This is a genomic window from Bradyrhizobium sp. AC87j1 (assembly GCF_002936975.1).
In the GTDB taxonomy this organism is placed as follows: Bacteria; Pseudomonadota; Alphaproteobacteria; order Rhizobiales; family Xanthobacteraceae; genus Bradyrhizobium; species Bradyrhizobium shewense.
Genome location: NZ_PTFE01000058.1, coordinates 1 through 51,369 on the forward strand (window position 1 = coordinate 1; position 51,369 = coordinate 51,369).

General features: G+C 64.1%; 60 protein-coding genes and 1 pseudogene. 33 read left to right on the forward strand and 28 right to left on the reverse strand.

Annotated elements, in window-relative coordinates:
- Positions 1-25: 25 nt before the first annotated feature.
- From CV770_RS25850 to CV770_RS25870, 5 genes and pseudogenes are all read right to left on the reverse strand, one after another.
- Positions 26-427: pseudogene (locus CV770_RS25850) on the reverse strand (dihydrodipicolinate synthase family protein); the annotation flags it as partial.
- 6 nt (positions 428-433) lie between these two features.
- Positions 434-1,255 carry a GNAT family N-acetyltransferase gene (locus CV770_RS25855; protein WP_104464362.1) on the reverse strand — a complete coding sequence of 274 codons (822 nt, stop codon included), beginning with the start codon at positions 1,253-1,255 and terminating at the stop codon, positions 434-436.
- Positions 1,242-2,279, reverse strand: a complete 1,038-nt coding sequence (locus CV770_RS25860) for an NAD-dependent epimerase/dehydratase family protein (protein ID WP_104464363.1) — start codon at positions 2,277-2,279, stop codon at positions 1,242-1,244. Before CV770_RS25860 ends, CV770_RS25855 begins: the two co-directional genes overlap by 14 nt.
- A 26-nt stretch (positions 2,280-2,305) precedes the next feature.
- A complete protein-coding gene (locus CV770_RS25865) occupies positions 2,306-3,076 on the reverse strand; it encodes an ABC transporter permease (protein WP_104464364.1) in 771 nt (256 codons plus the stop codon).
- Positions 3,077-3,159: 83 nt separating this feature from the next.
- Positions 3,160-3,807, reverse strand: coding sequence for a TetR/AcrR family transcriptional regulator (locus tag CV770_RS25870; protein WP_091956928.1), 648 nt, complete (start codon positions 3,805-3,807; stop codon positions 3,160-3,162).
- Positions 3,808-3,907: 100 nt separating this feature from the next.
- Here CV770_RS25870 and CV770_RS25875 point away from each other — a divergent pair, with 100 nt between their 5' ends.
- From CV770_RS25875 to CV770_RS25900, 5 genes are all read left to right on the forward strand, one after another.
- On the forward strand, positions 3,908-4,924 hold the full coding sequence (locus CV770_RS25875; RefSeq protein ID WP_104464365.1) for an ABC transporter substrate-binding protein: 1,017 nt from the start codon (positions 3,908-3,910) through the stop codon (positions 4,922-4,924).
- Between the two features lie 290 nt (positions 4,925-5,214).
- Positions 5,215-5,913 (forward strand): septum site-determining protein MinC, encoded by a 699-nt coding sequence (minC, locus tag CV770_RS25885; protein ID WP_104464366.1) that lies wholly within the window; start codon positions 5,215-5,217, stop codon positions 5,911-5,913.
- A 19-nt stretch (positions 5,914-5,932) separates the two neighbouring features.
- Positions 5,933-6,748 (forward strand): septum site-determining protein MinD, encoded by an 816-nt coding sequence (gene minD / locus CV770_RS25890; protein WP_018322943.1) that lies wholly within the window; start codon positions 5,933-5,935, stop codon positions 6,746-6,748.
- Positions 6,745-7,026, forward strand: a complete 282-nt coding sequence (gene minE / locus CV770_RS25895) for a cell division topological specificity factor MinE (RefSeq protein ID WP_091956925.1) — start codon at positions 6,745-6,747, stop codon at positions 7,024-7,026. The genes minD and minE overlap by 4 nt, the downstream gene beginning before the upstream one ends.
- Before the next feature lie 177 nt (positions 7,027-7,203).
- Entirely contained in the window at positions 7,204-7,389 is a 186-nt protein-coding gene (locus CV770_RS25900) for a hypothetical protein (protein ID WP_091956924.1), read from the forward strand.
- A 19-nt stretch (positions 7,390-7,408) separates the two neighbouring features.
- Here CV770_RS25900 and CV770_RS25905 read toward each other — a convergent pair whose 3' ends face one another.
- A complete protein-coding gene (locus CV770_RS25905) occupies positions 7,409-7,660 on the reverse strand; it encodes a hypothetical protein (protein WP_104464367.1) in 252 nt (83 codons plus the stop codon).
- 109 nt (positions 7,661-7,769) lie between these two features.
- Positions 7,770-8,159, reverse strand: a complete 390-nt coding sequence (locus tag CV770_RS25910; RefSeq protein ID WP_104464368.1) for a hypothetical protein — start codon at positions 8,157-8,159, stop codon at positions 7,770-7,772.
- Between the two features lie 130 nt (positions 8,160-8,289).
- On the opposite strand from CV770_RS25910, the gene CV770_RS25915 reads away from it, so the two are divergent.
- The gene (locus CV770_RS25915) at positions 8,290-9,075 is read left to right on the forward strand and encodes an SDR family NAD(P)-dependent oxidoreductase (protein ID WP_104464396.1); all 786 of its coding nucleotides are present in this window, start codon (positions 8,290-8,292) and stop codon (positions 9,073-9,075) included.
- Here CV770_RS25915 and CV770_RS25920 read toward each other — a convergent pair whose 3' ends face one another.
- Together CV770_RS25920 and CV770_RS25925 are read right to left on the reverse strand one after the other, a co-directional pair.
- A complete protein-coding gene (locus tag CV770_RS25920) occupies positions 9,076-9,306 on the reverse strand; it encodes a DUF6894 family protein (protein WP_018322949.1) in 231 nt (76 codons plus the stop codon). It lies immediately after the preceding gene.
- 377 nt (positions 9,307-9,683) lie between these two features.
- The gene (locus CV770_RS25925; RefSeq protein ID WP_104464369.1) at positions 9,684-10,739 is read right to left on the reverse strand and encodes a hypothetical protein; all 1,056 of its coding nucleotides are present in this window, start codon (positions 10,737-10,739) and stop codon (positions 9,684-9,686) included.
- 370 nt (positions 10,740-11,109) lie between these two features.
- On the opposite strand from CV770_RS25925, the gene CV770_RS25930 reads away from it, so the two are divergent.
- The 3 genes from CV770_RS25930 (at position 11,110) to CV770_RS25940 (ending at position 13,003) form a co-directional block, all read left to right on the forward strand.
- Positions 11,110-11,706, forward strand: coding sequence for a L,D-transpeptidase (locus CV770_RS25930; protein ID WP_201760045.1), 597 nt, complete (start codon positions 11,110-11,112; stop codon positions 11,704-11,706).
- A 110-nt stretch (positions 11,707-11,816) separates the two neighbouring features.
- Positions 11,817-12,803 (forward strand): hypothetical protein, encoded by a 987-nt coding sequence (locus CV770_RS25935; protein WP_104464371.1) that lies wholly within the window; start codon positions 11,817-11,819, stop codon positions 12,801-12,803.
- A 17-nt stretch (positions 12,804-12,820) separates the two neighbouring features.
- On the forward strand, positions 12,821-13,003 hold the full coding sequence (locus CV770_RS25940; RefSeq protein WP_091956918.1) for a hypothetical protein: 183 nt from the start codon (positions 12,821-12,823) through the stop codon (positions 13,001-13,003).
- A 10-nt stretch (positions 13,004-13,013) separates the two neighbouring features.
- On the opposite strand, the gene CV770_RS25945 is transcribed toward CV770_RS25940, so the two are convergent.
- Together CV770_RS25945 and CV770_RS25950 are read right to left on the reverse strand one after the other, a co-directional pair.
- The gene (locus CV770_RS25945) at positions 13,014-13,448 is read right to left on the reverse strand and encodes a COG4315 family predicted lipoprotein (RefSeq protein WP_091956917.1); all 435 of its coding nucleotides are present in this window, start codon (positions 13,446-13,448) and stop codon (positions 13,014-13,016) included.
- 120 nt (positions 13,449-13,568) lie between these two features.
- Entirely contained in the window at positions 13,569-14,033 is a 465-nt protein-coding gene (locus tag CV770_RS25950; RefSeq protein WP_028144898.1) for a MarR family winged helix-turn-helix transcriptional regulator, read from the reverse strand.
- 101 nt (positions 14,034-14,134) lie between these two features.
- On the opposite strand from CV770_RS25950, the gene CV770_RS25955 reads away from it, so the two are divergent.
- The 5 genes from CV770_RS25955 to CV770_RS25975 all read left to right on the forward strand — a co-directional run bounded on the left by CV770_RS25955 (position 14,135) and on the right by CV770_RS25975 (position 18,529).
- On the forward strand, positions 14,135-16,057 hold the full coding sequence (locus CV770_RS25955; protein ID WP_104464372.1) for an FAD-binding monooxygenase: 1,923 nt from the start codon (positions 14,135-14,137) through the stop codon (positions 16,055-16,057).
- 149 nt (positions 16,058-16,206) lie between these two features.
- Complete coding sequence (locus CV770_RS25960) at positions 16,207-17,223, forward strand: SH3 domain-containing protein (protein WP_104464373.1); 1,017 nt, start codon at positions 16,207-16,209, stop codon at positions 17,221-17,223.
- A 161-nt stretch (positions 17,224-17,384) separates the two neighbouring features.
- Positions 17,385-17,663: a hypothetical protein gene (locus CV770_RS25965; RefSeq protein WP_104464374.1), complete on the forward strand. Its 279-nt coding sequence runs from the start codon at positions 17,385-17,387 to the stop codon at positions 17,661-17,663.
- Positions 17,664-17,930: 267 nt separating this feature from the next.
- Positions 17,931-18,137, forward strand: coding sequence for a hypothetical protein (locus tag CV770_RS25970; protein ID WP_201760046.1), 207 nt, complete (start codon positions 17,931-17,933; stop codon positions 18,135-18,137).
- 71 nt (positions 18,138-18,208) lie between these two features.
- Entirely contained in the window at positions 18,209-18,529 is a 321-nt protein-coding gene (locus CV770_RS25975) for a hypothetical protein (RefSeq protein WP_104464398.1), read from the forward strand.
- Between the two features lie 14 nt (positions 18,530-18,543).
- On the opposite strand, the gene CV770_RS25980 is transcribed toward CV770_RS25975, so the two are convergent.
- From CV770_RS25980 to CV770_RS25990, 3 genes are all read right to left on the reverse strand, one after another.
- A complete protein-coding gene (locus CV770_RS25980) occupies positions 18,544-19,113 on the reverse strand; it encodes a TetR/AcrR family transcriptional regulator (RefSeq protein ID WP_091956913.1) in 570 nt (189 codons plus the stop codon).
- Positions 19,113-19,457, reverse strand: coding sequence for a DMT family transporter (locus tag CV770_RS25985; RefSeq protein WP_091956991.1), 345 nt, complete (start codon positions 19,455-19,457; stop codon positions 19,113-19,115). Before CV770_RS25985 ends, CV770_RS25980 begins: the two co-directional genes overlap by 1 nt.
- Positions 19,458-19,647: 190 nt before the next feature.
- Positions 19,648-20,313 (reverse strand): O-methyltransferase, encoded by a 666-nt coding sequence (locus CV770_RS25990; RefSeq protein ID WP_104464375.1) that lies wholly within the window; start codon positions 20,311-20,313, stop codon positions 19,648-19,650.
- A 97-nt stretch (positions 20,314-20,410) separates the two neighbouring features.
- Between CV770_RS25990 and CV770_RS25995 the strand changes: the two genes are divergently transcribed.
- Positions 20,411-21,043, forward strand: a complete 633-nt coding sequence (locus CV770_RS25995) for a TetR/AcrR family transcriptional regulator (RefSeq protein ID WP_104464376.1) — start codon at positions 20,411-20,413, stop codon at positions 21,041-21,043.
- 79 nt (positions 21,044-21,122) lie between these two features.
- Positions 21,123-21,941 carry a pyridoxal kinase gene (pdxY, locus tag CV770_RS26000; protein ID WP_104464377.1) on the forward strand — a complete coding sequence of 273 codons (819 nt, stop codon included), beginning with the start codon at positions 21,123-21,125 and terminating at the stop codon, positions 21,939-21,941.
- A gap of 3 nt (positions 21,942-21,944) precedes the next feature.
- Here pdxY and CV770_RS26005 read toward each other — a convergent pair whose 3' ends face one another.
- Positions 21,945-23,249 carry a M15 family metallopeptidase domain-containing protein gene (locus tag CV770_RS26005; protein WP_104464378.1) on the reverse strand — a complete coding sequence of 435 codons (1,305 nt, stop codon included), beginning with the start codon at positions 23,247-23,249 and terminating at the stop codon, positions 21,945-21,947.
- A 333-nt stretch (positions 23,250-23,582) separates the two neighbouring features.
- On the opposite strand from CV770_RS26005, the gene CV770_RS26010 reads away from it, so the two are divergent.
- From CV770_RS26010 to CV770_RS42755, 4 genes are all read left to right on the forward strand, one after another.
- Positions 23,583-23,747 (forward strand): Flp family type IVb pilin, encoded by a 165-nt coding sequence (locus CV770_RS26010; protein ID WP_028144887.1) that lies wholly within the window; start codon positions 23,583-23,585, stop codon positions 23,745-23,747.
- A gap of 114 nt (positions 23,748-23,861) precedes the next feature.
- Positions 23,862-24,065 (forward strand): hypothetical protein, encoded by a 204-nt coding sequence (locus tag CV770_RS26015; protein WP_091956908.1) that lies wholly within the window; start codon positions 23,862-23,864, stop codon positions 24,063-24,065.
- 172 nt (positions 24,066-24,237) lie between these two features.
- A complete protein-coding gene (locus tag CV770_RS26020; RefSeq protein ID WP_104464379.1) occupies positions 24,238-24,486 on the forward strand; it encodes a hypothetical protein in 249 nt (82 codons plus the stop codon).
- 286 nt (positions 24,487-24,772) lie between these two features.
- The gene (locus CV770_RS42755) at positions 24,773-24,919 is read left to right on the forward strand and encodes a hypothetical protein (protein ID WP_162832230.1); all 147 of its coding nucleotides are present in this window, start codon (positions 24,773-24,775) and stop codon (positions 24,917-24,919) included.
- A gap of 18 nt (positions 24,920-24,937) precedes the next feature.
- Here the strand turns inward: CV770_RS42755 and CV770_RS26025 are convergent, their stop codons facing one another.
- On the reverse strand, positions 24,938-25,498 hold the full coding sequence (locus tag CV770_RS26025; protein WP_104464399.1) for a bifunctional transcriptional activator/DNA repair enzyme AdaA: 561 nt from the start codon (positions 25,496-25,498) through the stop codon (positions 24,938-24,940).
- A 125-nt stretch (positions 25,499-25,623) separates the two neighbouring features.
- Between CV770_RS26025 and CV770_RS26030 the strand changes: the two genes are divergently transcribed.
- Both CV770_RS26030 and CV770_RS26035 read left to right on the forward strand, forming a co-directional pair.
- Positions 25,624-26,040 carry a nuclear transport factor 2 family protein gene (locus CV770_RS26030; protein WP_104464380.1) on the forward strand — a complete coding sequence of 139 codons (417 nt, stop codon included), beginning with the start codon at positions 25,624-25,626 and terminating at the stop codon, positions 26,038-26,040.
- Positions 26,041-26,126: 86 nt separating this feature from the next.
- Positions 26,127-27,047 carry a DMT family transporter gene (locus CV770_RS26035; protein ID WP_091956906.1) on the forward strand — a complete coding sequence of 307 codons (921 nt, stop codon included), beginning with the start codon at positions 26,127-26,129 and terminating at the stop codon, positions 27,045-27,047.
- 6 nt (positions 27,048-27,053) lie between these two features.
- On the opposite strand, the gene CV770_RS26040 is transcribed toward CV770_RS26035, so the two are convergent.
- Both CV770_RS26040 and CV770_RS42760 read right to left on the reverse strand, forming a co-directional pair.
- The gene (locus CV770_RS26040) at positions 27,054-27,404 is read right to left on the reverse strand and encodes a zinc ribbon domain-containing protein YjdM (RefSeq protein ID WP_018322971.1); all 351 of its coding nucleotides are present in this window, start codon (positions 27,402-27,404) and stop codon (positions 27,054-27,056) included.
- Between the two features lie 126 nt (positions 27,405-27,530).
- Entirely contained in the window at positions 27,531-27,704 is a 174-nt protein-coding gene (locus CV770_RS42760; RefSeq protein WP_201760044.1) for a hypothetical protein, read from the reverse strand.
- A 377-nt stretch (positions 27,705-28,081) separates the two neighbouring features.
- Here CV770_RS42760 and CV770_RS26050 point away from each other — a divergent pair, with 377 nt between their 5' ends.
- The 6 genes from CV770_RS26050 to CV770_RS26075 all read left to right on the forward strand — a co-directional run bounded on the left by CV770_RS26050 (position 28,082) and on the right by CV770_RS26075 (position 31,453).
- Positions 28,082-28,729 carry a cell envelope biogenesis protein TolA gene (locus tag CV770_RS26050; protein ID WP_104464382.1) on the forward strand — a complete coding sequence of 216 codons (648 nt, stop codon included), beginning with the start codon at positions 28,082-28,084 and terminating at the stop codon, positions 28,727-28,729.
- Positions 28,730-29,076: 347 nt separating this feature from the next.
- On the forward strand, positions 29,077-29,553 hold the full coding sequence (locus CV770_RS43445) for an HdeA/HdeB family chaperone (RefSeq protein ID WP_245453863.1): 477 nt from the start codon (positions 29,077-29,079) through the stop codon (positions 29,551-29,553).
- A gap of 143 nt (positions 29,554-29,696) precedes the next feature.
- Complete coding sequence (locus CV770_RS26065; protein ID WP_104464383.1) at positions 29,697-30,233, forward strand: helix-turn-helix domain-containing protein; 537 nt, start codon at positions 29,697-29,699, stop codon at positions 30,231-30,233.
- A gap of 105 nt (positions 30,234-30,338) precedes the next feature.
- Positions 30,339-30,620 (forward strand): hypothetical protein, encoded by a 282-nt coding sequence (locus CV770_RS26070; RefSeq protein WP_028144876.1) that lies wholly within the window; start codon positions 30,339-30,341, stop codon positions 30,618-30,620.
- 80 nt (positions 30,621-30,700) lie between these two features.
- Positions 30,701-30,883, forward strand: coding sequence for a hypothetical protein (locus CV770_RS41745; RefSeq protein WP_146101349.1), 183 nt, complete (start codon positions 30,701-30,703; stop codon positions 30,881-30,883).
- Between the two features lie 66 nt (positions 30,884-30,949).
- The gene (locus tag CV770_RS26075) at positions 30,950-31,453 is read left to right on the forward strand and encodes a hypothetical protein (RefSeq protein WP_165637357.1); all 504 of its coding nucleotides are present in this window, start codon (positions 30,950-30,952) and stop codon (positions 31,451-31,453) included.
- Between the two features lie 124 nt (positions 31,454-31,577).
- Here the strand turns inward: CV770_RS26075 and CV770_RS26080 are convergent, their stop codons facing one another.
- Together CV770_RS26080 and CV770_RS26085 are read right to left on the reverse strand one after the other, a co-directional pair.
- Positions 31,578-32,300 carry a hypothetical protein gene (locus tag CV770_RS26080; protein ID WP_245453864.1) on the reverse strand — a complete coding sequence of 241 codons (723 nt, stop codon included), beginning with the start codon at positions 32,298-32,300 and terminating at the stop codon, positions 31,578-31,580.
- Between the two features lie 485 nt (positions 32,301-32,785).
- Positions 32,786-33,580, reverse strand: a complete 795-nt coding sequence (locus CV770_RS26085) for a transglycosylase SLT domain-containing protein (protein ID WP_104464385.1) — start codon at positions 33,578-33,580, stop codon at positions 32,786-32,788.
- Between the two features lie 148 nt (positions 33,581-33,728).
- Here CV770_RS26085 and CV770_RS26090 point away from each other — a divergent pair, with 148 nt between their 5' ends.
- The gene (locus tag CV770_RS26090; RefSeq protein ID WP_104464386.1) at positions 33,729-34,199 is read left to right on the forward strand and encodes an SMI1/KNR4 family protein; all 471 of its coding nucleotides are present in this window, start codon (positions 33,729-33,731) and stop codon (positions 34,197-34,199) included.
- A gap of 171 nt (positions 34,200-34,370) precedes the next feature.
- Here CV770_RS26090 and CV770_RS26095 read toward each other — a convergent pair whose 3' ends face one another.
- The 3 genes from CV770_RS26095 to CV770_RS26105 all read right to left on the reverse strand — a co-directional run bounded on the left by CV770_RS26095 (position 34,371) and on the right by CV770_RS26105 (position 39,656).
- Positions 34,371-34,886, reverse strand: coding sequence for a ParB N-terminal domain-containing protein (locus tag CV770_RS26095; RefSeq protein ID WP_104464387.1), 516 nt, complete (start codon positions 34,884-34,886; stop codon positions 34,371-34,373).
- Between the two features lie 310 nt (positions 34,887-35,196).
- On the reverse strand, positions 35,197-35,766 hold the full coding sequence (locus CV770_RS26100; protein WP_146101350.1) for a hypothetical protein: 570 nt from the start codon (positions 35,764-35,766) through the stop codon (positions 35,197-35,199).
- A 116-nt stretch (positions 35,767-35,882) separates the two neighbouring features.
- On the reverse strand, positions 35,883-39,656 hold the full coding sequence (locus CV770_RS26105; protein WP_104464389.1) for a vitamin B12-dependent ribonucleotide reductase: 3,774 nt from the start codon (positions 39,654-39,656) through the stop codon (positions 35,883-35,885).
- A 764-nt stretch (positions 39,657-40,420) separates the two neighbouring features.
- On the opposite strand from CV770_RS26105, the gene CV770_RS26110 reads away from it, so the two are divergent.
- A complete protein-coding gene (locus tag CV770_RS26110; RefSeq protein ID WP_104464390.1) occupies positions 40,421-41,317 on the forward strand; it encodes a DMT family transporter in 897 nt (298 codons plus the stop codon).
- Positions 41,318-41,336: 19 nt separating this feature from the next.
- On the opposite strand, the gene CV770_RS26115 is transcribed toward CV770_RS26110, so the two are convergent.
- Positions 41,337-43,136, reverse strand: coding sequence for a cache domain-containing protein (locus CV770_RS26115; protein ID WP_104464391.1), 1,800 nt, complete (start codon positions 43,134-43,136; stop codon positions 41,337-41,339).
- An 8-nt stretch (positions 43,137-43,144) separates the two neighbouring features.
- Positions 43,145-44,116: an ABC transporter substrate-binding protein gene (locus tag CV770_RS26120; protein ID WP_104464392.1), complete on the reverse strand. Its 972-nt coding sequence runs from the start codon at positions 44,114-44,116 to the stop codon at positions 43,145-43,147.
- Between the two features lie 585 nt (positions 44,117-44,701).
- Between CV770_RS26120 and CV770_RS26125 the strand changes: the two genes are divergently transcribed.
- The 3 genes from CV770_RS26125 to CV770_RS26135 all read left to right on the forward strand — a co-directional run bounded on the left by CV770_RS26125 (position 44,702) and on the right by CV770_RS26135 (position 47,962).
- Entirely contained in the window at positions 44,702-46,168 is a 1,467-nt protein-coding gene (locus CV770_RS26125; RefSeq protein WP_104464401.1) for an amidase family protein, read from the forward strand.
- Positions 46,169-46,212: 44 nt separating this feature from the next.
- Positions 46,213-46,842: a TetR/AcrR family transcriptional regulator gene (locus CV770_RS26130; protein WP_104464393.1), complete on the forward strand. Its 630-nt coding sequence runs from the start codon at positions 46,213-46,215 to the stop codon at positions 46,840-46,842.
- Positions 46,843-47,623: 781 nt separating this feature from the next.
- Positions 47,624-47,962: a PilZ domain-containing protein gene (locus tag CV770_RS26135; protein ID WP_091956889.1), complete on the forward strand. Its 339-nt coding sequence runs from the start codon at positions 47,624-47,626 to the stop codon at positions 47,960-47,962.
- Between the two features lie 156 nt (positions 47,963-48,118).
- Here CV770_RS26135 and CV770_RS26140 read toward each other — a convergent pair whose 3' ends face one another.
- The 3 genes from CV770_RS26140 to CV770_RS26150 all read right to left on the reverse strand — a co-directional run.
- The gene (locus CV770_RS26140) at positions 48,119-50,377 is read right to left on the reverse strand and encodes a CHASE3 domain-containing protein (protein WP_104464394.1); all 2,259 of its coding nucleotides are present in this window, start codon (positions 50,375-50,377) and stop codon (positions 48,119-48,121) included.
- Positions 50,374-50,796, reverse strand: coding sequence for a response regulator (locus CV770_RS26145; RefSeq protein WP_104464395.1), 423 nt, complete (start codon positions 50,794-50,796; stop codon positions 50,374-50,376). The genes CV770_RS26140 and CV770_RS26145 overlap by 4 nt, the downstream gene beginning before the upstream one ends.
- Before the next feature lie 365 nt (positions 50,797-51,161).
- Positions 51,162-51,369, reverse strand: a 208-nt coding sequence (locus CV770_RS26150; RefSeq protein WP_146101351.1) for a BA14K family protein, incomplete at its 5' end; no start/stop codon positions are given.

Here is a 51,369-nt window from a genome sequence, read left to right on the forward strand (position 1 = left end):
ATCATGCCGGCCTGCTCAGCCTCGCCGCGATGATCTCGTCCTCGGAGGCGCTCTTCATCGCGGCGAGGCTGAGCAGGCCGGCATGATAGCCGATGTCGCGCGCGGTACGGGCTTCGGTGACCGCCTGGTTTGTCGGACCCGCGAGGCCTGCGACCATCGCCAGCGGTCGCTTGGTCCAGTTGGCCGCGGTCTCGGCGGCGAGCTCGAGCACCGGACGGTAGAGACCGACGTCGCGGATCGCGAACTGCGTCGTGTGCACGCCGACCGCAAGGCCGCCTGAGCCGGCGTCGATGTAATAGCGCGTCAGCGCACGCTGATGCGTCTTGTCGAGCTGGCGCGCAGCGGTGAGCGCGAGCGGATGCGCCGGTATCACGGTGCCCTCAGTGATCAGGTTGCGGGTGTCGCTGTTGATCTGGCTGTGATGCATGATGTCCTATCCGAATTCAGGGCCGGCGACGGCGAATGGCATTTCCTCGCCCGTGACGGTGGCGGGGCCGAACCGCATGCGCTGGAACGGACGCTCGATGGTCCAGCTGGAGGCGGTCAAGCCTTCCAGGAACGCGGCTTGCGACGCGACGGCGTCGAGCAGGAGCGGGCTGGTCTCGGAGCGCACGATCGCGTCAACGAGCGCCAGAGCTGCCGCGGCATTGTTGGCCAACAACGGGCCGATATGGCGGGCGGTCCGGCCGTCGCGAACCAGCGCGATGGCGCCGTTGGCGCCGACGATGCGCGAGCCGGAACGCTGTGCGAAGGCGGAGAGGAGGGCGGTCCGGTCGAAACCGGTGGCCCGCAGGTCCCGCGCACGAAGCGCTTCGATGGTCCCGGATGATGATGGCGGCGCTTCGGCTCGCGCAGGCTTCAACAGCTTCAGGCGGCGCAATTGCAGGGTCGGCGTGAACCCCAGCGGTCCGTAGACGGCGGCGCCGTCGGGCGTGGCGTCGAGCCAGCTGGTCAGGCCGTTCTGACGCGCCGTCTCCAGGCAGGCACCGACCAGACGGGTGGCAAGGCCACGGCGGCGATGCGTGCCTGATACCAGTACCATGCTGATCCAGGCGTTGTTGCCGGAATAGGGCAGCAGTGCTGCGGTTGCGACCAGCCGCATGCCGTCGCGAATGCCGAACACGACGCCGTCGCGCAGGAAGATGCGCCAATCCTCGTCGGTCTGGTTCCAGTGCGCTTCTGTCGACAACGCCAGCCCCGCGATCGCGTCGTCGACGCCGAGCTGGACGATGTGCGGGGCGTCAGTAACGGCCATCGCGCACCTCGTATTTGGTGGGCTTGCCGAGGCTCGGCATGGCGCGCGAGACCCAATCGGTGGTCCAGGCGATTAACTGCTCGGTGTCGACGACCGGAAGGCCGAACAGCTCGACCGCCTTCGACGTGTCGGTCAGCCATGCGGTCGGCTCTTCCTTGCCCGTCAGCACCGGCGCGCGGCCGAACCTTGCGCCGAATCTCTGGGCGAGATCGCGCACCGCCAGAATCTCGTGGCCGCTGACATTGATCGGCGAGGTTGGCGCGGTGCAGTTCGCAAGGCAGCGCAGCGCCTGCGCGGAGGCATCGCCCTGCCAGATGAAATTGACATGACCGAGGCTGACGTCGATCGGCGTGCCGCCAAGCACGTTCGTCGCGATGTCGTGCAACACGCCATAGCGCATGTCGATCGCGTAGTTGAGACGGAATAGCCGGCCCGGCGTTGCGAATTTGTGCGAGAAATACTCGAACATGCGCTCGCGGCCGACGCAGGACTGGGCGTATTCGCCGGGCGGGTTCGGCGCCATGTCCTCGGTCGAGCCTTTGCCGTCCACAGCGACGAAGGGATAGATGCAGCCGGTCGAGAACGCCACGATGCGCGACGACGGAAAGGCCTGCGCCACCAGCGCGGGCACGTGCGCGTTCATCGCCCAGGTCAGCGACAGATCGCCCTCGGCGCCGAACTTGCGGCCGGCCATGAAGATGATGTTCGGCGCCTTCGGCAGCGCCGCAATTGCCTTCTCATCCATCAGATCGCAATTGATGGTTTCGACGCCGCGCGCGTGCAGCCAGTCCTTCACGCCGGCGTCGCTGAAGCGGGCCACGCCGATGACGCGGCGGTCGGGTGCAGCGGCCTTGGCGAGCCCGGCCAGCGTCGGGCCCATCTTGCCGCCGACGCCGAGGATCATGATGTCGCCCTCGACCTTGGCAAGGTCGTCGATCAGCGCTTGCGTCGGACGGCAGAGGAGATCGTCGAGGGCGGCGATATCGGGGATGGTCTTTGGCAGCGTCTGGCGGGTAAGCAGCATGGATTTGTCCCTTGGTTCTGCCGGTGTCAGGTTTGTCTTGCGTCGCCGACCACGAACATGCGTTCGAGGACCAGGACGAGGCCGTAGAGACCGACCCCGAGCAGCGTCAGCAGCACGACGGCCATCACCATCGCGGGCGTGTCGAGCGCCGACTGCACCTGGATCATGAGGTAGCCGAGCCCGCGCTCGGAGGCGATGAACTCGCCGACGATGGCGCCGGCGACCGCGAGGATGGCGCCAACCTTCATGCCGGAGAACACGTAAGGCAGCGATCCCGGCAGCTGGATCTTGCGGAACAACGTCCAGCGCGAGCCGCGCAGCGATTTGACGAGATCGAGCAGATCCGGCTCGACCTCGCGCAGGCCTCGCGCGGTGGTGAGCAGGATCGGAAAGAAGCAGATGCTGAAGGCGATCAGGATGTTCGGAATGATGCCGTAGGAGAACCAGACGATGAAGAGCGGGCCGAGCGCGACCTTCGGGATCATGTTCAGCGTCACGAACAGCGGCAGCAGCACGAGGCTCAGCAGCGGCGCCCAGCTGAAGATCACGGCCAGCGCGACGCCGACAAAGGCGCCGAGCGCGAAGCCGCCGAGGATCTCGATCGCCGTCACCAGCGTGTTGGCGCCCCAGGCGTAGCTCGCGGTTCCCAGCGTCTGCACCGTCGCGAGCGGCGAGGGCAGGATGAATTTCGGCACGTGGAAGGCATCGACCGCGACCTGCCAGAGCACGAGCACGGCGAGGTGCACGACCAGGATGATCGCAAAGCTGCGCGAGGCGCGTGCGCTGTCTGCTGCCACCGATTGCTCCCTGTTGGCGCGGCGGCGATGCCGCAGGTCGCAAGCCTAGCCGCCTTCCGGGAAAGTTTCAACCAGTTGGTTGATTAGGGCCGGAGCGACTGCAGCACCAGATCGGCGACATGGCGGCGGCGGGCGCGCCGTGCGGTGCGGCTCGACAGGTCCTTGCCGAAGATCGCCGACAGCGTCGGCGTGTTGGAGAAGAAGAAATAGCTGAGGCCCGCAATGGAGATATAGAGTTGGACGGGGTCGATGCCCTTGCGGAACACGCCCGCGCGGACCCCCTCGTTGAGAATGTGGGAGACGCTCTTCACCAGCGGGGAGTGCATCGCTTCCAGCCGCGTCGAGCCGCGGACGTGGCGGGCGCCGCCGCGGTTCTCGTCGTTCAAAAGCACGATGAAATCAGGGTGTGCGGCCAGATGGTCGAACGAAGCCTCGATCAGCTTGCGGATCGCTTTCTCCGGCGGCAGGCCCTCGAGATTGAGCTTCCGCTCCTGCTCGCGGATGTCCTCGTAGACCCATTCGAGGACGGCGAGGTAGAGCGCGTCCTTGTCGCCGAAATAATGGTAGACGAGCTGCTTGTTGACGCCCGCGCGCTCGGCAATCTCGTCGACGCGGGCGCCCGCAAAGCCGTGCCGGGCAAATTCCAGGCGCGCCGCGGTCAGCAGCTTGTTGCGGGTGGCGACGGGGTCGCGGCGCTGCGGCACGGTGTCGCCAGATCGTTTTGCGGGCATTTCCAACCAAACAGTTGACAAGTGGAGGGCAGGCTTGTTGCATTGGTATCCTCACAAGGGGAGAGCGACAAGCCGGGTCGCGGCAACGAGGAGAGATGCGATGAAGCGTTTGCAGGCGGCGGGTTCGGCCCTGGTCTTGACCCTGATGCTCGGTGCAGCTGCGGCGCCCGCGCATGCGGGCGAAGCGGTCAATCTGATCCTGAACTGGACGCCGACGGCCGATCACGCGCCGTATTATTATGCCAAGGCGCAGGGCTGGTACGAGAAGGCGGGCATCGACCTCACGATCGAGACCGGCAAGGGCTCGGGGGTCTCCGCCGCCAAGGTCGGCTCCGGCGGCTCGCCCTTCGGCGTCGCGGATCTCGCCACCATGCTGGTGGCCAAGAGCAGGGGCGCCGACACCGTCGCGGTGATGAGCGTCTATGCCAATACCGGGCAAACCTTCTACTGGCTGAAGAGCTACGGCGTGAACGGCGTCAAGGATTTCGCCGGCCACAAGATCGGCAATCCGCCCGGCGATGCCTCGCGCGTGATGTGGCCGGCTTTTGCCAAGGCTGCAGGGCTTGCGCCCGATGCCGTCGGGTTCGTCAATGTCGGGCCGACCGCGAAAATCGCGGCATTGAAGAGCCACACCGTCGACATCATCAGCGACTTCTACAACGAGCACGATTTGAAGGTGATCGAGTTCGGGCCAGACCTCGGCTACGTCAACTGGAAGGACATCGGGCTCAACCCTTACGGCAATTCGCTGATCGTCAACGGCGCCTACTTGCAGAAGAATCCGAAGGTCGTCGAAGAGTTCGTGCGCGTCACGCAGAAGGCCTTTGCGGCCTGCGTCGCCGACGTCGCGCCGTGCCTGAAAGCGCTGCTCGACCAGGTCTCCGGTCTCGACCAGGCGAACCAGGAGCGCCAGTGGGAGCGCATCAAGTTCCTGATGACCGACGAGTTCACCACGACGAAATCGCTCGGTTGGATCGATGGCGAGCGGATGAAGAAGGACTATGAACTGGTCCAGACCTATCTCGGCATGGAGAAGCCGTTCGACGTCACCACCGCCTTCACGACCAAGATGCTGGATCCGAGCATCAAGATGGATGCGAGCAAGGTGAAGAAGTAAGGGGGCGGGCATCGTCTGTTCTTCGTCATTTCGAGCGCAGCTCTGCGTCCCGTCACCCTGAGGCGGCCGCTTCTTCAGCGGCCCTCGAAGGGCGGCGGCCCGGCTGCAGCTCGGCCGTGCATCCTTCGAGGCTCCTGGCGCGATGCGTTGCATCGCGCCACTCGCGCCTCAGGATGACGGGATCCAGAGCGCCGACCAGCCAGCTAATCACCCCACGGAGAAATTAACCGGCCGTTAACCAAATCCGCCGCATCGTTAACCATTCAATAACTGGGAACGAGTCGGCCGATATGGAGGCTGCAGTCAAACCTCAACGCCAAATGGTGCGCCTGCGCGGGCGCTCCTATGTGGCCTTCGTGTTCACGCCGACGGTTCCGGTGCAGGATTGGCTGCACGAGATCGACGCCACCATTGCGCGCTCGCCGGGCTTCTTTGCCGGCCGGCCCGTGGTGATCGACCTGTCCTCGGTCGATCTCAGCCAGTCCGGGATCGGCCATCTGCTCACCAGCCTTCAGGACCGCAACATCCGCGTGCTCGGCATCGAGGGCGTGGAGGAGGCGAGGCTGACCCCGATGATGCCGCCGCTGCTCTCGGGTGGACGCAGCTGCGTGGTCGAGCCGAACGCGCCGAAGAAGGCCGAGACGAAGTCCGAGGCCAAGCCGACATCGCTGCTGCTGGAGAACCCAATTCGATCGGGCCAGACCGTGATCTTTCCCGAAGGCGACGTCACCATCCTCGGCTCGGTCGGCTCGGGTGCCGAAGTCGTCGCCGGCGGTTCCATCCACGTCTATGGCGCGCTACGCGGCCGCGCCATGGCGGGCGTGAACGGTCGCACGAGCGCGCGCATCTATTGCCAGAAGATCGAAGCCGAACTGCTTGCAATCGATGGGTTTTATCAGACCGCCGACGATATCGACGAAGCCCTGCGCGGCAAGCCGGCCCAGGCCTGGCTGCAGGGCAACACCATGCGAATTACCGCGCTGAACTGACCAGAAGGAGATTTCAGAAATGGCAAAGGTACTGGTCGTGACATCAGGCAAGGGGGGCGTCGGCAAGACCACGACGACCGCCGCCCTTGGGGCTGCGCTGGCGCAACGCGGCGACAAGGTCGTCGTCGTCGACTTCGACGTCGGCCTGCGCAACCTCGACCTCGTGATGGGCGCCGAACGCCGCGTCGTGTTCGACCTCATCAACGTGGTGCAGGGCGTGGCAAAGCTGCCGCAGGCGCTGATCAAGGACAAGCGGCTGGAAAACCTCTGGCTGCTCCCAGCCTCGCAAACCCGCGATAAGGATGCGCTGACGGAAGAGGGCGTCGGCAAGGTCATCGACGATCTGCGCAGCCGTTTCGACTGGGTGATCTGCGACAGCCCCGCTGGCATCGAGCGCGGCGCCTCCATGGCGATGCGCTTTGCCGACGAGGCGGTGATCGTCACCAATCCGGAAGTCTCTTCGGTGCGCGATTCCGACCGCATCATCGGCATGCTCGATTCCAAGACGGTGCGGGCCGAGAAGGGCGAGCGCGTCGAGAAGCACATTCTCATCACCCGTTACGACCCCTCGCGGGCCGCGCGCGGCGAGATGCTGACCATCGACGACATCCTGGAAATCCTCGCAACGCCCTTGCTCGGCATCATCCCCGAGAGCCAGGACGTTTTGAAGGCCTCCAATGTCGGCACACCGGTGACGCTGTCGAACGCGGACGGCGCACCGGCGCGGGCCTATATCGACGCGGCGCGCCGGCTGTGCGGCGACACCGTGCCGATGCAGGTTCCGACTGAGCGCAAGCGTTTTATGGATCGTCTGCTGCGACGGAGGGCTGCATGAGCATGGGTCTGCTTCGGCTTCTCCGCGGCAAAAAGGCCTCTGCACCCGTCGCTCGCGAACGGCTGCAGATCCTGCTTGCCCATGAACGCGGAATGCGTGGCCAACCCGATCTGCTCGGGGTGCTGCGTGAGGAAATTCTCGCCGTCGTGTCCAAGCATGTCACGCTTGACCCGACCAAGGTCATCGTCCGGCTCGAGCGTGGCGACGACGTATCGACCCTGGAGGTCGATATCGAGGTGCCCAACGACTTCGAGCGCAAGAAAGCGGCGGTCGCGTAGGGGACGCGGCCGACGAGCTCCAGCTTTGGGGTGGGTGAGAAGGCGGTCCGCTGGGCATAGCGGGCCGCCTTTGTTTTGGGACCATAGGGACGGTGCGGAACGACGTCCCGCCCTCAATCGTTGTGAACAACCGCGGGAGCGATGCGGCCTGCGGTCTGGTCAGACGGGAGAGCGCCCATGATGTCCGAGGTCCAGGTCCACACCGTCGCGCGGCAGATGCTCGAACGGCACGGTTTTGCTGCGATTGCGAAGGCCGCTGAGCAGGCCCAGGCCTGCGAGGGCCGCGGCGAGGCCGATGAGGCCAAGGAATGGCGTCACATCGCCGACGCCATGAAGATCATCCGCGGGCCGGCCCACAGTTGATCGCCGGGCCAGAAACGCTTCAGCGTTCCTCGCGATCCGGCCCGCGTGACGGGGATCGATGCTGCGTCTGCGGCTGGCCGCGCTCGCCCGCTTCCTTGCAGGGGAGCTGTTCCCACGTTCCGTCCGGCGCCTGCTGATAGGCGCTGCACGAGGACGACGAGGTCGATTTGTCCTCGCCCTTTTGGGCGTCGGAATTCTTTGCCTGTACCGGGGCGCCCAGCGTTGCGCTCATCGCGAGCACGCCGGCGACCATGAGATGCGTCATCCGCATTGGGCTTCTCCTGTGCGAAAGGAGCCCGCATGCTGGCGAGGAATGTGACGATTATTGGCCGGAACGAGGGTTCCGCCGCGGTGTGCTTAACGCCGCGACAGCCGGCTTGCTAGCCGCCCTTGGCCCGGATCAGGCCAGCGAGGTTGGTCTTCTGGGCCTCGCACCAGTTGGGCATGCCGAGGCGGCGCTGGTTGAGATCGGTCGCCTGGGTCGCCACCGCGACCTCGGCCATCAGATCGTCGTCCTGCTTCTCGCCCATCTTGCCGCCGGTGTGCATCCAGGCAATCGCCTTGCGCACCTTCTCAGTGGTGCCGTCGGGCAGCTTCATCTGCGCCGCCTTCTGCACGAGATCCTGGTAGACGACGTCCGTGCCCGGGCATTCGACCTTGGTGGCCAAGGCCTGCAGGACCAGGGTCACATAGGTCGAGCGTAGATGGTCCTCGGCCTGGGCCGGAGCGGCGATCAGCAACAGGCCAGCCATCAGGAAACCGTAGCGCATCCTTGGTATCTCCTCCATTTTTTTGGGAGGCTAGCGTCCGCCGGGCTGCTCCGCAATGGTATCGGGGCGAATTTGTCGCGCCCCGGCGCGGTGCGCTATCGTGGCCCGTATCCCGGCCTCGGAGAGCGACATGAGCCTGTTCAGCACGCCGTTCGATCCTGCCCGCGACACAGCGCTCGTCACCGGCGCGGGCAACGGCATCGGGCGCGCCATCGCGCAGGCCCTGGTTGGCGAGGGCGTCCGGACCGTGTTCGCCGACATCAGCGTAGAGCGCGTGAGCGCCGCGATCGGCGCGAGCAAGAGGCCCGAGCTGGCGGTGCCCTGGGTCGGCGATCTCGCCGAATTGGATGCGTGCGACGCGCTGCTTGCCGCCGCGGACGCAGCGTTGGGCGGGATCACGCATTTCGTCCACAGCGCATCGCCGCCGCGGCGAGAGGCCGATCATGCGCTCGCGGTCGATCACAGGATCTGGCAGCAGATGCATGCCGTCAATCTCGATGCCGGCTTTCACCTGGCGCGCGAACTCGCAAAGCGGCTGATCGCGGCGAAGCGGCCGGGCTCGTTCCTGTTTCTCACCTCGCTGCATGCGGGCACGCCGCGCAACCTGCCGCATTATTCGACGGCGAAGGCGGCGATGGCGATGCTGGTGAAGGAGTTGGCCAAGACGTTCGGCCGCCACGACATCCGCGTCAATGCGCTGGTGCCCGGCGCGATCGCCGCCGGCGGGTTCGTTGCGGACCCCGCGCTGGCGCGGCACATTCCGCTCGGGCGTCTCGGCGAGGCCAATGACCTTGCGCCGATGGCGCTCACCGTATTGTCGAACAAGCTCTCCGCTTACGTCACCGGCGCAGCCTTCGTCGTCGACGGCGGATTGTCGCTGACGAACTGGTTCGAGCCGCCGGCGCTTGATGAGTAGTCAGCGGCGCCAGGCCGGCACGGGATCGAGCGGCGTGCGGTAAAGCTCGTTGTCGTCGCGATCGGTGACGCGCACCGCGCAACCCTTTTGCTGCAGCTCCGGCTTCACCTGCGACAGCTCGGTGGCGAGCTGGTCGGCGCGATCGGAGGCAACCTCGATGTCTTCGAGGATGATTCCGCCCTGGTTCCTGAACTCTCCACCAACCACAAGATCGAAAGAGTAGTACGGCATCCGAATTCCCCGGTGTGACGAGATGAGTTTCAATGGAAGCCTCAACACATGTCGGATGGTACCACTGAGTCGACATCTACCGATGAACGGACCGCGCAATCTCTGTGCTTATGGCGCAGAAATGATGTGCAACGTGTGATGGCCTTAACATTTAATTAAACATGTTGGCGCGATCTTAAGGCATGGAATTGCAGCAGAACCGGGCTCCGGGAACCGGCAGCTGTAAGAGAAGGCCGCCGGCATAGATCCCGACGGCCTTTTCTCTTGAGCGAGAAAAATCGCTTTCCGTATTTGTCCGGACTCAACGCATCACATCGACTCGGACAGCCTACGCGACGTTGTCGCAGCGCGCCGTACTGCTCTACGCGGTCTCAGTCCTAGCGCAACGGCATAGGTGGACGCACGATCGGTCCGTCGTCATCGGCAACGGCTTGGGTCGTGGTAACAGGTGCGGCCGGCGGCGGCACCGCGGCAGCCTGCGACGGCGGCGGAGCTGCGAGCGGCGCGGGCGAATAGGCCGGCACGTAGGTGTGCGACACGACCGGTTTCGGTTTGCGAACCGGCGGCGGTGACGGAGCTCGCGGTGGGACCGCAGCAGTGCGTGCGCGCGGATCAACAGGCTTGACCTCTGCTACCGGCTTCGGCGCAGGCGGTTTTGCCATCTCGCGCGCCATCTGCTCCTGTCCGGCCTTCAACTCGGCGATGTTGGCCTTGAGCGATTCGATCTGCTGCGCCATCGCGGCCAGGTCGCGCGTCATCGATTGCACTGACTGTGCAGTATCGGGCTGTGCAGTATCGGGCTGCGTCGCTGCGGGCGCAGCTGCCGCGACCTGGACTGCGGGCGGTGTTGCAGATTGATCGGCCGCTTGATCGGTTGCCGCTTGCGCTACGGGCGGGGCGGCCTGCTCCGCGGGCGGTGCGGCCTGTGCGGCAGCGACCGGCGCGGTCTGCGATGTCGACGGCAGCAGCGACGTCAATGCCGGCGTCCATTCGGCGAGCATCTGTTTGGCGGTGTCGCCGTGTTTTTCCCACGCGATGGTGGCGGCCGCACTGCCGCCTGCAAACAGAAACGTGACGAAAGCGCCGCGCAGCCACTTGCCCGCGGCGGATCGCTTCCGCGGACCGAGACCATCGCTCGCCGCGACACGGACGGCCGTGTCGACAGAGGGCGGGGGCGCCGCCTGCGGCGCCGAGACGGGACTGAACTTGGGCTCAATAGAGATCTTGCGCTCGAGCGAGGCTTTGGGCTCCGGCGCGAATTTCGGCTCCGGACGCGTCGCAATGTCGGGCGCCAGCGCGGGCGCAACGCTGATGGGGCGCGAGGCCAGTACAATGTCGGGCGAAATCTGAATCGCGTCGTGCGGATCGTTGTCCTTGACCGTGTCCTTCACGATCTCATCGACGATTTGCTTGGGGTTCAGCGTCGCGAGCATCGCAGCTCCTTTGAAGCCCGGTGTTCGAAGGCCGGGCGCTTGAAATACTGGTCGTCCGCATTGGCGCGAGCCGATCTGTTGGGGTGAGTCCATCCCAACCGGATGAGCCTCGCACGATGACGCACGAGTCCAGCCGGGTTTGACCAAAGCAAGGCGAGGGGATGGAGATGATGCGACGCTCTTCCGCCGTTTGTGGTGATGGAACCCCTTTTGTTGAACACGCGCACGTGTTCCGCGCTGCCTTGTTTTCAGCACGATTTTGGCAGCATCTGGGGAGGCTGGGGGCGCTGCTATCCGCTATCGGGGGCCGGCGGTGCCAAGATCTCTAATCGCTTTGTTCGTCGTTGCCTTGCTGCCGCTGGGCGGCTGCATGCAGGCAACGCTTTCGCCGTCGACCGACGCGAGCATGACGCCGCGCGACCGGCAGTTGCTTGCGCATACGCCTTACGCGCAAGCGAACGTGCCCGAGCAATATCTCCGTCACGTCGTCGACTACCAGCGCAAGGAGCAGCCGGGCACCATCCTGGTCGATACCGACGCGCGCTACCTCTATTACGTGCTGCCTAGTGGCAAGGCGATCCGCTACGGCGTTGCTGTCGGCGAGGAAGCCATGGCGTTCTCCGGCGTCGCACGGGTCGGCCGTCTGGCGGAATGGCCGGACTGGGTTCCGACAGCAGATATCCAGGCGCGGCTCGGGCCGTATCCGGCGCGCGTTCCCGGCGGTCCTGCCAATCCCTTGGGCGCGCGGGGCATCTATCTCTATTCCGGCAACAAGGACACGCTCTACCGCATTCATGGCACCAACCAGCCCGAATATATCGGGCAGGCGATCTCGTCCGGCTGCATCCGGATGCGCAACGAGGACGTGATCGATCTCTACGACCGGGTGAAGCTCAATTCGATGGTCGTGGTGCTGCCGCCGGGACAGAACGCGCAGGCCGGGACGGGCGCGCGCTGGCGCGGGTGAAGGCTCGCAGACGTGCACGTCCGGCGCGCTCTTGCGGACAATTTTAGCCATTGTCTTGCGCGGTCTCTAACGTCTCGCGCCTAGCGTGCAGCGAGCAAGGGGTTGCTCGCATGTATCTCGTGAAGAATTCGCCGCGCGCGTTGTTCGCAGCGCTGATTCCGCTGGCCATCGTCGAAGCCGTGCTGCTGGTCTACGCCCTCGCGGGCGGACAGGTGACCGATCCGGTGGGGGTGCCCGCGCCGGATCAAATCCTGGTGCTGTATGCCGGCCGCATGGCGATGAACGCCGCCTTGCTGTTCGCCGGACATATTGTGCTGCGGCAATGGACGGTCTCCAGCCGGCTCGCCTACGGCCTGATGGGCGGCGTCATGGCGGCGGTGAGCTACGGCATTGCGATCCGCAACCACATCCAGCTGACGGCGCCCGGCGACGGCACAGTGATGACGATCGGACTGTTGCCGACCATTGCGGGAATGATCGGTGGCTTCCTCTACGGCCAGTTCGCCGGGCTGAGCCCTGTTGCGCGCGCGGCCGTGGATGCTTCCGCTGCCGACGCGTCAGGAAAGCCGCCGCCGCTGGCGTTCAACGGGCCGGTCCGCGTCCGCACGTCCTTCGCGGGCATCGTCATCGCCGCGCTGATACCGACGGTGCTCGCAACTCTGCTGCCCTACACGTTGGTGCCGCTGCTGATGAACGGTTTCGGCGACAAGAGCACCGCACATATCTTCGCGGCGGTGATCCCGGCGCAGACCTTCATGGTCATGATGGTTATCTCTGTCATTCCTTCGGGCATCTTCATGCTCTGCGTTCACCACGCCACGCGAGCGATGAGCCGCCGCAACGCGTGGGAGTACGCGGCGATTGGCGGCGTTGCGGCGTTCGCCTGTATGCTGTTGCTGGCGTTCGCGGTGCCACTGCTTGCCTTTCTCGTGGTGCCAGCAGCGTTCTGCGGGGCTGTCATGGGCGCGATCTACCGCCGCTTCGCCGGCCTCGAGCCGATGCCGCTACCGGAAGCCGTGATCGCGACCGATCCGAACGCGCTGGTCGATGCTGATCATCCGTCGCGCCACCAGCATGGCGTCATCCTCAGCAACTGATCGCGCGGGACGGAGACATGAAAGAGCTTGCGGCGCTTGGCGCGGGATTGGCAATCGCGGCCGTGGCGGTGCTCTGGTTCGCGACCGGGCCCGTGGTGGTGAATGCCGAGATCAAGCCGCTTCAGCCGAGCGCAGATATGCCGGCCTTCAGGCCCGTTCCAACCGAACTGGCCGGCCCGACCGGCCGCGACAACCGGTGACGATCTCGCTCTAATTCTCAGGCCGCGCGATGCGCCATTGCAGCGTGGTGGCGGTGCCGTTGGCTTCACCTGGCGTCTTGTCGGCGGGGGAGGTGTAGAGCGGGCGATAGCGGTACGCCCACATCCTGCTGCCGTCGTTGCGGCTGATCACGGTGAAGTCGCCGACCGCCTTGGCGTCGGCCGTCGCGGCGAGCGGCACCCAGCTCTCGGTGCATTTGCCGTTGCAGTTCGACGTCTTTCCCGTGGTGTCGCGCTCGTAAGTGTAGAGCGTCATGCCCTTGAGATCGACGAGCTTGGGACCCTGCTTGGTCAGGACCACCTTCGCCGGTGCGGTCGTCGCCTCGGGCTTGGGCGGAGGAGGGGCATCGCCGCCGCCATGGCCATTTGCGAGCGCATGCCCGGTCGAGAGCCCGATGGCCGCTGCCGCAATGAGGAACCTGAACATCCTGATCTCCCGACCGGCAAAGTTAATCGCGCGTTAAGCGCAGAATGTTGCCGACCGTAACAGCCGAAGGTTAGTTCCTGGTTTCGCAGGCCTGCGACAATTACGTACAAAAATACCGGATCATGCCTGCAGATCGCGGAGCGGCGCGCGGCTCAGATCGTTGCCGGCGGCAATCGCCTTGCGCAGCAGCCGCATCAGATCCTCGCCCTCTTTCGCACTGAGGCCACGCAGCAGGATACGCTGGGCCGATTCCACGGCCGGGGTGATCTTGCGCAGCGTGCGCCGGCCCTCGTCGGTGATCTCGAGTTCGCGGGCGCGGCGATCGCGGCTGGAAGCGCGGCGTTCGGCCAGTCCCTTCTGCACGAGGCGGTCGATCACGCCGGTGATGGTGGTGCGGTCATAGGCGATCAGCCCTGCAAGCGTCACCTGGTCGAGCCCCGGATTGGCCTTGATGGTCGCAAGCGCGGCGTATTGCACCGGCGTGAGATCGAAGCCGGCATCCTCGACCTCGGCCAGGAATACCGCGACGGCGATCTGCTGGAACCGGCGCGCCAAGTGCCCGGGCATGTCGTTGTTGTCTTTCACCGAATTCTCCTCGGGGGCAGGACGGCGTACGATCGTTGACAAGTATACTGATAGTCAGCATACTGAGCAATATCAAAACAGAGGGTTGACGGGAGAGGCTCATGCAATTCCATCTGAATGGATTTCAGCCGGGCGACCCTGACATCGCCGACCCCGCCGAGCGCGTTCAGGCCCCGGGCGCGGCGGGCGCCGTGCCTGGCGAGGTCGATGTCCTCATCGTCGGCTGTGGCCCTGCCGGCCTCACGCTCGCCGCCCAGCTCGCGCAATTTCCTGACATCAAGACCTGCATCGTCGAGCAGAAGCCGGATCGCTTGCTGGTCGGTCAGGCCGACGGTATCGCCTGCCGCACCATGGAAATGTTTCACGCCTACGGCTTCAGCGAGCGCGTGCTGAAGGAGGCCTATTGGGTCAACGAGACGACGTTCTGGAAGCCGGACGAGCGCCAGCCCGAGACCATCGTCCGCAGCGGAAGGGTGCAGGACGTCGAGGACGGCCTGTCCGAATTCCCGCATGTCATCCTCAACCAGGCGCGCATCCATGACGGCTTTCTCGACGTGATGCGGAAATCGCCGGCCAAGCTCGAGCCTCATTACAGCCGCCGCCTGCTCGACCTCGAGGTCGATCCGGCTGCAGGTCCAGCCGACCATGCCGTGACCGTGCGCCTCGAACGCGTCGATGCCGGAGGCGAGGGCAAGGTCGAGACGATCAAGGCGCGCTATGTCGTCGGCTGCGATGGCGCGCGCAGCACCGTGCGCAAGTCGATCGGGCGCGAGCTGCACGGCGATTCCGCCAACCACGCCTGGGGCGTGATGGACGTGCTGGCGGTGACCGATTTTCCGGACATCCGCTTCAAGTCGCTGATCCAATCGGCGAAGGACGGCAGCCTGCTGATCATTCCGCGCGAAGGCGGCTACATGGTCCGCATCTATGTCGAGCTCGCCAAGCTCGATGTCGGCGAGCGCGTCGCCAGCCGCAACATCACCGCCGATGACGTGATTGCGAAAGCGCAGCGGATCCTGAAGCCCCACACGCTCGACGTGAAGGAGATCGCCTGGTGGTCGGTCTACGAGATCGGCCAGCGTCTCGCCGACAAGTTCGACGACGTGCCGGAGGCCGAGATCGCAACGCGCCTGCCGCGCATCTTCATCGCCGGCGATGCCTGCCATACCCATAGTCCGAAGGCAGGGCAGGGCATGAACGTCTCGATGCAGGACGCCTTCAATCTGGGCTGGAAGCTTGCCGCCGTCCTCCGGAAGCAGTGCGCCCCGAGCCTGCTGCATTCCTATTCGGCGGAGCGTCAGGCGGTTGCGAAAGAGCTGATCGATTTCGATCGCGAGTGGGCGGGGATTTTGGCTTCGTCAGCAAAAGCGGGCGGCGCCGATGCTGCCAAGACGCAGGACTATTTTGTCAGGCATGGCCGCTACACCGCGGGCACGGCGACACATTACGCGCCGTCGCTTCTTACCGGCGCAGGCTCGCATCAGCATCTCGCAGAGGGATTCATCATCGGCAAGCGCTTCCACTCGGCGCCCGTGATCCGACTTGCGGACGCAAAGCCGATGCATTTGGGTCATGCCGCGCAGGCCGACGGTCGTTTTCGGATCTACGCGTTCTCGCCTGCTGAGAACCCAGCTGCCTCGGACTCGGCCATTCGTCGCTTGTGCAATTTTCTCGCCGAGTCCCGGGAATCGCCGATCCGGCGATATACGTCCAGAAATCTCGACATCGACAGCGTAATCGATCTGCGCGCAGTGTTTCAGCAGGATCATCGAGAGCTCGCGATCGAGGCAATGCCGCCCATGTTGCTCCCAAGCAAGGGCGGTTATGGCTTGTATGATTACGAGAAAATGTTCTGTCCGGACCTCAAGAGCGGCCACGACGTCTTTGCGATGCGCGGCATCGATCGGAAGACGGGCTGCACGGTTGTGGTGCGGCCCGACCAGTATGTCGCAAGCGTACTGCCGCTCGATGACTATGCCGGACTCGCGTCCTACTTCGACGGGTTCATGTTGCGGATCAAGTGACGGTCGAGCTGCGTCTGCGCCTGTCGATGAACGGCGGATGAATATTGAACCGCGTCCTGCACCGCGCTTCAATCTTTCGACGGATACGGCGACTCACACGGAACGCCTGTTCCGCTGGCGCGTTCCGCCTCTCAAAGGAGGAATGCGCCATGAAGTTCAGAACCGCTTTAGTTGTAACATTTTTGCTGGTCCCAACAGCCGCATTGGCCGCGCCGGGCATCGTCACCGTCTCGACCGGCCTGCGCGCCGGGCCGGGTTCAGGCTTTCCCCTGGTCGATCGCGTCCCCGGGGGCGCCCGCGTCAACATCCATGGCTGCCTGCGCGGCAATGCCTGGTGCGACGTCAGCTTCTCCGATGATCGCGGCTGGGTGTCGTCGCAATATCTCGAATATCTCTATCGCAATCACTACGTCTATCTCCCCGACTATGTCGACGAGATCGACGTGCCCGTCGTTCCCTTCGTGCTGACCTCGTATTGGTCGAGTTACTATGGGGGACGTCCCTGGTATCGACGCCACGCCTATTGGAATAATTACTGGACCTCGCATCAGAGCGTCGCGACGCGGATGACGATCGATCCGCGCGCGGCCCGAATTGGCCGCGCGGCAACGCGCGACGCGGCGATCGCGCTCGAACGCAGCGGTGTGCGCGGCAAGGGAGCCGCCGCGATCTCAACACGTGACGCCGCGACTACACAGCGCGATGCGGCGATCGCGAAGCGCGACGCCACGATCGCGAGGCGCGACGCTGCGAACGCCAAGCGCGGCGCTGCGGTTACACCCGACCGGGCCCGCGTTGGACCAAGTGAGCGCATCGCGCATGAGCGGACCAATGTGCAGGCCCGCAATCCGCGTGATGCACAAGCCCGCATGATGCGCGAGCAGGCCGCGACCCGCGCTCCGGTGCGTTCGCAGCCGATGGCCCGCGCGCACGAAGCGCCGCGTGCGTCGGCCGCGCCTTCAGTGCGTCCCGCGACGCCGCATGTCGCCCAGCCAAGCGTGGGCCATGGTTCGCCGATGAATGCCCGTGCGCAGATGCCGGCGCGGCGCGCGGCCGCGCCTGCCATGCCGCACGGGGGCGGGGGCGGTGCTCCGCATATCAATGCCGCCCCGCGTGGTGGCGGCGCCCCGGCGGGCGGCCCCGCTGGCGGACATCAGAAGCACTAGCTTTGCAAAGAAAAGCCCGGCCCTGATGCCGGGCTTTTTCTTTGCCGTGTCGAGGCCTTTACAATTTAAGACAGATATTCGCGGGCAGATTTCATCGATCGTAACATGTCTACCCAAAGCTGTAAGCATCCACTCGGGGCAGCGGGGCACGGGAGGATGATATGAGACAGAGCCAGGCGGAGACGCGCCGCCAAAGTGTCGCGAAGCGTTCGATGACGAAGGAGGCCAAACAGCTGACCGGCCTGATTGCCGGGCTGCGCGAATCCCTCGAAGGGATCCACAAGGAACGGACGAGCACAAAGCTCACCGGCGCCGAGATGGGCATGCTCGACGAGCGTCGCAACAACCTGCTGCTCACCATCGCAGCGCTCGACGACCGCCTCTCCGCGGTGCAGGGGCTGATCGATCTCGGCCGACCCCACATCATCCGCGTGCACTAGCGGGGGCTCGGCCATGGGACGATCGGTTCCGTTGCAGCCGTGACGGGCCGCCCCCGGCGGTCGATCGGGCACGCCATGGTCCAGCATGGCTGGTAGACGGCTCCGTCGTCGCAGGGGGAAACCTGCGATGGGTTGGAATCGCATCCCAGCGGGGTACGGCTCGACGCCGGTCGCTGGCCGATCATCGGCCGCCTTGCCTGCGGATGGCACCAAATTGCCACGCTCCCGGCGAATTGCCGCCAAAGCCCGCTGCCACGAGGAGGCCGGGTGCAGGGCGACGCAAGGGGATGCGAATTGGCCTACAAAATGATCGCAGAACGCGACAACGAGAAGTACAGTTTCGCCCGAGAGAGCCGGCTGCTCATCGTGGCGAAGGCGAAGGTGTGGGCGAGCGAGGGGTGGCGGGTCGTCATCACCGACCAGGACGGCAAGGCCTACGAACCGCCGGAGTTCGATCAGCTGTCGGCGGCGTGACCGAAGGGCGGGCGAGAGGACGGCATTTGAGATCGCTGTTTCGATCGGGGCGCGACCGGATCGTGTTCGTGATGACCGTTGCAGCCGCCGCTGTTCTGACGGTGACGGTCGCCGCCGCGCAAAATCTCGACGCCGGCAAGCCGCCCGCAAAGCTCTTCGCTGAGGGCTGTGTGACCTGCCATCGCAGTCCGCGCGGCCTTGCCAAGGGTCGCTTCAGCCTGACGCTGTCCTGGTTTCTCAGGGATCATTACGCGACAAGCTCGGACTCGGCCAAGGCGCTCGCGGCGTATCTTGAGTCAGTCGATACTCCGCCACCGCGCGCTGCTACCAAGCCCGCCAAGAAGCCCGCGCGATCCGCATCGCGTCCGCCCAAGCCGGTGCAGAGCCAGTAGGACGTGCGGGGCTGCTATCTGCGCCGATAGGTCTGCGCGAGCAGCCGTGCGTGCACGGCGCGTAGCTCGGCGCTCATCCGCGTCTGTCCCGTCGTGACATAGGAGAGCCATGCGCCGTCGGCGGCGAGGCGCACGATTTGCAGATCGGGCGCGTCGTCGGTCGTGCGATGACGCTTAAGGCGCGCCTTGATCCAGTCGTTCCAGAGCCGGCGCAGCGGCGGATCGGTGACGACGACCATGCTCAACGCCGCCCATGGGGTCGCGAAGCCGAAGGCCTTGCCGGTGAACACGGCATTCACATAGGCCCGCGTGAAGCTGCCGTTTGGTTTCGGGTCGGCTTCAATCGCGGCGTCGATCTCGGCATCGACGCGCGCGAGCAGGTCGGCAAACAGGCCCTCGATCAGCGCCTGCTTGCTGCCAAAATGGTGAAACAGCCCGCCCTTGGTGACGCCGGCTGCGACTGCGACCGCCTGCACCGTGACGCCGGCGACGCCGTGGTCCATGGCGATCGCCGCGGCACAGTCGAGCAGGGCGCGCCGGACCTGCACCGGCTGCTTGGCGCGGGTGTAGCGGCTTTCCGCCATCAATGCACACTGGCCTGCGAGAACAGGTTGATGACCACGACCCCGGATACGATCAACGCGATGCCGACGAAGGCCGCGGCGTCCAGCATCTGGCGGAACAGCACGAAGGAGACGGTCGCCGTCAGGATGATGCCGACCCCGCCCCAGATCGCATAGGCGATGCTCAAGGGGATGACGCGGATCGCCACCGACAGCGCATAGAACGAGGCGACATAGAACAGCACCATCGCCAGCGTCGGCCACGGCCGGGTGAACTGCGCGGATTGCTGCAGGAAGGCGGACGCCGTGACCTCGAGAATGATGGCGAGGGCGAGCGCTGCGTAGGCATTGAAGGCGGAGGTCATGATCAACTCCGGCGCGGGGGCGATAAGAAAGATACCGCGCGGTAGGTATGTTTAGCACGCCGGGCGCGGCTTTGGCCAGAACGAGGTATCACGTGTGAGTGACGAGGCTGCGACACCCGTGACGCAGCATGGAGCCGCCGCGTGGTGAATAGCGCGGCGGCTCCAAAATTTCGTGGCGTTTCGACCGGTGTCAGCTGATCCGCACGGAGAGTTCGACGTCTTCGGCGAAGGGCGTGGACATGTAGCCGCTGCCGGGCGCGCGCACCCGCGCCAGATAGTCCGGGCTGTCGTCGGCATTGTCGGCGACGATGATCGCACCCGGTCCGAGATGGTCTTCCAGCAGATCAAGGATCTCCGGATAGAGCGCCTTGGCGCCGTCGAGCAGCACGAGGTCGATCGCATCGGGCAGATCGGCGCTGAGCGTCTTCAGCGCGTCGCCTTCACGGATTTCGACTAGATCGATCAAGCCGCCGGCGATGAGGTTTTCCCTTGCCCGCGCCGCCTTGGACGGCTCGAACTCGCTGGTGATGAGGTGGCCGCCGCCATTGTCGCGCAGGCCTGCGGCAGGGTGCAGCGTCGAGATGCCGAACGACGTGCCGAACTCGACGATCACCCTGGCGCGGGAACTGCGTGCCAGCATGTAGAGCAGTTGGCCTGTCTCGCGCGAGACCGCGAGCGGTGCGTCCTTCAGGCGTCCGTAGAGGTCGCGATACTCGGTCTTGCTGCGCATCAAGCGCGCCCGGTCTGCGTCGGACAAATCTGCGACGGCGGCGCGCGTTGCGCCGTTTGCTGCCTCGGCCGCGTCGAATAGGCGGTCCAGCAGCGGCGCAAGCGATGTGATGGTCGGGGTGGTCATTCGAGGTCTCCAGAGTTGGCGAAGAAACGCGCGCTTGCGTGCCGAGTGAAATACGACTAATTCGTCGCATTTCCTATTCGCATTGCCTGAGTGAGCCATGGCCGAGCGTCGAAGCCGTTCAATTTCCTCACGAAAGCAGCCGCAACAGGCCCGCTCCAGCGAGCTTGTCGCGGCCATTCTCGATGCCGCTGTTCAGGTCCTGGCGAAGGAGGGCGCGCAGCGTTTCACCACGGCGCGGGTGGCGGAGCGGGCCGGGGTGAGCGTCGGCTCGCTCTACCAATATTTTCCGAACAAGGCCGCGATCCTGTTCCGTCTCCAGAGCGACGAGTGGCGGCGCACGAGTGATCTCTTGCGCGATATCCTCGAGGAGCGGGCGAAGCCGCCGCCGGTGCGGCTGCGCGCGCTGGTCCACGCCTTCATTCTGTCCGAGTGCGAGGAGGCTGCGATCCGCGGCGCGCTCAGCGATGCGGCGCCGCTCTATCGCGACGCGCCCGAGGCGCAGGACGCGCGAGCCGCCGGTGAGGGGATCATCGCGGCGTTCATGCGGGAAGCGCTGCCGAAAGCCTCGGAGGCGACCCGTGCGCTCGCCAGCGAGCTCATCAAGACGACGCTGAGCGAGGTCGGCAAGCGGTTTTCGGAGACGCCGCGCAGCGAGGCCGAGATCGCGCGTCATGCCGACGGGCTGGCCGACATGTTCTGCGCTTACCTCGGCGAGCTGGCGCGACGCTGAAGTGCGGGCGGCGCGTGCTCGCGGGGCGGAGACGGGCTACACTTGCATCGCCCGTCGTTTGTCCCTACGGACCTCTTTCATGCTCGTCATCTCCATTCAAAGCCAGGTGGTCCACGGCCATGTCGGCAACAGCGCGGCCGCCTATGCCATCCAGGCGGAGGGCGTGAACGTTGCGGCGGTGCCGACGACGCTGCTGTCCAACCATCCGCGCTATCCGAGTCTGCGCGGGCGGGTGCTGGAGACCGAGCTCATTGCCGATCTTCTGACGGGTGTGGAGGAGCGCGGGCTGGTTGACGAAGCGGCCGTGCTGGTGACGGGCTATCTCGGCTCGCCGGGCAACGCTGCCGTTATCGCCGATTTCGTCGAGCGGGGGCTCGCGCGGAATTCGAAGCTCGTCTATCTCTGCGATCCCGTGATCGGCGACGATGGCCGCGTTTATGTCGCCGACGGCATTTTGGACGTTGTCCGGCACCGACTGCTGCCGGCCGCAAATCTGGCGACGCCGAACCAGTTCGAGCTCGAGCTGCTCTCAGGTCTCACGATCGCGGATGCGCAGGGCCTGCGCGCGGCGTGTACAGCGTTGGCGGGGACCGGCCGCATCGAAGTCGTCGCCACCGGCTGCACGCTCACCGAAACGCCCGAAGGGCAGGTGGAGACGATCCTTTGCGCCGACGGGCAATTGTCGCGCTTTGCGACGCTGCGCCTGCCGATCCGCCCCTACGGCACCGGTGATCTCCTCACGGGCCTGATCGCCGCGCATCTGGCCAAGGGCGAGGCGACGGGGGCCGCCGTGCGGCTTGCGGTCGAGACCATCTTTGCGGTGCTGGTGCGCACGCAGGACGCCGGCACGGCCGAGATGCGGCTCGTGCCGCTGCCGACGCCGGGACACCAGCCGTAGGCCTCAGGTCGCGCGCTTGCCGGTCGATTGCGCCGACTTCTGCGGCTTGGCCGGACTCTTCTGCTCGCGCGCGGCCTGTGCCTTTTGGGCCTTTGATGGCTTGGCGTTCGCAACAGTCCGCGTCTTCTTCGGTTTGGCGCTGGCGACTTCCTTGCGCTCGCTCGTGCCACGCTTTGAGATGTATTCGGCGCCGTCGACCGGGCCGACATGCGGCGGATCGCGGCCGAGATAGGGCCGGCCGATGCCGTAGGCCTTGCCGTTGGCGTCGACCCACTTCCACAGAATTTCCGTCGAGACCCAGCGCTGGGCGCGGTTATTGCCCTGGGTGCTGACAATATCCGCCGCCATGCCATGGCCGTAGCCGCCGCGCGTGCTGCCGCCGTGATAGGAGCGGTCGGAGGCGGCCTTCAGGCCGCTCGCGATCGACTGGCGATAATCGTCACGGAACGCGCTGGTGATGCCGGGCGAGAGGCCGGCGGCTTCCGCGGCGAGCAGCGTGCGGAACAGTTTCCGCTTGAAGCTCTTGTCCATGCCGCCGATGACGTAGTCCATCATCGACATGCCGGCGTGCTCGGCCGCCTTCGGATCCTTCCAGGTGAAATCCTGGTCGACCAGCTTGGTGAAGCTGCGCATCACCGTGACCGTCTTGCCCTTGCGCTTGACAGTGACGGCGCGGCGCTCCTGGACCTTGATCGAGTCCTCTTTTGCGGTGCGCTGATAGAGCGCCCAGAGGTAGCGGTCGATGCAGGCATCCATGACGAAGCATTCGTCGAGCACGGCGACGGTGTCGGCCGGCGGCGATGCCTTGCTCGCAGGCGTGACGGGGCCGCTCGCGATCGCCGCGGGGGACAGCGCGTCTGTCGTCACGATCTCGGTGGGATCGGCGGATGCGAGCTTGACGGGCGCCGGCGCTGCAACTGGGGCAGCCTCGCTGATGACGGGCTCTGGTTCAGGCGATGTCTGCGGCGCGGGCGGCGTCTCGGTCGGAAGGATCAGCGCCGGATCGGCCGAGGCGAGCTTGATGGCGGGAGGCTCGGGCACCGTTTCAGTGATCGTCGGGGCTGGTGCCGCAGCGACGGCAGCCGCGATGTCGGCGGTCAAGGCGATGCCGTCCTCGATCGTCGCAGCGTGCGGGACGTCGGCGAGGTCGAGCCGGCTGAGATCTTTCGCGCGCGACACGGCAGCCGCATTGGCGCCGCTGTTCTCGATGAGGGCAGGGGCATAGGCGGAGAGGGAAAGTGCCAGCCAGCCGGCGAGAACGGCCGAGGGGCACGCGACCGCCACCAGAAGAGACCGCCGATCGTTCATGATCCCTGCCTCCAAACGGTTCTGTTCGGACACGCTTTGTCGGAACAGTCATGATGCAAAAACAGTCTTGCACGGAAAGGCACGCAGCGCCTCGATTGTTCGGAGGACCGTGTGGCGACGCAATGGCGTAATTCGGCGAAATCGGGCTTTTCGCGGAGGTGTTGCCAAGCTGCAACGCGGGTTCCCACTGCGGTTTTCAACGGAATCGCCAGCAAATGCGGCGTTCATTGTCGTCAACTTGAAGCGATCGAATTCACTCAATCTTGGATTGTGCTCGTGCATTTCTCGCCTGCCGGCCGTTCCGGCAGAGTTGGGAAGGACACGATTGTGAAGTTGAAATGCAAATGGGCTGAATTCGTCGCCGATGAATCCGGCGCCACCGCGATCGAATACGGCCTGATCGCAGCCGGCATCGCGCTTGCGATCATCGAGATCATCTATGCGCTCGGCACCAATCTCGTCGCAAAGCTGCAAGCGCTGGCGACCGCGTTGAAATAGGGCGTCGTGCCACGGCATCGATGGCGGAGTGTGGGGCGGGCATCATCCGCTTGATGAGGGCGTCTTGCCGATGCGTTGCGGCAACTTTGTTGCGGCTGGCGCGTTTGGTCGGCCATGACGCATTCCTCGCTTCGTCCCATGGACGCCTTCGATCCCACCGAGCCCGCCATTCTGCACGATCGCATCACGGACACGATCATCACCTGGACCGCTGACCAGGCCGACGATTACCGCCAGGCCAGCCGCCCGGGCGAGGACGGAACCGTGGCCTGGAAGGCCTATCTCTTCGATGGCTGGGGCAATGTGCTCGGTGGCTGAGCACCGTCCATAAAACCGTCATGTCGCGGCCGGCGGTGATTCGGCCAACGCGTTGTACGCATTAAACATATCGCCATGCACAGCACGCGCTGTTGCAATGCAACAAAGCATGTCGCAACGCAGCAAAACGCGCCTAAATATGCTCCGACTCTTCCACTCAGGAGCATCACCAATGAACAAGAAGACTCTGTCGATCGCCGCCGCCATCCTGACGATCGCTGGCAGCACCGCGGCTTTCGCCGCCGAACTGCCGACTTACGAGACCAATGGATTTCCGGTCTCGCCCTTGCAGGTTCGCGTCCTCGGCGCCGCGCATGTCGAGCAGCAGACCGCTGCGCCGACCACGCTGGCCTCGGTCCACCAGGCGAAGGTGCTCAGCCCTCGCAAGGTGAAGACCGCGACCGTGGGCGTGGCCCACTAAACTGACATCGTGAACGGCAGATGGGTTCCGCGGAGAGGCGGGACCCATCTGCAACACGTGATCGAAATCGACGCTGCTCGCGCATCGTGCAAATGTCTCGGCACGATGAATTGACACCGATGCGCTGATTGAGAATCCGGCCGCGAACAAGTTCGCGTGAATGTGCCGGTGATGTATGCCCGTTCATAACGGGCTTGATCCTTTTAACAGTTGCTTTGCACGTCGCGTTGCTTGATGCGGCCGCCGCATTGTTGCGGCCAATTTTGAAATCATAATGGAGGCCATTATGCCCGTTGCGCAGAAAGTCGTTGCCGCCACCACGTCGCCGCGTGCGTTCATTCTCAAGCAGACAGCTTTGTTCGCCGCCGCCGCTTTGTTCGTGTTCGTGCTGAGCCTGACCTACGGCCTCGATCTCAGCCCCGGATTTTTCTGAGCGACTTCCAGCGGCGCGCTAAGCTCTCCGCGCGCGCAGGCTTGACGGCGAGCGGCCGTAGAGTTCGGCGAAGGCGGCGTTGAATCTGCGCAGGCTGCCGAAGCCGGCCTGGAATGCGATATCGGTCATGCTGTCGTCGCAGGCGTCGAGCAGGCGCTTGGCGCGCTGGACGTGTAGCGTCCTGGCGAGCTGCTGCGGCGTGGCGCCGACGTGGCGCTCGAACAGGCGCGCCAGATGACGCGACGAGATGCCGAGCCGCATCGCCAGATCGACCACCGAGCCTTCGTCGAGCGCGCCGTCATCGATCAACTTGATGGCCCGCGCCACCGTGGAGCGCGTGCCGTTCCAGGCCGGGCAGAACGGCGCGGTCTCGGGTCGGCAGCGCAGGCAGGGCCGGAAGCCGGCGGCTTCGGCCGCCGCCGCCGTCGGATAATAGGCGACGTTGCGCGTCAGCGGATGCTTGGCCGGACAGACCGGGCGGCAATAGATGCCCGTGGTCTTCACCGCCGTGAAGAATCGGCCGTCATAACGGGGATCGCGGCGCAGGCGCGCGGCGTTGCAGACATCGAAGCTCAGCATGGCCGGATCATAACGCATGACGGCAGCGGCGGAAGGGCTGCGGGATGACCGAGTCCGATTGTGGCGAGCTGCAAGGCGCATCGCGGCCTAGAAGGCGACCCTCAAAGAGAACGAGGGAGAGCATCATGTCCAGCCCGAAAGATATCGTCCTGAACGCGTGGAAGATCTTTTCGTCGCGCGATGCCGAGCGCATCGCCGCATTGTTCACCGACGATGCCGAATGGATCGCGCCGAAGGGCAATGCCAGCGCCGTCGCGCTCGATCACACCGACCACATGGTGGGACCGCATCAGATCGCGCGTTTCATCGCGCAGGAGATGCACAGGATGTTCTCGAACATCGATATCGCGTTCCGCGGCGTCTACGCCGACGGCGACGTCGTGATCGTGGAGGAACGGATGCGCGCCACATTGGCCGGCGGCAAGCCCTACGAGAACGACTATTGCTTCGTGTTCACCGTGGCGGGCGACCGGATCCGGCAGGTGCGGGAATACATGGATACGCGCAAGGGATGGCGGATGGTCTTCGAACAGGAGGCGTGATGCGTGGGCCCCACAATCACCGCTGCGTGCCAGCCCTGCAGCCGCGTGGGTTGAGCCGATTTACACGCTGACATAAGGCTTGTTCCATGGATCAGCGGACGAGCGGCGCCGACGCTCTATCTCAGAACAAGGATGCGGCGCCGGCACTGGTCGGCGTAACTTGCGGCCTTGCCGCGGCGCTGTTCTGGGCGCTCGGCTTTGCCGCCACGCGGCATGGCCTCAAGCTCGGCTTCACGCCGGTCGATCTCCTGGTGCATCGCTATGTCTGGTCGGGGATCGCGTTCCTGCCGCTGGTGTTCCGGGCCGGCATTTCCGATCTCTGCGGTATCGGCTGGAGCAGGGGCCTTGTGCTGATGGTGCTCGGCGGCCCCGTGATGTCGCTGATCTCCTACACCGGCTTTCTGTTCGTGCCGCTCGGCCATGGCAGCGTGATCCAGCCCTCCTGCGCGACGCTCGGCGGCCTGCTGCTCGCGGCGGTGGTGCTGAAGGAGCACATCTCCGCCTCGCGCCTTGCCGGCGCCGTCGTCATCGTCGGCGGGCTCGGTGTGATCGGCGCGGAATCGATCGGCCATATCGGGGCCGACGGCGTGCTCGGCGATTTGATCTTCGTGCTCACCGGATTGATGTTCGCCGGCTTCGGCGCAGCTCTGCGCCACTGGCGCGTCTCGGCCGTGTCGGCCGCGCTGGTCATCAACGTGCTGTCGCTGCTGCTGCTGCCGGTCTACATCGCAACCGTCGGCCTCGCCCATGTTGCGGCGATCGGCGTGACCGAGAATGCGATCCAGGCGCTGGCGCAGGGCGTGCTCGCGGGCCCCGCCGCGCTCTATCTCTACGCCGTCTCGGTCCAGCGCCTCGGCGTTGCCCGCGCCGCGGTGTTTCCGGCCTGCGTGCCGGCGCTGACGCTGCTCACCGGCTGGCTGCTACTCGGCGAGCCGCCGACGATGCTGCAGGCCGCGGGGCTGGTGACGGTGCTGTGCGGGTTCTATCTGGCGCAGCGGCAAAGCTAGCGCGAGCTACGCCTTCTTCACGAACTCCGACTTCAGGTTCATCGCGCCGATGCCGTCGATCTTGCAGGCGATGTTGTGGCCGTCGCTGGCGTCCTGCAGGCGGATGTTGCGCACCTTGGTGCCGCCCTTGACCACCGAGGAGGAGCCCTTGATCTTGAGATCCTTGATCACGATGACGCTGTCGCCGTCAGCGAGCACATTGCCGTTGGCATCGCGCACGCCCGCGTCCTGCGCGGTGTCCGCCGCCGCCTCCGCCGCACCGCTCCACTCATGGCCGCATTCCGGGCAGACCCAGAGATCGCGGTCCTGATAGGCGTGCTCGGAGCTGCAGGCGGGGCATTTCATCGTGTCGGTCATGGCAAGTCTCGTTGAACCCTTCTCTCGTCTCACGCTTCGTTCGCGGCGCGACCGTAGGGGCAGGATCGCGGAAAGCAAGGGAAAGCTGCCGCCGGCCTGCAACCGCCAGCGCCTGCCGGTGCGATATCACCGAAACAGCGCGACGAAGATCACGTAGAACCAGCCCAGGATGCCGTGGATGATCGCCCACAGTATCGAATGGTTGTTGGTGTAGGAGATCGCGATGGCGAGCGCCGAGCCGAAGCCGACGCCGTATTTCGCGCCCTCGACGCGGACGCCGTAATGGCGATTGCCGTTCATGGTGATGCCTCCGTGAGTCGTTGACGGGCGCGAGCCTATGCGGTTGCCGCGATCCTGGCGACCGGCTTGATCCATGAGGCAATGTCGCCCTTGCGACTTGAGCTGCCTCAACGCCTCCGACATATCGAATCGCGAAAACAACCCCATGCACAGTAGAGGCGGCCTTGATAAGGCTTGTGTTTCGGTTCTACCGAATAATGTTCTGATGCGTCGGGCAAAACAGTGGCATGATGCGATGGTGCCGCTCGTCCGCGAGGAGTGCGCAGCCGGATGGAGCGCAAGCGTCATCCGGGATTTCACCCTTCCGAGACAAGACCCGGATTGCGCTTTGCTCCATCCGGGCTACGCTGCGTCCGCAGTCGAGATTACGGGACCACATGCCAGCAAAGCCGAAAAGGAAGCTGAAGACCTACCAGACCTCGCTCGGCTTCTACGACCAGGCCATCGCCGCGCCTTCGATGAAGGCGGCGCTCGAGGCCTGGGGCGCCAGCTCCAATCTGTTTCATCAGGGCGCGGCGAAGGAGACTGACGATCCCGATATCGTCGCGGCGACCATGGCCAAGCCAGGTGTCGTGCTCAGGCGCCCCGTGGGATCGGACGGGCCGTTCACCGAAAGCGCCGAGCTGCCCACCGATCTCGTCGATGACGACGCCAGGCCCAGACGCAAGGCCAACAGCAAGACGCGATCGACGAAGCGTCCGGCCAAGGCCGCCAACAAATCATCCGGCAAGATCGACGATAAGGCCGCCCGCAAGGCCGCTGCGGCATTCGAGAAGGAAGAGCGGCGGCGCGATGCCGAGCGCCGCAAGGAGGAGGCTGCCCGCGCCAAGGCGCGCGCCCGCCGCGACAAGGCGGTCGCCATCGCGGAAGCGGCGCTGGACAAGGCGAGGCGGCAGCACGACGCGAAGGCGGGGGAGATCGACGCCGAGCGGGCCGCGCTCGACGAACGCGCCGCGGCGGAGGAGGCGCGCTGGGACAAGCAGCGCATGAAGCTGCAGGAGGCGTTGCGCCGCGCGCGGGAGTAGCGGCGCGAAGGCGCTTGACCGACGTGCCGCCGCGGCGGCGAGATCGCGGTTCCATCCCTATATGAACGGAACGCTCCTATAGGTTCTCCATGCCCGAAAAGTCCCCGAAATCTGCAAGTCCGATGATCGTGCGACCGCGCCGCGCGGCCCCGGTCCTGGTGTGCCGGAAGTGCCTTGAGCGCAGCAATGAGGGCCGCGACGTCAGGCGCGCACTGAAATCCGAACTGAAGGCGAAGAAGCGCGACGGCACCAAGCCGGCCAAGCTGATTTCGACCGGATGCTTCGGCCTTTGCCTGAAGCAAGCGGTCGTGGTTGCGAGTGGCGCCAGCCTGGCGCGACAGGAATACGTGCTGGTTACCGACCGCGACCAAATCCCGCGGGCGCTCGCGCTGTTGAACGATGAACGCGGCGGCCGATTTTTCAGCCGATGCTGCGAGGGGCTGCGCGACAGGTCGGCAGCCGTTGATCTGGATCAACGGCCCTTCGCGCGATCATCGGACCTTGGCGCGTCATTGGAGGAAAATGTGATGGTCCCGTTCAGAGCCGCTGCAGCCGCGCTGCTTGCCGCAACGCTGATGGCCTCGCAGGCCGAGGCCCAGGTGATGGTCGACGTGTCGAAGATCACGTGCGATCAATACATCACCCAGCGCATCACCCACACTCGTAGCGTTAACATCTGGCTGAGCGGCTTCTATGCGGGGCGGCGCAACAATCCGGTGCTCGATACACAGCAGCTGGAGCGGAATGGGAACAAGCTGTCGCGCTTCTGCGAGTCCAACCGCGACATGCTGCTGCTCGACGCCGTGGGCGCATTGAAGAACTAGGTGACGCATCCTTTACCATAGCAGCTGGTCCCGGCCGGACCGCGCCAAGTTTAGGGATAGCGGAAAAATTCTGCGGTAGCTTGCTCCGATCACGGCGGCGTCGATCCGCGGCTCGACGCCGCCGCAAGCTTACGGGAGCTGTCATGAGCGATCATCGCGCCGCAGTCAGGCATCACACGTTGCGCACCGGCATGATCGAGTTCGACAACGGCACCGGCAGCATTGTCAGCGTGCCCTGTACGATCCGCGATGTCTCCGGCACCGGCGCGCGCGTGGCTCTGAACAGCTCTGCATGGGTCGCCGAAGAATTCACGCTGGTTTTCTCGAGCGGCCTGCGCAAGGGCTGCCGGGTCGCCTGGCGCAAGGAGAGGCTGATCGGCGGCGCGTTCGCGGACGGTTATGCGAGCGCGGACGAGCAGGCCGCGATGATGACCGCGGACGAGCAGGCCCGGCACCGGCTCGGGATCGGCGCGCGCGTCAAGGCCGCACGCGAGACCCGCGGCTATACCGAGGCACAGCTCGCCCAGCGCCTCAGTGTCACGCCTGCCTTCGTGGCACTGGTGGAGCAGGGCGAGGCGGACATCCCGCTGTACCAGCTGATGCACATCGCCGATTTGCTGATGGTCAGTCTCGACGGGCTCGTCGCGGGGTCGGTGCCGGAGGGCGTTGATGCGGGATAGGCTTTCGCAAGCCTTCCCCGTAGCCCGAGCGCGCGCCTCGTCGCGCGAAATTCGCTTGCCTTGCCCCGCGTCCTTTTGCACTCTTTGCGCGAAGGAGACCAACGCATGACAAAAATGACCGCCGCCTGCGCGCTCGGGACCGCCCTGGTGCTGAGCAGCCTTGCAACATCAGGTGCGGAAGCCCGGACGCGGAAAGCCGTCGTCGTTCGCGCGCCGCAAGAGCGGCTCATCGTCACGGCGCCCGTGCTGAGGCCGACGCCGTGGGATTACAATGTCGTTCCGCGCTATCGCTATCGCCCCGAGGACGACCGCGTTGATCCCTACGGCCCGCCGCTGGTGCCGTCCTATGTGCGCTATGAGGGATGGCGCTGGCCGTATTGGTGGTGAGGTACGATCACATTCTGAGCACGTGATCGGCCGGCGCGGACGCAGGGCTGAAGACTCGCGGTTGGCGTGAGACGCAGCCGATGAAAGGTTCTGCGCGTGCGGCAACCCTCGATTCCGCCTCGCTCGATCCGTGCCAGGCTCGTCAGCAATTCGCGAACGCGGACAAGTTGAAGTTTGGTGGCTCGTCATCTCTGCGTGCAGAGGTGGCGATTGGGAAAAAATGGCAAAATGAAGACTGTCAAGGATACATCGAGGTAGAATGACATTTATCCCCGTAATAAACCCAATGCTGTTTGAGGTGCTGGGCGCGCGTATTGGGAGGAATGGTCATGGCAAGTGTCGAACAATTGCACAGGCGGGACGGCGTGAACTTGGTCCAACTCGAAGCCGACATCACGTCGATCCGCTCGGGAAGCTTCATTACTTCAGTTAATCTGCCTGATTACGTCGAGCACACCGCGGGCGTCTCGCGCGTCGGTGCGCTCAGTGCAGAGGCGGTCGTTCGCGACTATGAGTCCGCGGCAAAAGAGATCGAGGCCATGGGCACCGAGTTGATCGACGCGGCGCAAAAATGCGAGGCGCTGACGGCCCAGGTTCATGATGCGATCGCCTTCATGCGAGAAACGGCGGCCGGGTATCGTGAAGAGGGACGGAAGATCTTCAAGCGCATCGAAGAATGCGCGCTGTTCACCGAAGACGTGCGCAAGACCTGCGAACAGGTCAAACGCAGAATGGCTGAAGTCTCGGTTGGCCCGTCCGATGAGGAGCTTGCGGCGCAAGATCCCGAGCTGACGGGGATCGCGGCCCAGGTGACGATGAACGAGATACGGTGAGGCGAACGTAGAGCGTAGTAGCTTCGTAGGGTGGGCAAAGGCGCACTTGCGCCGTGCCCACGTCTTCTCCTCAATCAGCCAAGACGTGGGCACGCTTCGCTTTGCCCACCCTACGGCAGCTCGCTCACCAATCCGGATCGCCGTAATATGGGTCGTAGGGCGGCGGCATCCATGGGCCTCGCGGCGGCGGTCTGGGCCGCCGGGGTTCCGCCGCCGGGATGTGCGGCCGGGCACGCGCAGCCGAATCGTTGCTCACCACACTGCGCACGACGGGCTTGGCGGCTGCAGGGGCGGATGACGCCGATGACGCGCTCAGTTGCGTTTGCAGCGCCTGGACCTGCGCGGCGAGGCGCGCATTGTCCGCCGCATCCTTCTCTTGCGCGGTCTTGAGCTGTTGAATGGTGTCGGCCTGCTCGCGCAGGGTCTGCTCGTTGCGGCTTTTCAGTTGCTCGAGCTTGCCGTTGATGCTCGCAAGCTCGCTGGTGATGGCCTTGAGCGATTGCGCCAGATCGGGCGATGACGGGTCGGGCGCTGTGGCGCCAGGCCTTGGAGCGTCAAGCCTTGGAGCGTCAGTCCTTGGAGCGTCAGGCTTTGGGGCGCTTTCCGTTTCCTTGAGGACCGGCGGCGCGGGCACCGGGCTCGGATCACCCGCGGCAGCCAGTAGCAGGGCCGGCGGCTGCGCTGGGCCTTCCACCGCGGACGCTTGCGGGGGGCTGCTCGCGGCCGGCGGCGCCCATCGTGCCATGATCGACTTGCTGATCGAGCTGGCCTCATCGCGATATTGCGAAGCGACGGCGGCACCGAGCAGGGCGATCGCCAGCACGAGAATGACCAAGGCGCGCATCATGGCCGGATCTTTCTTCAAGCCTCGATCGCGACCCCCGGTATTCGGAACGTACGGGCTCGGAACCCTGGCATCGGGCTTCGGCGCCTCGTCTCCGGGAGTGGCGGCTGCCGTCGGCGCGGCGCTTGCACGTGAGGCCCGCTGTCCCTCGCTATCGCGTTCCATTCCGGAAACCAGTCGGTCCAACCGCGCCAGGTCTTGCTCCGCGCTCTTGATCCGGTCGTACGCCTGCGCGAACCCGCTATCGGCGCGCGCCTGGTCCGGCTTGGGGGCATCAGGCTTGCTGGTATCAGGTTTGGGGTCGTTCGTTTCAGGCACCGATGCGCTCTCCATCCGGTCAGGCGTCAATGGGAGGCAGTCCGATCTTGGGAAGGATAGGTCTCGCCGCTGTCCAACACAACGCGCGTGCAAAGGAAAAATTATGGCGGACCCGGGCGACATGGTGGGCACGGCACAAGTGCCTTTGCCCACCCTACGGCATCACGGCATTAATCGCCGTCCTCCGCCGCCAGCCGCACAAATTGCCGCTTCATCGCATTGACCCTGCCGACATACCCCGCGACGAGGTGATCGCCGCAGCGTGTCCCCGCGATCATCACAAATTTGCGCCGCGCATAGGCCGCCGCGGGACCGGCGCCGCAGAGATGGATGAAGGCGGCCAGATCCTGCTTCTGCTGCGCGCTCGGCTTCACATCGCCCGCGAGGGTGAGAACCAGCGCCACCTGGCGGTCCAGATACACCGAGGCCAGCTCGATGGCATGGCTCGGGATCGCGCGGATGTAGAGGCTCGGGAAACCGCATCCGGTCTGCGTGACCGCGTTGCCGCGGACGCAGAACCGTGCGGCTTCAGTGAAGGCCGGATCGGTCATCTGGAAGAGGCCGACGGCGCTGGAGGCCGGCTTGTAAATCGCCAGCAGATTGAAACTCCATCGCCAGCGCCAATAGGTGCGCGCTACCGGATTGCCGGAACTCTCGACCTGCGCCAGCGCGGCCAGTAATTCGGGCGTGATCGTTGCGGTGGAAAGCTTGCGGAAGAGGGGACCGTAGCTCGCCCAGGTCTCGGCCGGCTCCTTGTCGAGGGCGTGACCGGCGACGGCGAAGAGTTCGGTTGGCTTGCGGATGATTTGATAGGTGATGTTGAGGAGCGCGAGGGTTGCCAGAAGGATCACGACGCTGCCCGTAATCCGGACCGTCCGCGGCGCGCGCGCAAACTTCTTTCGCGCCCACTGGACGCTCCGCCGGGTTCTGCGAAGGCGGAGGAGGAGCTTGCTTTTCTTTGGCATGGACGCTGGGGGCGTAAATCGCGGAGACAATGATGCATGGCGCCTCCATCAAGACATGAAGCCATGCAGCTAGGATCACGTAGCATAGGCAGAGCGCTCGCCCACCGGGGCGGCGACTTCATGACCACGGGACAGGACGCCTAGGCCCATGAACTATCTCGATCTCATGGACAACCGACGCCCACCGGCGAATTCCGACGCCATCCGCGCGCTGGAACAACATATCGGCGCGCCGCTGCCCGCGCCCTACACAGCGCTGCTGGCGCAATCCGACGGTGGCGGCTTCGAGCCCTGCGGCGTCGAGCTGCCCTGGCGCAACGACCGCACCGTCCTGGACCTGCTGTTCACGACCCATCCGACCGACAGCTACGGCGTCATCGACAATTACGACATGTATCGGAGCATGAACCGAATCCCCCGCCTGAGCTGCCCCTTCGCGCCCGATCCCGGTGGCGACCTGTTCCTGCTCAGCCTGGAGCAGGACAGCTATGGCCGGGTGTTCTACTGGGAGCATGAGCGTGAACCGGCGGACGGTGGCGAAATGTTCGCAGAGTTCCCGAATACGAATGTACTCGCGGCGGATTTTGAGAGCTTCATTCTTGGGTTGGGGGAGGCGTGAGTTCGAGTTTAGTCCCCAAAGATCAGGCCAAAAGAGTTGAGTGCACTGTCACTGTAATTTGGTAGCCCGGATGGAGCGCAGCGCAATCCGGGATGTTGCCACAGGGTATACCGCCCCGGATTTCGCTGTGCTCCATCCGGGCTACGCGCTCCATGAGCAAATTGCCGGCAATCAATACCGGCCGCCGCTGCCCTTTTGCTGCGTGATCCAGGCCGACAATGATTTCGGTGCCGCCTTCGCAGTCCGGCCCGGTGATGCCTTCGGATTGTCGCGGACGCCTTTCGCCAGACGGGTGCGCGGCGCTTCCGTTGCGTGGACGCTCTTCAAGGCAGCCGTCGATGCTTCTGCGGCTTCCTTTTCCAGGCGCAACTGTTTCAATCGCGCCATCTTGATGCGCTCTGCCTCGACTTCGGGTCGTTCGGACAGCAGCGGCTTGTGTTGAGCAAGCTCGGCCGGGACCAGGACGCCGAGAATGGTCGTCTCGCCGAGCGCCTTGCAGGCTTCGAGCCGATGCAGTCCCTCGACCAGAACGAGGCGGTCTCCGTCGAGCCGAACGGAAATGGGCTCCTGTTGTCCGATCTCCATAATACTTTCCGCGACCTCCGCGACGGTCTCGGGCTTGATAGCCTTCTTCTGCTTCGTGGGAACGAAGATCTTCTCGATCGGGAAGCTTTCCGGTTTGGGCATAACTCGACTCCGCTTCTACCGGGTCCGTCGGAACCCATGCCGGTGGTGGAGGGAGTTTAGGAGGGAAGGGCGCGACCGCAAAGGCAATTCGGAGGATTTCGGTGTGCGCTCAATCGGAGCCACATGTGAAAGTTAGCCGAAGTGGCCGATCCGGCGATAGCGGACGAATTTAGTGCACTGTAACCGTAGTTCGTAAAATGGGTTGAGCTCTTGCGAACCCCATCATGCATCGTCATCGGCGGACGGATTGATGGGTTTCGCAAGGGCTCAACCCATCCTACCCGCTACCTATCCTGCGGACTCGACACTTTTAGTTCACGATACCAATATTTGTGAAAGTCAAACGGCTTGCGGAAATCTTAGCGCCGATGATCGCGACAAGGTCATGTTCGTTCTCTGCTGGCCTCAGGAGCCGATCTGTTTCTACAGATAATTTGGTGACTAGGGAATCGTCCTGCAGCAAGCAATGGATAGGGTCGCTCGAAATTGTATTTTCGAAGTGCTTCTGTTGCGCTGGCGGCGGCATCGACAATGCATCTAGAAGGGTTTTGATCCGATTATCAATATCCCCACCTTCGCCGATCAATTGACCTGGTGCTTGCCTTCGCAGGAAAATGATGTCGAGTTCGCACATCAAATCTAAGCGCTTCGAAACCAGAGGTGCAAAGACGGTCGCGCCGCGCGTTTCTAAAATTCCGATTTGACTTGCTGGGATATCATATTTCTCCTTTAGCATCTTTTCTGCCTCACTTCTTAGAGGCGAGTGCTGCCAAAGCTCGCGGATTTGAGGAGCGAGAGCGGTCCGGATCGCATGGATGTCGACAAGGCTAGCCCGCTGCCTTGGTGCAATCGGACCTTCGTAGAGAAGTCGAAACTTCATCGTTTGCTCGCCCGTGACGGGCACCTTTGCAACTGAACGTTTCCTGGGGACCAACCGCAAAAGACCCGCTGACTCGATCAGCGGGTCTCTTCAAGGTTGCGGTTATAACGTGGTGCTCACGAACACCCCGTCGTGCTTCCACACGTATCGCACTTCATACAGGTGCCATTCCGCACCAGCGTGAAGTTGCCGCACTCTGAGCACATCTCGCCTTCGTAGCCCTTGGCCTTGGCTTCCGCGCGGCGCTCGGCCTTGGTGGGGACGAGGGTCTGGGCGGTGCTGCCGGCCTTGCTCCACTGCAGCGCTTCGAGCTTCTCCGTGGGGGAGAGGTCGTGGGCGGCTTCCTGCTTCAGGGCGACGGCGCCTTCGAGGGCGTCGCCGACGCGGGCGCTGGTGCCGTGCGCGGCGAGCGCCGTGACCTTGCTGCCGCCGGTGGGGGCGCCGTCATTGCCCGGCGCGATGGCGGCGGAGCCGCCGCGCATCACGACGAGGTTGTCGGTGCGGGAGCGGGTGAGGCCGCGCGAGACCAGGCGGGTCGCGTGGTGGCCGCCGTCCTCGTCCGGCTCCTTGCCTTCCTCGACGCCCTTGCCGAGCGCGTCGAAGCCGGTCTCGTTGGGATCGACATGGGCGAGGTCGAAGCGCGACATGTAGCTCACCGCGAGCTCGCGGAAGACGTAGTCGAGGATCGAGGTCGCGTACTTGATGCTGTCGTTGCCCTGCACGGGGCCCGCCGGCTCGAAGCGGGTGAAGGTGAAGGCATCGACATATTCGTCCAGCGGCACGCCGTATTGCAGGCCGAGCGACACCGCGATGGCGAAGTTGTTGATGAAGGAGCGGAGCGCCGCGCCTTCCTTGTGCATGTCGATGAATATCTCGCCGAGACGGCCGTCGTCATACTCGCCGGTGCGCAAGTACACCTTGTGGCCGCCGACGACCGCCTTCTGGGTGTAGCCCTTGCGGCGATCCGGCATCTTCTCGCGCTCGCGCATCACGATGATGCGCTCGACCAGCTTCTCGACGATCTTTTCCGAGACCTGGGCGGCGCGCGCCGCCATCGGCTTCTCGTAAAGGGACTCGACCGCATCGTCCTCGTCCTCATCGTCGCTGATGAGCTGCGAGTTGAGCGGCTGGGAAAGCTTGGAGCCATCGCGATAGAGCGCGTTGGCCTTCAAGGCGAGCTTCCACGACAGCATGTAGGCGGACTTGCAGTCCTCCACCGTGGCGTCGTTCGGCATGTTGATGGTCTTGGAGATCGCACCCGAGATGAAGGGCTGCGCCGCCGCCATCATGCGGATGTGGCTCTCGACCGACAGATAGCGCTTGCCGATCTTGCCGCAGGGATTGGCGCAGTCGAACACCGCATAGTGCTCGGCCTTGAGGTGCGGCGCACCTTCCACGGTCATCGCGCCGCAGATGTGGACGTTGGCCGCCTCGATCTCGCGCTTGGTGAAGCCGACGGCCTGGAGCAGGTCGAAGCCGGGGGCCGCGATCGCCTCGGCACCGATGCCGAGCTGGTCGCGGATGAAGTCTTCGCCAAAGGTCCACTTGTTGAAGGCGAACTTGATGTCGAAGGCGGTCGGCAGGGCCTTCTCGACCTTGGCGATGGCTTCATCGGTGAAGCCTTTTGCCTTCAGGGTCGAGGCGTTGATGCCGGGCGCGTTGGAGAGCGAGCCGTGGCCGACAGCGTAGGCCTCGATCTCCGCGATATCAGCTTCGCGATAGCCGAGCGCGCGGAGCGCTGCGGGGACCGCGCGGTTGATGATCTTGAAGTAGCCGCCGCCGGCGAGCTTCTTGAATTTCACCAGCGCGAAGTCGGGCTCGATGCCGGTGGTGTCGCAATCCATCACGAGACCGATTGTGCCGGTCGGCGCGATCACCGTGGTCTGGGCGTTGCGATAGCCGTGCTGCTCGCCAAGCGCGAGCGCCGCATCCCAGGCCGCCTGCGCGTGGCTGACGAGGTCAGCCTGCGGGCAGGAGACGAGATCCATCGGCACCGGGTTGACGCTGAGCGCCTCGTAGCCGGAGGCCTCACCGTGCGCGGCGCGGCGGTGGTTGCGGATGACACGCAGCATGTGCGCGGCGTTCTTCTTGTAGCCGGGGAAGGTGCCGAGCTCGGCCGCCATCTCCGCGGAGGTCTTGTAGGTGATGCCGGTCATCACAGCGGTCAGCGCGGCGCAGAGCGCGCGGCCTTCCTTCGAGTCATACGACAGGCCCATGGTCATCAGCAGGCCGCCGATATTGGCGTAGCCGAGGCCGAGCGTGCGGAACTCGTAGGAGAGCTCGGCGATGGCCTTGGACGGGAACTGCGCCATCATCACGGAGATTTCGAGCACGATGGTCCAGAGCTGGCAGAGGTGCTCATAACCCTTGACGTCGAACTGCTTGGTCTCGGTGTTGTAGAACGTCAGCAGGTTGGCGGACGCCAGGTTGCACGCCGTGTCGTCCAGGAACATGTATTCCGAGCACGGATTGGAGGCGCGGATGTCGCCGGACGCCTTGCAGGTGTGCCAGTCGTTCATGGTGGTGTTGAAGTGCAGGCCCGGGTCGGCCGACGCCCAGGCGGCGTAGCCGATCTTTTCCCAGAGGTCGCGCGCCTTCAGCGTCTTCGTCACCTTCTTGGAGGTGCGGGCGTTCAGATTCCAGTCGCCATCCGTTTCCACGGCGCGCAGGAAGTCGTCCTTCAGCGAGACCGAGTTGTTGGAGTTCTGGCCCGAAACCGTGAGATAGGCTTCGCTATCCCAGTCGGTGTCGTAGGTGTCGAACTGGATGTCCTTGTAGCCCTGTTTTGCAAATTGGATGACCCGCTTGATGTAGTTGTCGGGCACCAGCGAGCGGCGCGCCAGCTTGATCTCGCGGCGCAGGGCAGGGTTCTTCTCGGGGTCGAAGCAATCGTCGCCCGAGCCTTCGCAGTTGACGCAGGCCTTCAGCACCAGCTTGAGGTGCTTCTGGTTGATCTTGGATCCCGTGACGAGGGCCGCGACCTTCTGCTCCTCCTTCACCTTCCAGTCGATATAGGTCTCGATGTCGGGGTGATCGACGTCGACGACGACCATCTTGGCGGCGCGGCGGGTGGTGCCGCCCGACTTGATCGCGCCGGCGGCGCGGTCGCCGATCTTGAGGAAGCTCATCAGGCCGCTCGAGCGACCGCCGCCGGAGAGCTTTTCGCCTTCACCGCGCAGACGCGAGAAGTTGGAGCCGGTGCCGGAGCCGTATTTGAACAAGCGGGCTTCGCGGACCCAGAGGTCCATGATGCCGCCCTCGTTGACGAGGTCGTCACCGACGCCCTGGATGAAGCAGGCGTGCGGCTGCGGATGCTCGTAGGACGATTTCGAGCGGGTCAGCTTGCCGGTGAAGGGGTCGACGTAATAATGGCCCTGGCCGGGGCCGTCGATGCCATAGGCCCAATGAAGACCGGTGTTGAACCATTGCGGCGAGTTCGGCGCGACCATCTGCATGGCGAGCATGTAGCGGAGCTCGTCGTAGAACGCCTGCGCGTCCTCGTCGGTCGAGAAATACTTGCCCTTCCAGCCCCAATAGGTCCAGCAGCCGGCGAGGCGGTCGAACACCTGTTTTGCGCTGAGCTCGCTGACATAGCGCTCCTTCTCAGGCAGCGCGGCGAGCGCGTCAGTATCGGGCACGGAGCGCCACAGGAAGGAGGGGACGGATTCCTCCTCGACCTTCTTCAGGCGCGCGGCAACGCCGGCTTTGCGGAAATACTTCTGGGCGAGCACGTCGGAGGCGACCTGCGACCACGCGGTCGGGACCTCGACGCCATCAAGTTTAAACACGACCGAGCCGTCGGGATTCCTGATCTCCGACGTGGTCTGGCGGAAATCGATTCCCGCGTAAGGTGACTGTCCTACCGTGGTGTGGCGCCGCTCAATCCGCATCGTCTTGCCCCGTCCTATTCTTTGACCGGACCCGCCTCCGTTCAGGCGTGCCGGGTCGACATTTCGTTTCGCGATGCCTTGCGGCCGTTCGGCCCTGGGGCATCGCAGTTCAGCCGGTGGACCCGGCCCTGTTTTTTCCCGACGCGATGGTTCGATGCGTGCATCGATCATCCGCCGGCATGTCCAGACACATCCGCCCCCAAGGGGATGAGACCGACATGCGTTCAACGCCCCACAACGTCACTTCTACCGATGCCATCCGAGCCTGTTGCCGGCCCGTTCTGGCGCCCGAAAAGTCCGCTTATCGCGGGCAGACAAGCCCTCATCCGCTGCCTTTGGCTGGCTTGGCGGAGTTGAGATTTGCGAGACCCTTTGGGGGAGTGCCGGCGGGACGCAAACTCACTCGCGCCGAACGGACCGAAAGCTAGGACTCTCCGTTGCGCCCGTCAAGAACTAGTGCGAGTTCCTGAATCAAATACTAAATATGGTGGATTGCGGGGGATAACAGGGGGCAAGCCCGCGCCTGTTGTGGAGGCAAGTATCAGTGAGTCCTCAGAGATTCCCAACCGAAAAAATTTGCATCCCGTGGTGCTGCGGATGCTTCATCCCGCTGTTCACAGGGCAGGTATATTTTTGAGCAATGGGATTGCGTCAGCGGGACTCACGTAGCCCTACGGAAGGTGAGGGCAGGCATGCCCGCCGAGGCGGTGGCGACAGGGGCGAATCCGGGCCAAGCTGAGGGTCGATTTTGCCGGACCACCCACATGCTTGATTCGACTCGCCGGGATGCGCGGCCGCGCATCGCCCCGGCCGGCCTGATGTTCCTTGCCATCACCTCGATCGGCTGGGGCTTCAACTGGCCGGTGACGAAATTCCTGCTCTCCGAGCTGCCGCCGCTGACGCTGCGCGGGGTGACCGGCGTGCTCGGGGCGGTGCTGCTGGCGGCGCTGGCGATCATCCGCCGGCAGAGCCTCAAGGTGGACCCCGCGATCTGGCCGCGCCTCCTGACCGCCGCCGTGCTCAACGTCACCGGCTGGATGGTGCTGATGGGCCTGGCGCTGCTCTGGCTGCCCGCGAGCGAGGCAGCGCTGATCGCCTATACAATGCCGGTCTGGGCCTCCATCATCGCCTGGCCGGTGCTCGGCGAGCGCCCGACCGTGCCGCGCACGCTGGGGCTGGTGATGGCCTTTGTCGGGCTTGCCTCGATCATGGGCGGCAACGGCATCGCCGCCAGCGTCGAGAAGCTGCCGGGCATCATCATGGCGCTCTGCGGCGCGCTCGGCTTCGCGGTGGGCACGGTGTTCTCGAAGAAGTACCCGATCCATCTGCCGCCGATCACGGCCGCGGCCTGGCAGATCGGGATCGGCTGCCTGCCGATCTCGATCATCGGCCTCCTGGTCGAGACCGCGCATCTCTCCCAGGTGACGCCGGTCGGCTGGTGGCTGCTGGTCTATTCGACCGTGGTGCAGTTCTGCATCGCCTATGTCAGCTGGTTCGCAGCACTCGCCCGCCTGCCGGCCTCGGTGGCGGCGATCGGGACCATGGCGGTGCCCGTCATCGGCGTCGTCGCCTCCGCGCTCGCGCTTGGCGAGCCGCTGGGGGCAGGGCAGATCGCGGCGTTGATCTTCACGTTGGCGGCGGTGGTGCTGGCGACGCGTTAGCCGTCCGGACGCCGGGGTATCAGTGGTCCTGAGGCTCTTTCTCTCGCCGGCGTTGTCCCGAGCCCGGCGCTTTCAACGGCAGGTCAGCAGGTGCGACAGCAAAGACTTCGAGGGCCTGGTCGTAGCCTTTGATGGTCCGCTGTCCGAGCGATGCCAACGGAACGCTATCCCTTACCCTTCCAGCGATAGTGGGATCAGCCAAAATCTGCGCGTCCTTCGCGAGATTGCAGAGCCGCGACGCCAAATTCACCACGGCGCCCATCGCCGTGTAGTCTAGCCGACCGTTATAACCAACCGTTCCTACCGTTGCCGGTCCCATGGCAACGCCCACACCAAAGCCGATCGCGTGGCCGGCGTCGCACCATTTTCCGGCAAGGGACTGCACCGTCATTTGCAGGTCGATCGCGAGCCGGACCGCTTGAGTTGCCGGCTGTTCGCATGCGACCGGGGCATTGACCAGGAGCATGACTCCGTCGCCATCAAAGCCGATGAGCGTTGCCTCGTGACGAGTCGTCACGGCGCCGACGGCCTCGTAATACTCCCGCATGACGGCCATGATGACATCGGGTTCATTGCGCGTGGAGAACGCCGTGAAGCCGCGTAAGTCGCCAAAAATGACAGCCACTTCGCGTCGCTGCCCTTCGAGCAGTTCATGAGAATGCTCGACCAATTCGGCGACCTGTGATGGCAGGAACTGCTTCAGCCGTTCGATCCGCGCAGATTTCTGCTGCGAGATCGCCAGTTCAGAAGCCATTTCATTGAAGCGCAATGCCAGTTGCTGCAACTCGTCACCGCTGAAGATTTTGATGCGATGCTCGAATTGTCCGGTTCTGATCCGCTCCACGCCCTCTTCCAGTTGCTTGATCGGGCCGGACATTCTGTGCGCGCGCCAATAGGCGAGCGCCAGGGCGATGAGAACACCAAAGGCAATGAGAATTGACGAGCGCCACAACGCCGCGCGAATTGATGCAAAGGCTTCCGAGGCCGGCTGCATCGCGATCACCGTCCATCCCACATCGGCGGCCTGAACGGATAGCGCCACTACCGGGTTGCCTTGGTCCCCGGTTATCACCGCCGCTCCGCTCGCCGCGCCGGCGAGATGCTTGATCCGGCCGAAACTGCCCGAGCTGGCGCGGCCGCGCAGGACCTGACTGATATCGGGATGTGCGATCAGATGACCGGAATCATCGACGACAATGGCGTAGCCGGTCTCGCCAATTCTAATGGCTGCGATGACATCCCAGATCAGCTTCAGATTGACCTCGGCGATCGCAACCCCCGCGGCCGGCAGGCTCCCGGCAACCGCGATCCTCATGTAGGGCTCTGAATCTCGCTGGTACTGAACCGGTCCGTACCAAACCTTGTTGGCGCGTGCGCCCAGAACAGCGGGATCCGTAGACATATCAATGCCGCGCCCGGTCCTGTTCAGATGCAGCCTGGAAACAAAGACCCGTTCGGTACCGGTCTCATCCAGAAGCGAAACCGAAACGATTGCGGGCACCTGCTGGAGGAGGCGCAAGGCATCGATCTTATGTTGCGCATCGTCTCCGGCAGACCAGGGAAGCTGTACCATCCAACCCAGCTGATCTCGGATGCCATCGGTGAACGCCTCGATCCTGTCGGACGCCGCGCGAGCATCGGCCTGCAGCACCGCGCTGATCTGGCGGCGCTGGTCTCGGTAACCGAAAGAAGCCTCGACGGCCGCGCCGAGTATCAGAGGCACGACCGCGGCGACAAACAACGTCGCGAAGTACTTGCAGAACAGCGAGCGACGCGGGGGCATCGTACACGAAGAGGACTGCGCAGCACCGTCCGTCATAACTACTCTCAGGAGATCACCTTGCTGGCGCGAAACAGGATCGACGACACATCCAGGTCGATACCCAGAAGCCTGGCTGTCTTCAGATTGACTGCCAGTTCAAACTTCTCGGGGCGCATCACCGGAAGGTCTGACGGATTTTCACCGCGCAGGATGCGATCGGCATAAGTGGCAAGCCGATAATAGGTCGTGCGCTGGTTTGCGCCGTAACTCAAGAGACCTCCAGCGTCACAATATTCAGACCAGCCAAACATCGAAGGCAGCCGGTGCGCGATTGCAAACTCCGCAATCTTCGCACGATGCACCAGCGTCACAACATCGGGAAACACGAGGAGAGCATCCGCGTCCACCTTGCCGGCAGCCATCAACCCATTCTCGATTTCGCGGGCGCCACAGAACGGAACGTAGGCTGCCTCAATGCCGAGATTCCGGCACGACTCCAAAGTCGCACGCCATTCCAATGGCTCTCCCGGATGATCCGTGTTCGAGAAGACCGCCAGTTTTCGCAGCTTTGGATAAATGTCCTTGAGCAGCTCAACGCGCTTTCCTGCCAGCTCGAGCGACAGGAATGTGCTGCCGGTGAAATTGGTGCCGGGGTGAGCAAGGCTCTTCACCACACCCAAAGCGACGGGGTCACCGCTCAATGCAAACAGCACGGGGACGTCGGTGACCGCAGTCATGACGCGTGTCGCCGGACCGCTCGAGACCACAAGGTCGATATCCCCTCGCTGCAATTCGGAGACGATCTTGCGCAGTGCCTGCGGATCTCCGGGGGCATAATGCGTCTCGAAGGTTACGGTCTTGCCCTCGACGTATCCCAGTGCGCGCATTCCCTCGCGAAAGCCGTCCAGGAAGGGATCTGGTTGGGACTCGGTGGAGACCCAGAAGATCCGATGCAGCTTGGCTCCGCCCTGCGCCCGTGCGATCGCAGGCCAGGCCAATGCTCCACCAATCAACAAGATGAACTCTCGTCTTTTCATGCGAGCACCTGTCGAAGCTGCGCCGTCAATTCCGGCCGCAGACCATGATCCTAGCTGTGCATCTGGTGACTGCGCTCGGTATCGCGCTCCGCAAGCGGACTGTCGCGACACCGGCTCCAACATTTGTCGCCGAGAGCATGCTCAGAGATTGGGCTGGTGAGGCGATTTGTCCTTGAGATGCGCTTGATTTTTGCTTGAGACCGGTCCGATCGAGATCAATACGGCCTTACTCGTTGCATAGCGCGGTGTCTAAACACCTCGGGCGCGGATCCTGGCGAGCTACGGCGTCTCAAGAGAACAACCGGAACTCACAATCTGAGCCAGTGCCCTCGACCTCATCTACGGTACGAGCGGAGATCTTCTAATCGGCCAGAGCATTACTGCTTGTGACCCGAGCGGGCGTACCCTTCTAACAATCGCCGGCTCAATACAGCGCGTGTCGGCACCTCACGTTCATGTGTGCAGAGAAGCTCGTCATCTCCATTGAATTACGATCGTAATTTAATATTATGACCGTAATGGCATTGCGCTGAGCTGCTACAGGGCGGCAGCGGAATGCGGCAAACCGTTCTTTGCGAGGTCTTCATGAACGACATCACCGCCGTTTCGGGCCCGATGGCTCAAGAAGAATTCATGGATCGCTCCTCGCTGGGACTCGCGGCCGCTGCAGCAGCTATTCGCGGTGGCGAAATCACATCGGAGGCATACACCGCGGCGCTTCTACGGCGTGCGCGAACGCTGACCGAGCTTAATGCCTTCATAGCCATCGACGAGGCGGCCGTCTTGGAGGCCGCGAGGGACGCGGACAAAGCCCGTGTCGCCGGATCGGCGGCTCCGCTACTTGGCGTGCCGCTCGGCGTGAAAGACAGTTATCTGACGAAAGGGATGCCTACGAGCCTCGGTCTCGATGGCCTCGCTCACTTCGTGCCGCGCGAAGATGCGGACGTTGTCGGTGCCATAAAGCGTGCGGGCGCCCTGGTGTTCGGGAAGAACAACCTCGTAGAGATGTCCTACGGCTTGACCGGCCATAACGCACGTTACGGCCAGGTGAAGAATCCGCACGTACGAGAGCGCGTGTCGGGCGGCTCCTCGAGCGGCTCTGCGGCATCTGTGGCTGCCGGCATCGTTCCCGCCTCGTTGGGCGGTGACACCGTTGGGTCGATCCGGGTGCCTGCATCGTTCTGTGGTGTCGTGGGATTCAAGCCGACCACCGGGCGATGGCCGCGCAAAGGCGTTGCTCCGATCTCCCACACGCTCGACACGACAGGTGCATTTGCCAGAAGCGTCGAGGACTGCGTCCTGCTGGACCAAGTCGTGACTGGCGAAGAGCCAGCAGAGTTCTCAGACAGCGACTATCATCTCAAGGGAGTTCGATTGGCCTTTGCGCCACGGCAGTTCTTGGATCTCGTGGACTCGGAAGTTGAAAGCCGGTTCCGCGAGGCGGTTCGGCGGCTGCAGCACGCTGGCGCGGAGGTCGTCGAGCTAAACCTTGGCGATGATTTCAATGCCCTCATCCAGACCGCGACATGGGGCATCTTCGCTCATGAGACAAGGGGCGCAATCTCGGAATTCCTCCGCCATCATGACATTCCGACAACATTTGAGGCGATTTACGAGGGCCTCAAGCCTCAACTTCGGCAGGCGTGGGGCCACGTTGTGCTGCCGAGCGGTGCAGGTGCCATCTCGGCAGAGGCGTATCAGACGGCGCTCAACGTGAGTCGGCCTGAAATCCAGCACCGGCTCAATGCGGCGTTCGTCGCTCGTGGGGCGCTGGTCATTCTGCAGCCGACCACGCCATGTACGGCGCCTTTGATCGACGAGCAGGAGACCGTCCATATCGCGGGCCAGGACGTCAGCTATCTCGCCTTGGCGAATCATACGCTGTCAGCGAGCAGCGTGGGGCTGCCGGGTATCAGTCTTCCCGTTGGCCTATCTCGCGCTGGGCTGCCGATTGGCCTTGAGTTGGACGCTCCTTTAGGAAGCGACCGCATGCTTTTAGCCCTTGCCCGCAAGATCGAAGGCGTTTTGGCTGCTGAGCCGACCGCGATCTGACGCGGGGCTCTGTCGTCTCGGAGACATTAGTGGAGTGAGATGAGATGCGCTTCGAGAAAGGTCATAAGTTGGCGACACGACGGCACATCATCAATGCGGCATCCAAATGCATGCGCCGGGACGGCATCTCTGCAACCGGGATTGCCGCGATTATGGGCGAGGTCGGTCTGACCAAAGGGGCATTCTCTCCGCACTTTGAGTCCAAGGATGCGCTTGTTCGCGCAGCGCTGGCGTGCGCGCTTGATGACCAGCAGCATTGCCTCGATGAAGGTCAGCTCAACGGCCTTGATCTTGAAGGCGCGATCCAGCGGTACCTGAACCGCGCGCACCTCGAAGCCCCCGCGCAAGGGTGCCCCTCCGCGGCGTTGCTTCCGGAAATCGCGCGCCAGCCCCTGAACACCAGGCAAGACTACGAGAAAGCGCTGGGAAGCTACGTTGCGACTTTGGCCGCGCTGCTACCCGGCGCAGATCCTGAACCGAAGCACCGCCGAGCAAGGGCCATCTTCGGCCTCATGGTGGGCACGCTACAGTTTGCGCGGGCGGTGCCCGACGCGGCCGAAGCGCAGGCAATTTTGGATGGCGGCATTGAAGCCGCGTTGCAATTGGCGCGGGCTCCAGCAGCATCCTTAAGGATGGAGAGGCTCAGGTCGGACACGCTTGGCTCAGATCACTGATGTCACCTGTTGGCCCGATTGCGAAGTGGCGGCGCGGCGTGCCGGCGTCTGCTCAGCAGAGCATACCGGACCAGATTTGGTCAGTCCGAGCTCTACTCAGTTTGACCCTCAGGAGACCAAAAAACCAATCGAGGTCTGTTTTTGCGCCCCGAAGCGATGTTCGACGGAAGCTGGAGGTTGCATGCACCTCTGATCACGCCGCGGTCGAACACTCCGCAATTGTCACTATCGCTGCAATCGGCGACGCATCACAGCGATACCCGAAAGTTTTGGACGTCTTTCGGCCCTCCGTTTCTCGACCTCTTCTGCCCGGCCACGAAGCCTCTGAAGCTCTGCCAGCTGAGAGCTCAGCAACCCGACGCGTTCGCGCAGGACCACGATGCGGTCGCGCACCAGACCAGGACTACACATCAGCACCCCCTACTGCGACTCCTAAATAATCGTCGTCGGAAAAATGTAAAAAGACCCAGGCTCCCAATTTAATTGTAGCCCAGCCTCATGAAACAGTTGTGAAGCACCGCACAAAGGGCGTAAAAAAGCGTCTTTGAGAAGGCTTTTTCAGCTTCCAGATCCCGAATCGAATGCTCGGATTAACCATTTAATCCGATCCAATTTTAATGAGACAATAATCCTGCTGGTTAGCACACGCCGCGCAGATCAACGTACACAGACCATTGTTATTTTCCGCGCGTCGGCGGGAGCGGAAAACCGATCTCTCAAAGGGTGCCATCGAGATCGCTGCGGTCGTTCGACCGGGCGTCCTGGTTCGGAGACACTCGCCATGATCGAACGTCGTGTAATGAAGCGGATACCGATCAACCGGGCGGCTCGGCTGTCATTTGGCGAAATGAGCGGAACGCATCCATGCGTGGTGCGCGACATCAGCGCCCTGGGTGCCTGCATCTCCACGCCGTACCACATATTTGCTCACGAATTTGTGCTGTCCTTCGACGGCCATTCCGGGGTGTTCTTCTGTCGCGTCGTGTGGAGGAAGCAGACACTTTGCGGTGTATCCTTCTTTCTGCGCCGCCGCTCGCCGAAACCAGCGAATGATCCCAGCGGCACGACGAAAGTGGTGCGACTTGGCCAACCGATTGCGGGTCGCCGTGGGCGCCTCTAACTTGAAGTCCCGACGCGATTGCGTGCGCGCGGCGATGAGACGATCGAAGAGGTACCCGGAAGGTCCTCTCCTGGCCCTTCTCGGACCTCCTGCTATGTCCGCTACTGCGCCGCTGTTGGGGGATAAGCGGACATCGCGGATTTATGAGTACACGCCCTAGCTCGCCGTCATCGTCCCGCCATTCAGCGCTTTCCGGATCATCTCGGCGAGCTGGTTGCGGCGATAGGGCTTTGTCAGCAGCATCACGCCGTCATCGAGCTTGCCGTGATGGACGATGGCGTTGTCGGTGTAGCCGGAGGTGTAGAGCACCTTCACACCCGGCCGCAGCTTGGCCACCTCGTCGGCGAGGTCGCGCCCGCTCATGCCGCCGGGGATGACGACGTCGGTGAAGAGGAGATCGAACGGCTGGCCGGCCGCGATCAATTCCAGCGCCGTCCGGCCGTCGGGCGCGGCAATCGTCTTGTAGCCGAGGCTCTCGAGCTGCGCGGTGACGAAGTTGCGCACGAGGTTGTCGTCCTCGACGACGAAGATGATCTCGGCGCCGCCTTCGACCTGCGGCGCGGCGGCGGCTGCGACGTCCGCCGTGCCTTCGCCCGGTGGCAGATAGAGTTTAATCGTGGTGCCGTGGCTTTCCTCGCTGTAGATCTTGATGTGGCCGCCGGACTGCTTGACGAAACCGTAGACCATGGAAAGGCCGAGGCCTGATCCCTTGCCGACTTCCTTGGTGGTGAAGAAGGGCTCGAACGCCTTCTGCTGGATGTCGGGCGACATGCCGGTGCCGGTGTCGCTGACGGCGAGCATGACGTAGGGGCCGGCCACCACGTCCGCATGGGCCTGCGCATAGGCCTCATCCAGCACGACGCGGTGGGTCTCCAGCAGCAGCTTGCCGCCGTTCGGCATGGCGTCGCGCGCGTTGATCGCCATGTTGAGCACGGCATTGGTGAGCCGGGATGGATCGATATGCGCGGTCATCGGCCCCTGTTCCAGCACGGTCTCGATCTGGATCTGCTCGCCGAGGGTGGGACGCAGGAGTTTCGCGATGTCCGCGATCGCGGCGTTGATCTCGACGTTGCGCGGCTGCAGCGGCTGCCTGCGCGCAAACGCGAGCAGATGCTGGATCAGCTCGGCGCAGCGCTCGGCGGCATCGTCGATCAGCCGCGCCGCGCGCTGGAGCTCGGGCTGCTGCTTCAGGCTCGCCACCAGCGTCTCGGTGTTGCCGGAGATCACGGTCAGCATGTTGTTGAAGTCGTGCGCGACGCCGCCGGTCAGCTTGCCGATCGCGTCCAGCTTCTGCGACTGGTACAGCTGCCGCTCGGTCTCGCGCGACATGGTGGCGTCGTGATAGACCAGCACCGCGCCCGTGATGTCGCCTTGCCCGTCCAGCATCGGCCGGCCGCTGATCATGAGATGGCGGGGAGGATTGCCGCTGTGCGGGCGGACGATCATCTCCAGGTCCTCGAACTGCTCGCCGCGCAGCACGCGCACCGAGGGCAGCTCGTCGGCCTTCATCGGCGTGACGCCGTCGCCGTGAGACACATCCGACAGCGCGCGCAGATTGCGCAGATTCATGCCGGCGCGATGCAGCAGCATGCGCTCCGCGGCCGGATTGGACAGCAGGACGTTGCCCTCGGCGTCGATGACCAGCACCGCCTCCGCCATGCTGTGAAACGTGCTTTGCAGCACGTTGACCGACAGGCGCAGTTCGTCGTGCGCGGTCACCAGATGCTCGGTGCGCTCGGCCACCGCCGCTTCGAGCGCGTGCTTGGCGGCTTGTGTTTGCTCGAGCGTGCTCTGCAGCTGCACCGTGGCGCGCTGGCTCTCGCGCATCACCAGCGCCACCAGCAGCAGGATCAGCACGGCGCCGGCGACGTCGATGCCGAGCAGCACGATGCCGGTACGGCGTGAATCCTGGGAGCGCGCGGTGAGCAGGCGTTCTTCATCCGCGCTCAGATGGTCGAGATTGCCCATCACCGTGTCCATCAGACCGCGGCCCTCGGCCTTGCTGTTGAGCGCGGTAATGCCGGCCTGGTCGTTCGCCGCGCGCAGGCGCATCGCTTCGGCGGCGATCTCGATCCGGCGCAGCGCAAGCGGTTCGGTGCCCTCCAGCAGCGCGACCTGATCGGGATTGTCGCGCACGCCGCGCTTCAGCTCGGCCAGCGCTGGCGCGATCTGGACCCGCACGCTCTGAAATTCGTCGGCGAGCGTCTGGTTGCGATAGAGTTCATAGCCGCGCGCGGCGCTCTCGGCGCGGCGCAGTAGCACGCGCAGATCGGAGATCCGCTTCTGCACCTGGACGGTGTGATTGACCCACGTCGCATCGGACCGCGACTTGACGTCGAGGGCGATCGACGCCGCGGTGATGATCAGGAGGATGGCAAGTCCGGCACCGAGAATGACGCGCTGCGTTGGGATCAAGGGGATTCTTTCTTGTCCTTCGGCTGTGCGCTCTCGCCCGGACCGGCGAGGCACTCCCGGATCGTGGTCAGCAGCGCGTCCGGCGTGAAAGGCTTGCGCAGGCAGCGCGTTGCGCCGAGCTCCAGCGCCATGCGAAGGAAATCGGGAGAGGGCGAGGCGGATGAGGCGAAGGCATAGCCGGACATCGCGATCAGCGGAGTAGCCGGCGCGCGCTCATGAAAGATGCGGATGGATTCGAAGCCGCGCATATGCGGCATGAAGATATCAACGAGCATCACCTCAAAGGCCTGCGCTTCCAGCGCAGCCAGTCCTGTTTCGCCGCCGTCGGCCAGCGTGACGTCGAAGCCCTGACGTTGGAGGAGGACCTCGATGGTCGCGCCGACCATCGGATCGTCATCAACCACGAGAATACGCGGCATGACACTTCCCAGTAATCGAAGTCCCCACTGTGATTGGTGATATCCGCGAATCGTGCCTCGGGTCAATTTTGGATTGGATCGGGGTAGATATGCACGGTGCGGTGCATAGGCTGCGGCGCGTGTTCCATGTCTAATTTCGGGCCACGCGTCATCTATGTGTCATGGTTCGCGCGAGGGCGCACGCGACACGCGAAGTGCGAGCAGCTTCGATGAAAGGGTTGAAGCAAAGTCGAGGGGATCGCGAGGCCGAACGCGATCGGCAAGACGACTGGCGAAACTGCAGCGGCTCGCAGAACAGACATGGGCGGCGCCGGTGATGGCCGGCGCCGCCCATGCGATTTGTTGCATCGATCGTTCAGGCCGCCTTACGGGCAGGGATGCCGCTGGCCGTCATAACCGAGATAAGTCCCCGAAGCCGGGTCATATGATTTGTAGCGCTGCGCGCAATAGGCCGAGGAGTCGCCGCCGCCATCGGGGACCACCGCCACGGACGGCTCATCATAGTAGCTGTCGCCATAGTAGTAGGGGTCATCGTAATAGCCGCCGCCGTAATAGGCATAGGAGCCCGGCCCG

Bases quoted from the DNA above. Each gene is read 5' to 3' on its own strand.
- CV770_RS26025 (WP_104464399.1), bottom strand. From the start codon at position 25,498: ATGCTGAGCTTCGATGTCTGCAACGCCGCGCGCCTGCGCCGCGATCCC.
- CV770_RS25870 (WP_091956928.1), bottom strand. From the start codon at position 3,807: ATGCCCGCAAAACGATCTGGCGACACCGTGCCGCAGCGCCGCGACCCC.
- CV770_RS26120 (WP_104464392.1), bottom strand. From the start codon at position 44,116: ATGAAAAGACGAGAGTTCATCTTGTTGATTGGTGGAGCATTGGCCTGG.
- CV770_RS25925 (WP_104464369.1), bottom strand. From the start codon at position 10,739: ATGCTCGCGACGCTGAACCCCAAGCAAATCGTCGATGAGATCGTGAAG.
- CV770_RS25955 (WP_104464372.1), top strand. From the start codon at position 14,135: ATGCAATTCCATCTGAATGGATTTCAGCCGGGCGACCCTGACATCGCC.
- CV770_RS26050 (WP_104464382.1), top strand. From the start codon at position 28,082: ATGCCAGCAAAGCCGAAAAGGAAGCTGAAGACCTACCAGACCTCGCTC.
- minC (WP_104464366.1), top strand. From the start codon at position 5,215: ATGGAGGCTGCAGTCAAACCTCAACGCCAAATGGTGCGCCTGCGCGGG.
- CV770_RS26105 (WP_104464389.1), bottom strand. From the start codon at position 39,656: ATGCGGATTGAGCGGCGCCACACCACGGTAGGACAGTCACCTTACGCG.
- CV770_RS26130 (WP_104464393.1), top strand. From the start codon at position 46,213: ATGCGCTTCGAGAAAGGTCATAAGTTGGCGACACGACGGCACATCATC.
- CV770_RS42760 (WP_201760044.1), bottom strand. From the start codon at position 27,704: ATGAACGGCAATCGCCATTACGGCGTCCGCGTCGAGGGCGCGAAATAC.
- CV770_RS26100 (WP_146101350.1), bottom strand. From the start codon at position 35,766: ATGAAGTTTCGACTTCTCTACGAAGGTCCGATTGCACCAAGGCAGCGG.
- CV770_RS25915 (WP_104464396.1), top strand. From the start codon at position 8,290: ATGAGCCTGTTCAGCACGCCGTTCGATCCTGCCCGCGACACAGCGCTC.
- CV770_RS26125 (WP_104464401.1), top strand. From the start codon at position 44,702: ATGAACGACATCACCGCCGTTTCGGGCCCGATGGCTCAAGAAGAATTC.
- pdxY (WP_104464377.1), top strand. From the start codon at position 21,123: ATGCTCGTCATCTCCATTCAAAGCCAGGTGGTCCACGGCCATGTCGGC.
- minD (WP_018322943.1), top strand. From the start codon at position 5,933: ATGGCAAAGGTACTGGTCGTGACATCAGGCAAGGGGGGCGTCGGCAAG.
- CV770_RS42755 (WP_162832230.1), top strand. From the start codon at position 24,773: ATGCCCGTTGCGCAGAAAGTCGTTGCCGCCACCACGTCGCCGCGTGCG.
- CV770_RS41745 (WP_146101349.1), top strand. From the start codon at position 30,701: ATGAAAGGTTCTGCGCGTGCGGCAACCCTCGATTCCGCCTCGCTCGAT.
- CV770_RS26040 (WP_018322971.1), bottom strand. From the start codon at position 27,404: ATGACCGACACGATGAAATGCCCCGCCTGCAGCTCCGAGCACGCCTAT.
- CV770_RS26075 (WP_165637357.1), top strand. From the start codon at position 30,950: ATGGCAAGTGTCGAACAATTGCACAGGCGGGACGGCGTGAACTTGGTC.
- CV770_RS26085 (WP_104464385.1), bottom strand. From the start codon at position 33,580: ATGCCAAAGAAAAGCAAGCTCCTCCTCCGCCTTCGCAGAACCCGGCGG.
- CV770_RS25945 (WP_091956917.1), bottom strand. From the start codon at position 13,448: ATGTTCAGGTTCCTCATTGCGGCAGCGGCCATCGGGCTCTCGACCGGG.
- CV770_RS25920 (WP_018322949.1), bottom strand. From the start codon at position 9,306: ATGCCGTACTACTCTTTCGATCTTGTGGTTGGTGGAGAGTTCAGGAAC.
- CV770_RS26030 (WP_104464380.1), top strand. From the start codon at position 25,624: ATGTCCAGCCCGAAAGATATCGTCCTGAACGCGTGGAAGATCTTTTCG.
- CV770_RS26110 (WP_104464390.1), top strand. From the start codon at position 40,421: ATGCTTGATTCGACTCGCCGGGATGCGCGGCCGCGCATCGCCCCGGCC.
- CV770_RS26035 (WP_091956906.1), top strand. From the start codon at position 26,127: ATGGATCAGCGGACGAGCGGCGCCGACGCTCTATCTCAGAACAAGGAT.
- minE (WP_091956925.1), top strand. From the start codon at position 6,745: ATGAGCATGGGTCTGCTTCGGCTTCTCCGCGGCAAAAAGGCCTCTGCA.
- CV770_RS26015 (WP_091956908.1), top strand. From the start codon at position 23,862: ATGACGCATTCCTCGCTTCGTCCCATGGACGCCTTCGATCCCACCGAG.
- CV770_RS25990 (WP_104464375.1), bottom strand. From the start codon at position 20,313: ATGACCACCCCGACCATCACATCGCTTGCGCCGCTGCTGGACCGCCTA.
- CV770_RS25860 (WP_104464363.1), bottom strand. From the start codon at position 2,279: ATGCTGCTTACCCGCCAGACGCTGCCAAAGACCATCCCCGATATCGCC.
- CV770_RS25855 (WP_104464362.1), bottom strand. From the start codon at position 1,255: ATGGCCGTTACTGACGCCCCGCACATCGTCCAGCTCGGCGTCGACGAC.
- CV770_RS25975 (WP_104464398.1), top strand. From the start codon at position 18,209: ATGACCGTTGCAGCCGCCGCTGTTCTGACGGTGACGGTCGCCGCCGCG.
- CV770_RS25935 (WP_104464371.1), top strand. From the start codon at position 11,817: ATGTATCTCGTGAAGAATTCGCCGCGCGCGTTGTTCGCAGCGCTGATT.
- CV770_RS26070 (WP_028144876.1), top strand. From the start codon at position 30,339: ATGACAAAAATGACCGCCGCCTGCGCGCTCGGGACCGCCCTGGTGCTG.
- CV770_RS25930 (WP_201760045.1), top strand. From the start codon at position 11,110: ATGCAGGCAACGCTTTCGCCGTCGACCGACGCGAGCATGACGCCGCGC.
- CV770_RS25910 (WP_104464368.1), bottom strand. From the start codon at position 8,159: ATGCGCTACGGTTTCCTGATGGCTGGCCTGTTGCTGATCGCCGCTCCG.
- CV770_RS25995 (WP_104464376.1), top strand. From the start codon at position 20,411: ATGGCCGAGCGTCGAAGCCGTTCAATTTCCTCACGAAAGCAGCCGCAA.
- CV770_RS25940 (WP_091956918.1), top strand. From the start codon at position 12,821: ATGAAAGAGCTTGCGGCGCTTGGCGCGGGATTGGCAATCGCGGCCGTG.
- CV770_RS25965 (WP_104464374.1), top strand. From the start codon at position 17,385: ATGAGACAGAGCCAGGCGGAGACGCGCCGCCAAAGTGTCGCGAAGCGT.
- CV770_RS26095 (WP_104464387.1), bottom strand. From the start codon at position 34,886: ATGCCCAAACCGGAAAGCTTCCCGATCGAGAAGATCTTCGTTCCCACG.
- CV770_RS26005 (WP_104464378.1), bottom strand. From the start codon at position 23,249: ATGAACGATCGGCGGTCTCTTCTGGTGGCGGTCGCGTGCCCCTCGGCC.
- CV770_RS26145 (WP_104464395.1), bottom strand. From the start codon at position 50,796: ATGCCGCGTATTCTCGTGGTTGATGACGATCCGATGGTCGGCGCGACC.
- CV770_RS25980 (WP_091956913.1), bottom strand. From the start codon at position 19,113: ATGGCGGAAAGCCGCTACACCCGCGCCAAGCAGCCGGTGCAGGTCCGG.
- CV770_RS26065 (WP_104464383.1), top strand. From the start codon at position 29,697: ATGAGCGATCATCGCGCCGCAGTCAGGCATCACACGTTGCGCACCGGC.
- CV770_RS25875 (WP_104464365.1), top strand. From the start codon at position 3,908: ATGAAGCGTTTGCAGGCGGCGGGTTCGGCCCTGGTCTTGACCCTGATG.
- CV770_RS26115 (WP_104464391.1), bottom strand. From the start codon at position 43,136: ATGACGGACGGTGCTGCGCAGTCCTCTTCGTGTACGATGCCCCCGCGT.
- CV770_RS25900 (WP_091956924.1), top strand. From the start codon at position 7,204: ATGATGTCCGAGGTCCAGGTCCACACCGTCGCGCGGCAGATGCTCGAA.
- CV770_RS25960 (WP_104464373.1), top strand. From the start codon at position 16,207: ATGAAGTTCAGAACCGCTTTAGTTGTAACATTTTTGCTGGTCCCAACA.
- CV770_RS26135 (WP_091956889.1), top strand. From the start codon at position 47,624: ATGATCGAACGTCGTGTAATGAAGCGGATACCGATCAACCGGGCGGCT.
- CV770_RS26090 (WP_104464386.1), top strand. From the start codon at position 33,729: ATGAACTATCTCGATCTCATGGACAACCGACGCCCACCGGCGAATTCC.
- CV770_RS26080 (WP_245453864.1), bottom strand. From the start codon at position 32,300: ATGATGCGCGCCTTGGTCATTCTCGTGCTGGCGATCGCCCTGCTCGGT.
- CV770_RS26020 (WP_104464379.1), top strand. From the start codon at position 24,238: ATGAACAAGAAGACTCTGTCGATCGCCGCCGCCATCCTGACGATCGCT.
- CV770_RS25985 (WP_091956991.1), bottom strand. From the start codon at position 19,457: ATGACCTCCGCCTTCAATGCCTACGCAGCGCTCGCCCTCGCCATCATT.
- CV770_RS25905 (WP_104464367.1), bottom strand. From the start codon at position 7,660: ATGCGGATGACGCATCTCATGGTCGCCGGCGTGCTCGCGATGAGCGCA.